The organism is Pseudonocardia sp., assembly GCF_025465255.1.
In the GTDB taxonomy this organism is placed as follows: Bacteria; Actinomycetota; Actinomycetes; order Mycobacteriales; family Pseudonocardiaceae; genus Pseudonocardia.
The window spans coordinates 55846-113516 of record NZ_JAODNI010000235.1; the positions used below are offsets into that span (position 1 = coordinate 55846).

Sequence of the window (57671 nt, forward strand, 5' to 3'; positions counted from 1 at the left end):
AGGACGAGACGACGGACGACACCGACGGCTGGTTGACCCGGCGCTCGATGCTGGTGACCGGAGCCGCGACGGTCGGACTCGCCACACTCACTCTCGCCGGGTGTGGATCCGCGCCCGGCGAGACGCCGAGCGCTGCCCCAGGCGCCAACAATCCGGCCGGGCCGCCGCCGGCAGCCGCCCCGAGGGCGGCGGAAGCACCGGCCGTCGCGGTCGCGGCCAACGGAACCCCGGTGGTCGCCCTCGCCAACATTCCGATCGGGCAGTCGGTGGCAGCGACCGGCGCCGGTGGGCAGCAGCTGATCGTCACCCGAACCTCAGCCGGCTCCGCGGTCGCCCACAGCGCGATCTGCACGCACCAGGGCTGCGCGGTGGCCCCCGCCGGCACGCAGCTGCACTGCCCGTGTCACGGCTCGGCCTTCAACGCAGCGGATGGCGCGGTCCTCCACGGACCCGCCGCCTCGCCGCTGCCGGCGGTCGCCGTCACGGTGGCGAACGGCCAGGTCGTGCAGACCTGAGGTGACCGCCTGCTGATCGACCCGACCGTTCCGGGCCACCACCTGTCCGGCCGGAAACGTGCGGGGAGCGCCGGGTCAGGCTGAGCGCCCCGGGCAGCCGGCCGGCCCCCACCTGTCGACTGGGTCAGCCTCGTGCGCCCGCGTAGCGGCTCGGCTCGCTCGAATTGCAGCCCGGCCATCGCCTGCCGGTGCTGCTCGGCGCGGTGCTCGATCTCGGCCCGGACGGTCGTGGCCCGCGCGTGAGGCGAGCCGCCCATAGGTTTCCTGCAGGAGCGCAGCACGGCTACGTAGGCGCTGACCCGCATCGGGGGGGCCGATCGTCCGTTTCGTCCCGCGAGCTCGACACCTACCTCGCCGAGCGCGGATCGGCCTGTCACACCCGTCCTACCGCAACCGCACCCCGCACCCCGCACCGGGGCGAGCACCTGCTCGAACCGGTCCGCCAACTCATCGAGTCGGTCGAGGACACTCTCGAAGGCCAGCTCGACCTGGAACTGCACGGCGACGCAGCATCGACGGCGTCGGGCCCGCATCGGGCAGCGCCTGCTCGCGATGACCGCCGCGATCCGGCACATCCGCGCCCCTGGCCGACCCATCACCCGATCCCTGATCGCCTCCGACCACTGATCGAGTTCGGACGTACTCGTCTAGAGCCGACGGTAGCCCGGATGGACCCCGGGGGTCAGGCCGTGCTCGGCGGCGAGCTTGTCGAGCAGCGCCCGCAGGTTCCGGCGCTCCTCCGGCTCGAGGGCTCCACAGATCGCCTCGTCGTGGGCCCGGGCGACCTCCCCGATCCTCCGCAGCAGCTTCTCCCCCTCCTCGGTGAGGTGCAGCGCGTGCAGCCGGCGGTCGTCCGGGTTGCGGCGGCGTTCGACGATCCCCCGCTCGTCCAGCCCGTCGACGAGCCTGACGAGCCGGCTCGGCGGCGTCCCGAGGAGCGTCGCCAGTGCTTGCTGGGACTGGCCGGGCTGCGCCGCGATCGCCCGGAGCAGCCCGGTCTGCGGTGGCGTCAGGTCGATCTCGGCGATCCGCTCGGCGAAGCGGCCCGCGGCGTAGGCCCCCAGCTGGGCCAGCAGGAAGGCGGATCCCGGCCCGGAGTCCGGGCCGCGGTCGGTCGTGGTCGGCACGAGCAGAACCATACCCGTTGACAAACCATATACATAGGAGAACGATTCTCTGTTGCAACGACTTCGTCGAGGAGGAACCATGACCGTGACGGCACCCACACCGGTCCGAGACCGCCAGGGCGGCCCACCCCTGATCGTTCCCGCGCTGGTGTTCACCGGCCTGACCGTCGCGGGCGCCGTCATCGGCGGCGGCGGACCGCGGCCGGAGTCGAGCGCGGGCGAGGTCCTCGCCTACGCCACGGACCACGCGGGCCTGATGGGCCTCGGCGCCGCGCTGCTCGTCGGCTCCGCGTTCCCGCTGGTCGTGTACGCGGCGACGGTGCTACGACGTCTCCGGCGCCTCGGCGTCGCCGCGCCCGGGCCGCTCATGGGCCTCGCCGGCGCGGTCCTCGCGGCGGGTTCGCTGATGACCAGCGCCCTGATGAGCTGGGCCGCGGCGCAGACCGCGAGCCTCGGCGACCCCGCCCTGGCCCGGCTGCTGACCACCCTGTGGTTCGCGGCCGGTGGCGTGGGCTTCGTCGCGCCGTTCGGCCTGCTGCTCGTCGGGATCGCCGTCCCGGCGCTGGTCCTGAAGCTGCTGCCGAGCCCGCTCGCATGGGCCGGTCTCGTCGTCGGGGTTCTCGCCATGCTGAGCACGTTCGCCCTGCTCACGAGCTTGCTGTACCCGCTGCTGCCCGTCGGCCGGTTCGGTGGGGTCCTGTTCCTGGTCGCCGTCGCGGTACTGCTGCCGCGGTCCGCCCGCCGCAGGGAGGTCTGACGTGCACCACTTCCGCTTCGGCGCCATCGAGGCGCCTCGTGGCACGACCGAGGACTGGCTCGCCACCGCGCGTCGGACCGCCGGCCTGGGGTTCTCGACGCTGCTCACGCCGGACGGCACGCAGCAGCACGCCCCGTTCCCGGCCCTCGCCGCCGCATCCTCCATCCCGGAGCTGCGGCTCGGCACCTTCGTGCTCGCCGCCCCGCTCCGGCCACCGCGTTCCGCGGCCTGGGAGGGCCACACCCTGTCCGTCCTGTCCGGCGGTCGGTTCGAGTTCGGCATCGGCACCGGACGGCCCGACGCACGCGGCGAGGCGGAGTCCTTCGGCCTGCCCTGGGGCACCGGCGCGGAGCGGCTGTCGATGGTCCGGGAGACCGTTGCGCATCTGCGGACGCTCGACGGCGAGCAGCGCACGCCGATCCTGATGGCAGCCGCCGGTCCGCGGGCTCTCGCCCTCGCCGCGGAGGAGGCGGACATCGTCACGTTGGCCGCGCTGCCGCTGACGCCGCGCGCGGAGGTCGCCCGCATGTCCGCCGAGCTGCGGGAGCGGGCCGGCAACCGGGACGTCGAGATCGCGATGAACCTGTTCGTCGTGGGGACGGACGTACCGCCCTGGACCAGGCAGTTCCTCGGCGTCGACCCGGCCACGCTGGACGAACGCGAGTCCCTGGCCGTGCTCCGCGGCACCCCGCAACAGATGGCGGACGAGCTGGAGCGCCGCCGCGAGGAGCTCGGCGTGACCTACTTCGTGAGCAGCGCGAGCTACGGGGAGGCGCTCGCCCCGGTCGTCGAGCTGCTCACCCGGTGAACGGCCAGGACGCCACCGTCGCGTACACCGGGGGGCCCGTCGAGCCCGGCGGCGACATACTGCTCATCAGGTGCAGGTCGGCGGCGGTCCATGGCGTCCCGGTGAACCCGGCGAGCCGGGAGACGAGCGGGCGTAGGTCGGTCCCGGCCGGCGCCCGAGCGAGCGTGAGGTGGGGGCGATAGCGCCTTGTGTCGAGGGTCAGGCCCGCACGCCGTCCGGCCGCCTGCGCCCGGGCCGCGGTCCGGACCAGCCGTTCGGTATCGCCGCCGACCCGGGTCCAGAGCACCCGGTCCCCGAAGCGGCCCCCGCCGCCCAGGCCCAGCGTCGGGGCGGGGCGGGCCGCCGCCACCCGGGAGAGAAGTCCTCGCAGGTCACCGGTGGTGCGGGGACAAATCTCGCCGTAGAAGGCCAGGGTGACGTGCCACTGCGCGCGCACGGTCCAGCGCAGCTCGGGGGCGTCGATCCCCGCGAGCGCCGCCTCCAGCTCGTCGAGCACCGCCGCCGGCGGCACGAGAGCGGCGAACATCCTCACGAATGGTGATGCTGACAGAAATCCGGAAGGTCCAGGTGTCGTCGCGGCTAATCTGCCGTGGGTGACCCTGACGCTCGCGGCCGTCGCCCGCTACCCGGTCAAGTCCTGCCGCGGGCACTCGGTCGGGTCCGCCGTCGTCGAGCCGTGGGGGCTCGCCGGGGACCGGCGGTGGTTGGTCGCGGACCCGGACGGGCTCGCCGTGACCGCCCGCACCACGCCCCGAATGCTGTTGATCGAGCCCGTCCCCCTCGCGGACGGCCTGCTCCTGCGCGCTCCCGGCCTGCTCGACCTGCGCGTCCGGACGCCGCACGGCAACCCGTTGGCGGATGTCCAGGTGTGGGCGGACCGGGTCAAGGCCACGCTGGCCGACGAGGACGCGCACGGTTGGCTCACCACCGCGGTCGGCGCACCGGTCCGGCTGGCCTACCTGGACGACCCGCGGCGCCGCCCGGTCGCCCCGGAGTACGCCGACGCCGAGGACCGGGTCTCCTTCGCCGACGGCTTCCCGATGCTCCTGACCTCGAACGCGTCGCTCGTCGCCCTGAACGACCTGACCGCGGCCGGGCCGAACGCGGCCGGGGGCCCGCTGGTCATGACCCGATTCCGGCCGAACCTGGTGGTCGGCGGTGCGGCTCCCTGGGCGGAGGACGGCTGGACGGCGCTGCGCATCGGCGAGGCCCGGTTCCGGGTGGTCAAGGCCTGCAGCCGGTGCGTGATGACGACCGTGGACCCGGAGACCGCGACGAAGGGCCGCGAACCCCTCGCGACGATGGTGAGGCACCGGAGGTTCGGGTCCAAGACCTGGTTCGGCGTGAACCTGATCCCGGACAGCGCGGGCGTCACGGTGCGCGTGGGCGATCCCGTGGAGGTCCTCGGGACGCGCGACGGGAGCGAGCCGCTCCGCTAGTCGCGGGGGCGACCGGCGACAATGCACCCATGGGAATGGCCGCCGCGCAGCCGGACGACGGGGAGCTGGACTACTGGTCCTTCGTGGATGTCGCGATCGCCCGGACCCTCGCCGCGCAGCCCGAGGTCGATCCCGCCGCGATGCGGCTCGTGCTGAGCCTGCACCGGGCGTCGACCTCGCTGGCCTACGACCTGGAGTCCGCCGTGCACCGGCCCCGGGGCTGGTCCTGGCCGGGTTTCCGGGTGCTCTTCGTGATCCGGCTGACGGCGCCGGTGGAGGCCAGGCGCGTCGCGCAACTCTCGGGGATGAGCCGTGCGGCGGTGTCCGCGCTGCTCAAGACCCTGGAGCGGGACGGCCTGGTCTCCCGCACCCCCGCCGCCTACGACCGGCGCGCCGCCGAGCTGACCCTGACCCCCGCGGGCGAGGAGGCGTTCAGCAGCGCCTTCGTCGCGCACAACGAGCGGGAGCGGACCTGGGCCTCCGCACTCGACGACGACGAGGTCTCGACCCTCACCGCACTGCTGGAGAAGCTCATGGCGGGCGACGCCGCGCAGCGCGCCAACCGCCGGTCCTGATCGCTCAGAGCAGCGCCTGGTAGGCGCCGCCGTCGACCGGGATCGCGGCGCCGGTCAGATACCCCGCCTGCCGGGAGCAGAGGAATGCGACGATCGCGCCGAAGTCCTCGGGCGCGCCGAGCCGGCCGGCCGGGATGTCCTCCGCGGCGCGGGCCAGCGCCTCCTCGTTCTCGGCCATGCTCCGCAGCCGGTTCGTCAAATGCGAGGCCGGCTGCAGCGAGTTGACGGTGACGCCGTCGCGCGCGATCTCCCGGGCGAGCGTCCGCAGGAACCCGGTGGCCCCGGCGCGGGCGGTGTTGGAGAGCACCAGGTTGTGCAACGGCTGCCGCACCCCGATCGAGGTGATCGCCACGATCCGGCCCCAGCCCTGCGCCTGCATCCCCGGCGCGGCGGCCAGGCACATCCCGACGACCGCGAGCAGGCTCCGGTCCAGCGCGGCCTGGTAGTCCCCGAGGACGGTCTCCGCGACCGTGCCGGGCTTCGGTCCGGGCCCGTTCACGACCAGGATGTCCAGCCCGCCCATCCGCTCGCGCGCCTGGTCGACGAAACCCGCCGCGGCCTCCGGGTCCCGCAGGTCCGTGACGAGGTACTGCGCCCCCAGCTTCTCGGCCGCGGCCCGGGCGCGGTCCTCGTCGGACCCGCAGATCGTGACCTGCGCACCCTCCGCGACCAGCACCTCCGCGCTCGCGTAGCCGAGCCCGCCGCTCGCGGCCGCCACTGCCGCCCGCTTCCCCGCGATCCCCAGGTCCACGTGACTCCTTCCGATCCTGCGGGCCACCGGTCCGCGGAGGCAACCTACCGAGTGCCGGTCGAGCGCCGCGGGTCCGGTGCAGGCCGTCTCGGCATGCGGATGTCCGGAGCTGCGCCGCGCACAGGTCGAGGCGGGGCGTGCGACCCGGAGCCGTGACAGCATTGGGCCGTGCCCGACGGATCCAGCTCGGCCCTGCCGCTCTACGAGGTCACGGTGACGCGGGAGGACGCGGGGTGGGCGGTCACCGTCGACGGCGTCCCCGGATCCGTGCAGGTGGGAACGTTCGCCGAGCTCGATCCCGCGGTGCGCGGCCTCATCACGGAGGGCACCGGGACGAAGGACTTCGACGTGTTCTGGAACTACGTCTAGCTCACGAGGTGCGGCAGGGGTTTCCGCCGTGGTGCCTGTCGGGGGTCGATCCACACGGGTGGGATGAGCTCGGGGGGCCCGTCGCGAATCCGGACGGTCCAGCCGGAGTCGGCGTACAGCAGCCGGTGGTGGACTTTGCAGAGCATGACCAGGTTGTCGAGCTTCGTGGCGCGCCTTGGGCCCAGGGCTGGACGTGGTGGATCTCGCGCCACGATCCCGGCCGGTCGCAGCCGGGGTGGGCACAGCCGGGGTGGGCACAGCCGAGGTCGCGGGCGGCGACGGCGCGGCGCAGTCCGTCGGGGATGGCGCGGGTGAGCCGGCCGATGTCGAGGACCTGGCCGCGGCCGTCCAGCACGATCGGCACCAACGCGGCGTCGCAGGCCGACGCCCGCAGCTCGGCAGCGGTGGCCGCCCCGAAGTCCAGCACGGCGGAGCGGCAGCGGCCTCGAGGTCCTCGATGCGGACGAGCACGTTGAGATGGGGGCGAAAGCCGCCGGACTCGGGCACCACCGCGGACGTCGCGTGGGTCAGGGCGAACGCGCACACCTCGGCCAGGGCTTGGGCCTGCCGTTCGGCCGGGGTGCGGTCGTCGTCCGCGGTCAGCGGCTTGACCATCTATCAGCGCCGTAGCCCAGTGGTGGCGCCCGCTCGGCGTGTACTCGGCATCGTGCGCGGCGATCTGTTCCTCGGCACCAGCCCACACCGCGGGCGTAAGCCGGTTCGCCTCTGGTGAGTTCAGCGCTTTCGCGACCGATTCGACATGCCGGCGGCTACCGCTCGGCGGCCGGAGCGATGAGCGTCGATCAAGGGCAAGAGGGGCGTCAATCGATCACCACGCGCCCCGCGTCGCCGGCGGAGGTGCGGTTCCTGACGGTTCGTCGGACGCCCGCGGGAACGGCGACGCACCCCTCCGGGCCAGCTCCCGGGCCGGTCGTCCGGGCCCCAGCGCGGCTCGCCGAGGCGCTGCGAGGCCGTCGCGCTCGACGCGGTGCCCCATGCCGGCCCACGGTGCCGTCGGCCCAGGACGCCCCGGCCTCCCCCTTCACCGAGGACGGCAGCGGGCAGGTGAGAGGAACGGCGCCGACGAGCCGCCTACGCCAGCCGGAACACCGGCACCGCCTCGGACTCCTCGTCCGCCCGCTCGACCACCACCGTCAGCCGGGCGCCCGCCACGACCTGCTCCGGCTCCACGTCGATGACCTTCGACCACCACCACGGGCCCTCGTCGAGCTCCGCGACCACCAGGATGTCCCGATGACCGCCGCGCCGGTGCGCGACCGACCGGCTCACGACCGACGCCCCACCGGAGGCGGCCACGGCCGTGAGATCGACGGAGGCGCATGTGTCGCACTGCTGCGAGTACGGCGGCGAGAAGTGCCCTGCCGGGCAGCGGAACAGCAGGAGCTCGCCCCGAGCCGTGCCGTCGAAGAACGCCGCCGTGGCCTCGTCGCGGCGCACCGGGCCGACCGTCACGAGCTGCTCCTCCCGGCCGGCCCGTGCGGGGAGAGCACGAGCGTCGAGTGGTGGTCGAGCACGCCGCCGTTGCCGCTGACCAGCACGACGTCGTGCTCGGGGACCTGCCGGCGACCCGCCTCGCCGCGGGCCTGCAGGACCGCTTCGGACAGCGGGGTCATGCCCCACATGTAGGAGGACGAGAGCTGCCCGCCGCCGGTGTTGACCTTGAGCTTGCCGTCGGGCCCGAGGGTGCCGTCCGCGACGAAGCGGCCGCCCTCGCCCTTCGGGCAGAAGCCGTAGTCCTCCAGCGTGATCACCACCGTGAACGTGTAGCAGTCGTAGAGCTCCACGACGTCCACGTCGGACACGGTCAGGCCTGCCATCGCGAGCGCCGCCGGGCCGGACCGGGCCGCGCCGGACACGAGGCCGAAGTCCTCGTGGCGCCGCTGCGCGTGGCCGGGGTGCGCCTGCCCCCAGCCCAGGACGTGCACCGGCGGGCGGGCCAGCGACGCCGCCCGCTCCGCGGACGTGACGACCACGGCGATCCCGCCGTTGGACACCAGGCAGCAGTCGAGCAGGTGGAACGGCTCCACGATCCAGCGGGACGCGTGGTAGTCCTCGAGCGTCATGGGCGTGCGCATCTGCGCCCGCGGGTTCAGCTCGGCCCACGCCCGCTGGCCCACCGCGATGTGCCCGAGCTGGTCGTTCGTGGTGCCGTAGGTGTCCATGTGCCGCTGGGCGGCGAGCGCGTACATCGAGTTCGTGTCGCGGATCCCGGCCGCACCGAGCAGCCCGCGCCAGCCGACGGCCCCGCGCGCTCCGTAGGCCGCCCCGGTGCTGGTGTCCTGGCGGAGCGGGGCGTCCGCGAAGACGCACGCGACGGTCTCGGCCATTCCCGCGCCGATCGCCAGGGACGCGTACTGGACCATCTGCCCGGCCGTCGAACCGTAGGACTGCATCTCGGACAGCAGCCGCAGGTCGCGCAGGCCGAGGTCCCGTTGCAGCGCCAGGCCCACGCCACCGCTGACGCCGGCCGAGGTCAGCAGCCCGTCGACGTCGCCGAGCTCCAGACCCGCGTCCGCCACCGCGAGCCGGACGGCGTCGCCTGCGAACTGCGCGGCAGTCCGGCCGTAGACCTTGCCCAGGTCGGTCATCCCGAGCCCGGCGATCGCGGCGCTCCGATCAGCCACGGCGGACCTCCGAGAACGGCAGGTCCCGGTCGACCTCGGGTTCCTTCGGCAGGCCCAGGATCCGCTCGCCGATGATCGTGCGCTGGATCTGGTCCGTGCCGCCGCCGATCGAGGTGAAGTAGGCGTTGAAGGCCAGGAAGTTCGCCTCGTCCCCGACCGGCTCGTCCGGCCCTTCGAGCATGGCCCGGGCCCCTGCGAGCGAGGTACGGACCCGGGCGCTCTCGTGCAGCAGCCGGGACATCGCGAGCTTGCCCAGCGACATCACCGACGACGACGAGCCCTGCTCCACCTCGGCCTTCGCCCGCTGGTTGTTCCAGCCGTTGCCCAGCCGCAACGCCGCGACCCGGGCGAGGTCCTGGCGGACCACCGGGTCGTCGATCCGGCCCGTCTCCCGTGCGAGGGCGACCAGCTCGTCGCCCATCTCGGCCATCCCGGTCGTACCCCGGCCGGCGCGAGCCCGGTCGCCCATCACCGACCGCTCGTAGGCCAGCGCCGTCTGCAGCACGCCCCAGCCGCGGTCGACGTCGCCGAGCCGGTGCGCGTCCGGCACCGCGGCATCGGTCAGGAAGACCTCGTTGAAGTGGGCCTCGTCCGTGATCTGGTGCAGCGGCCGGACCTCGACGCCCGCCTGCTTCATCGGGAACAGGAAGAACGTGATGCCGCGGTGCTTGGGCACGTCCCAGTTCGTCCGGGCGACGAGCATCCCGTAGTCCGCGGTCGCCGCGGACGACGTCCAGACCTTCTGCCCGTTGACGATCCAGCGGTCCCCGTCACGGTCCGCCCTGGTCCGGACGGCGGCGAGGTCCGAGCCCGCATCCGGCTCGCTGTAGAGCAGGCACATGGACACCTCGTCCCGGAGCATCGGGCCGATGAGCCGGCGCTTCAGCTCGTCGCCGCCGAAGGTGAGGACGGTGGCCGCGTAGAGGTTGTGCCGGTCCTGCCCGGTACCGGGCGCGCCGACGTTGCGGAACTCCTCCTCGACGACGTGGCCCAGCTCGTCGGACAGCCCCCGGCCGAACCACTCGCGGGGCCAGCGCGGCGCCGCCCACCCCGCCTCGACGACGGCGGCGAGCCACTCCTTCGTCGGCCGCGCCGGGTCCCACTCGGCGGCGAGCCAGGCGGAGACCTCGTTGCGGAGATCAGTGGCGCTCATCGGTGCTTCTCCCCCCTTCGCCATCTCCCCGGACCCCGACACGGCGGTCTCGAAACCCCGACTCGCCGGGTCCCACGTCCCGACTCGCGGGCATCGCTACACCCCGGTCCGGCGTAGATATCGCTCCCTGTGGAACGCCGGATCGCCGAGCAGCAGCGCGCTCGTGCGGGCCCGGCGCAGGTACAGGTGGGCGGGGTGCTCCCAGGTGAAGCCGATGCCGCCGTGGATCTGGATGGTGTCCGCGGCGACCTTCACGAAGGAGTCCGAGCACGAGAAGCGGACCAGGCTCGCGAGGGCGGGGAGGTCCGGGGCGTCCTCGTCGGCCGCGGACGCCGCGTACCGGGCGGCCGACGTCGCGGACTCGGACTCGAGCAGCAGGTCCGCGCACAGGTGCTTGACCGCCTGGAAGCTGCCGATCGCGCGGCCGAACTGCACCCGCGTCTTCGCGTACCCGACGCTCATCTCCAGCGCCCGCGCCGCGCCGCCCGCCTGCTCCGACGCCAGGGCGATCGCAGCCAGGTCGAGCATCCGCTCCACCGCCGGCAGCCCGCCGTCGAGCGGCGCGCCGGGGGTGTCCGTGAACGTCAGCCGGGCCTGCCTGCGGGTGCGGTCCGCCGTGGTCAGCAGGGTGCGCCCGAGTCCGGAGGCTTCCCGCTCGACGGCGAACAGCGCCACCCCCGCGGTGGTCCGCGCGGGGACGAGCACCAGGTCCGCGACGTGTCCGTCGAGCACGTAGGGCTCGGTGCCGGTCAGCCGCCAGCCGTCGTCGGTGCGGCGGGCGACGACCCCGGCGCCCGGGAGCCCCGCGGCGGACACGGCGACCGTCGCGACGGTGCCGCCCTCCGCGATCCCGGGCAGGTACCGCGCCTGTGCCGCCCGGTCCCCGGAGGTGAGCAGGAGGTTCGCGGCGAGTCCGACCGTCGAGAGGAACGGCGCGCAGAGCAGCGCCCGGCCCATCTCCTCGAGCACGATCCCGAGCTCGACGTGCCCGGCCCCGGCGCCGCCGAACTCCTCCGGGATCCCGAGGCCCTGCAGGCCGAGCTGCCCGGCCATCCGTTTCCAGACGTCGGGATCGAAGCCCTGCTCGGTGTCGGACAGTCTGCGAACCTCGGCCTCCGGCGAGCGGTCCGCGAGGAACCGGCGCACGGAGGCGCGCAGGTCCTGCTGCTCGGGCGTGACGGCGAAGGCCGGCATCGGCGCTCCTCGACGAGGCTCGATCGACAGATACGAACGGTGATCATCCGATATGTCTCGACCGTAGGTGGCCGGCCGGCCGCCCGCAAGGCCGGGGCCGGCACGCGCCCGTCGAGCGAGTCCCGGCCGCGCACGAGCGGGTCAGGCCGGCGCGGTCGACGGCGTGATGCCCGGGGTTCCGGTCAGCACGAGGTCGACCAGCTCCGCGGCGTAGCGGTCGCCACCGGCGGACACGACCGGGCGCAGGTGCTCCGGCGTGGCCAGCGCGTGGTTCAGCATCGCGCCGCACACGGCGTCGAGCACCAGGGTGGCCGACGTCCCGGGCGCGAGCTGGCCACGGGAGACGCCGCGGCGGACGATCACCCGGGCGGCCGTCACCCGCGCCTCGTTGCGCCGCGCGAACAGGTCGGCGAACACCCCGGGGTGCGTCCGGGCGTCGACGAGCATCCGCATCCCGACCGTCCCGCGGACGCCGAGGTACTCGGCCAGCAGCTGCCGGGCCAGCTCCACGAGCTGGTCGCGCGCGGTTCCCGAGTCCGGCACGACCACCTCCATCCCGGACCGTTCGACGGCGTCGACGAGCAGGGCGCGGCCGGAGAGCCAGCGCCGGTAGAGGGCCGGACGGCCCACGCCCGCCCGGCGGGCGACGGCCTCGAAGTTGAACCCGGCCCAGCCGAGGTCCGCGTAGACCTCCAGCGCCGCCTCGAGCACCTTGCGGTCCACCTCCGGATCGCGCGGCCTGCCGGGACCCGCCCTCCCCGCGCGCGCGTCGACCTGCCCGGAGCCGCCCGTGGGGCCTGTCGACATGCGCGGAGTATCCCATCGGCCCCGCGGAGGACGAGGCCGAAGGAACCCGGTCGACGTCTGCTGGGCGGCCGGAGCCGACGGAAAACCATAGGCGAGCGAAGATGCAGCTCCCCGAATCCGACAGAACGGACGCCACAACCGCCGTCTGCGTGACCTTTCCCGCACAGATCGCGCCCCTTAACAGGGTCGTCATTACCGAGCAACGCAACCTTCCCTTCCACCGCTCACGCTGACCCGTCGACACAGGTCGAAAAGCGTGCGGAAACCCGCGGATGCACGGGGAGGAACGCCAGTGACACAAGACACTTCGGCAGAGTCGACCAGGCTGGACACCAGCACCGATGTCGGGACGGCGGCGAAGGAGACGCTGGAGGACTACACCCTCCGATTCGCTCCACGCAGTTACCGCAAATGGTCCACGGGCGTCGTCGGAATCACCGCCCTCGGCGGAATCGCCTATCTCGCGGATTTCGCCATCGGCGCCAACATCGGGATCTCCTACGGCACGTCGAACGCATTGTGGGGGATTCTGGTCTTCGCGGTCGTCATCTTCGCGACCGGTTTCCCGCTCGCCTTCTACGCCGCCCGCTACGACCTCGACCTGGACCTGATCACCCGCGGCAGCGGCTTCGGCTACTACGGCTCGGTGGTCACGAACGTCATCTTCGCGACGTTCACGTTCATCTTCTTCGCCCTCGAGGGCTCGATCATGGCCCAGGGCCTCGAGCTGGGGCTGGGGATCCCGCTGTGGGTCGGCTACGCCCTCTCCACGCTGATCATCTTCCCGCTCGTGATCTACGGGATGTCCCTGCTGTCGAAGCTGCAGCTCTGGACGACGCCGCTGTGGCTGGTCCTGATGGTGCTGCCGTTCGTGTACCTGCTGGTCAGCCACCCGGACTCGGTCAGCTCCTTCTTCGCCTACCAGGGTGAGAACGGCGCGGGCGGCACGAACCTCGGCTCGATCTTCCTCGCCGCCGGCGTCTGCCTCTCGCTGATCGCCCAGATCGCCGAGCAGATCGACTACCTGCGCTTCATGCCTCCGAGGACACCGGAGAACTCGCGGCGTTGGTGGGCCTCGATGATCCTCGCCGGCCCGGGCTGGGTCGTGTTCGGCGCGATCAAGCAGATCATCGGCCTGTTCCTCGCGGTCTACATCGTCTCCAACGTGGCCGACGGCGCCGCGGTCGCGAACCAGCCGGTGCACCAGTTCCTGGAGATCTACAAGGACATCATGCCACCGTGGGCCGCGATGACCCTGGCCGTCGTCCTCGTCGTCATCAGCCAAGTGAAGATCAACGTCACGAACGCCTACTCCGGCTCGCTGGCCTGGACGAACTCGTTCACCCGGGTCACGAAGACCTACCCCGGCCGGATCGTCTTCCTCGGCGTGAACCTGGTGATCGCGCTGGTCCTGATGGAAGCGAACATGTTCGACTTCCTGAACTCGATCCTCGGCTTCTACGCGAACTGCGGCATGGCGTGGGTGGTCGTCGTCGCGTCGGACATCGTGTTCAACAAGTACCTGCTCAAGCTCTCGCCGCACGCGCCGGAGTTCCGCCGCGGCATGCTCTACGCGATCAACCCGGTCGGCTTCGGATCGATGATCATCTCGGCCGGGGTGTCCGTCATCGTGTTCTTCGGCGGCTTCGGCTCCGGGATCCAGCCGTTCTCGCCGCTCGTCGCGATCGTGCTCGCCCTGGTGCTGCCGCCGATCATCGCGGTCGCGACGAAGGGCAGGTACTACCTCAAGCGGGACGACGACGGCATCCCCCTGCCGATGTACGACGAATACGGCAACCCGTCGGGCGAAGTCCTGCACTGCCACGTGTGCGGCCAGGACTTCGAACGCCCGGACGTCACGAAGTGCGAGGCCCACGACGCGATCGTCTGCTCGCTGTGCCTGAGCACGGACAAGACCGGGGAGCACGTGCTCCCCGCGGGCACCGTCGCCCCCGTGACCCCGTAACGCGCCCGCCCCGGGAAGGCCACCCGCCGGCAGGAGGGTGGCCTTCCCGGGCGTTCCGGGCGGCCGAGGGCGGCGGCTAGGCTGGGCGCGCTGTCCGCTCGGGACCGGCTCCCCGCATCCGTCAGGACGGACATGACCAGCACACGCACCCGCCACCGGCCCCTATACGGCTCCGCGGGCCCGGCCACCGGCATCCGACGGCGGAAGGCCCGTCTCGTCGCCGCCGGCGTCGGCCTCGCGATCGTGGTGGGCGTGGGCGCCGTGGTGGTCGGCGCCGCGGGCAGCCCCGCCGGGGACGTCCGGGTCGGTCCCGCGGCCGACCCCTCCGCGGCCGCGACCACCTCGGCTCCGGCCGTGCCGAGCAGCACCGGTCCGCCGCCCGTCCGGGACGCGCGGCTGGCCGTCGCGGGCGAGCTCGACCCCGACCAGCGGCGGATCGCGGACCAGCTGGTGAGCGTCTTCGAGAACGACAACCCGGCGATCCAGTACGACTACGTCGAGGACCTCGGCGACGGCCGCGGCATCACCGCGGGCCGGGCGGGCTTCTGCTCCGGCTGCGGAGACATGCTGGAGGTCGTGCGGCGCTACGCCGAGGTCGCGCCGGACAGCGACCTGGCCGGTTACGTGTCCGAGCTGAAGGCCGCGGCGGACGGCGACGACGCCGATCTCGACGGCCTCGATGCCGCGTGGCGGCGAGCGGCGGCGGACGCCCGCTTCCGGGCGATCCAGGACGCGGTCGTCGAGCAGTTCTACTTCGGACCTGCCGCGGCCCTCGCGGCGGGCAACGGCCTGCGCACCGCGCTCGGCGTGGCCGTCCTCTACGACACCGCGGTGCAGCACGGCACGGGCTCCGACCACGACAGCGTGCGGGGCATCGTCGACCGGACGAACGAGGCCATGAACGGGTCACCCGCGGCCGGGGTCGACGAGGTCGCGTGGCTCGGCACGTTCCTCGGGCAGCGCCGCAAGGTGCTGGAGAACCCGAGTTCGGCGGCCACGGCGAAGGCGTGGGGCGAGTCGACCGGCCGGGTCGACGCCCTCGAGGCACTCCTGCGGCAGGGCGAGCTCGCCCTCGTGGCCCCGCTGGTGGTCAGCCCCTGGGGGACGGCCCGGACGCTGGGGTGACGTCGACGGGCCGGCACCGGCGCGCCGTCCGGGCTCAGCGCACGAGGACCGGCAGCGCCTCGACGCCGTAGACGATCGAGGTGTCCCGGAACTCCAGCTGGTCCGCCGGCACGGCGAGGCGCAGCTGCGGGAAGCGGCGGAACAGCGCAGGGTAGGCGGCGCGCAGCTCCATCCGGGCCAGCTCCGCGCCGATGCAGCGGTGGATCCCGTGGCCGAAGGCGTAGTGCGGGCCCGGGGTCCGGTGCGGGTCGAAGACCTCGAGGTCGATCGTGGCGTCGCCGCCGCTGTCCCGGTCCGCGCCGCTGAGCGAACAGATGATCGCGTCGCCCTCGGCGATCGCGGTGCCCCCCAGCACGAGATCGCGGCGGGCGAAACGCGGGAACGCGACCTGCACGACGGTGAGGTACCGCAGCAGCTCCTCGACGATCGGGCCGACCGCCGCGTCGTCCTCGCGGACCAGCCGGGCGGCCTCAGGGTCCTCCAGCAGGGCCAGGGTGCCGAGCGCAAGCATGCTAGCCGTCGTCTCGAAACCACCGGTCAGCACGCCGTCCGCGAGGCCGGCCAGCTCCTCGTCGTCGATCTGGTCCCGGTGCTCACGGATGATCATGCCCAGCAGGCCGTCGGTGGGGTCGTCCCGCTGCTTCTTGACCTGTTCGCGGAGGTAGACCAGGGAGTCCGAGATCGCGCCGAGGGAGGCGCTGGCCCCGGAGATCAGGTCGAACCGCGCGGTGGCGAGCTCCTGGAACTCCGCGCGGTCCTCGTAGGGGACGCCGAGCAGGTCGCAGATCACCAGCGACGGGATCGGCAGCGCGAACTCCTCGACGAGGTCCACGGGGCCGTCGGCCGCGGCGATCCGGGCCAGCCGCTCGTCGACGACCTCGCTGATCCGCGGGGTGAGCCGGGCGAGGCGGCGCATCGTGAACTCCGGCGTCAGCAGCTTGCGCAGCCGGGTGTGGTCCGGCGGGTCGGCGAAACCGAGGCCGCCCGGGCTGTTCGCGGCGTCGAGCCCGGCCTGGCGGGCGACGTGCGCGAAGTCCGTCGAGTAGTCCTCCGTGGAGCCCAGCACGGCACGGACCTCGTCCCTGCCGGACACGAGCCAGACCTTGATGCCCAGCGGGAACTGCAGCTCGGACACCGGCGTGGCGTCGCGCGCCCGTGCCAGGTCCGGCACCGGATCGAGGCCGTCGCGACGCAGCGGCATCAGGGTGGACGCGGGCAGCGCGGAGATGGAGGACAGGTCCAGGCCACCCTCGGTGAGCTTGGCGAGCTGCCTGCGGACGAACCAGGAGGCGATGCGGGCTCGGAGTCTGCGCACGTCGCCGACCCTAGCCGGGGCTCCGACCGGCCCGGACACGCCTTGCCGCACGTCACGTGCCGTTCACCGGGGCCCGCCTCAGCGCTCTCTCAGGTCCGGGCCTCCGGCGCGCTCCTGGTGGTGCGCCGCCGGGCGCCCGTGACGTCGAGCGCCGCGAGCAGCCGTCGCTGTCTCCAAGGACGGTTCGCCGGCGACCCGCGCCGCCGGGTCTCCCTTGCCGCCGCTCCCGCTCACCTCGAACTTCTCGGTGCCGAGGTGCACATCGGACTCGGACCCCGGGCGATGGCGGAAAGCGCGGATCCGGGTCGCCCGGGGACGACCGTCACGCGCCTACGCTGTGCCCGGCGGACGCGGCACGAGGAGGACCCATGCGCGTGCTGGTCACGACCGCGCCCGGCGCGGGGCACCTGTTCCCCCTGGTGCCACTGGCCTGGGCGCTCCGCTCCGCCGGGCACGAGCTGCTCCTGGCGACGGCGGGCGCTGGGGTCGAGCTCGGGCCCGCGGCCGGCCTGCCGACCGTCGACGCCGCGCCAGGCATGGACATGGGCGATGTCGTCCGGGGCCTCGGCGCGCGGCCCGGCTTCACCGGGGAGGCCGTTCCCGACGCCCGCGCGCACGCCGTCGCACTGTTCACCGCGGTCGGCAGGAGGCTGCTCGACGGCATCCGGCGCGCGGCGGACCTCTGGCAGCCGGACGTGGTGCTCCACGAGGGCATGGACGGCGCGGGTCCGGTGGTCGCGGCCGAACGCGGCCTCCCGCGCGTCGAGCACTCGATCAGCCCGGCGGACCAGGCAGGGGTGATGGGGGCGCTGATCCAGCAGGGGCTCACGGACGCGGCCCACGTCCCCGCCGTCGCCACCGTCGGGATCGCCCCGCCGAGCATGGCCTCGGCCCCCGATCCGGGTTGGACGATCCGCACGGTGCCCTACAACGGCGGCGCCGTCGTCCCACCCTCCGTGCTCGCCGCGCCGGAGCGGCCCCGCGTGCTGGTCACGATGGGCACGGTCGCGCCGCGGACGGGTGGGACCGGCGCGATCCGGGGGGCGCTGGTCGAGGCCCTCGCCGCGGAGCCCGTCGAGGTGCTCGTCGCGCTCGGGCTGGACCCGGCCGAGCTCGGTCCGCTGCCCGCCTCCGTCCAGGCCCACCGCTGGGTCCCGCTGACCGCGGCGCTCCCGCGGTGCTCGGCGATCGTGCACCACTGCGGGCCGGGACGACGCTGTCCGCGCTCGCCGCGGGGGTCCCGCAGGTCGTCGTGCCGCAGGGCGCGGACCAGTTCCTCAACGCGGATGCGCTGGTGCGGCGCGGGTGCGCGGTTCGCGGCTCGACCGAGCCGGACGAGCTGCGGGCCGCCGTCCGCCGCGCGCTGTCCGGAGAGCTCGCGGCCACCGCCGAGGACCTCCGACGGGAGATCGGCGCCTTGCCGACACCGGCGGCCGTCGCCGCGGAGCTCGGTGCGCTCCTCCGCGCACGGTGAGCAGGCGCACCCGCCGCGGAGGTACCACTACGGCATCCGCGCGCAGGCGAGCCGACGCGCGAGGAGGAAACGCCACGCGGAGTGCTCGTACTGAGCTATCCGAAGGAGTACGTTCCCGAGGCAGGCGGAGTGGCCCCGGACCCTGGTGACCCCGCGGACCGCAGTATGCGCTGGGCTTGCCACCGGGGGTGTCCGTGATCGACGAGGGTGTATCCATCTCCTCGCTGCTCCTTCCCAGACCCCGTACCTCGCACGAGCACGCCCGGCCCGAGCCTGCGGCACTCACCCGGGTCCTGCTCGTCTCCGACGACGGGCCGCTGCGCGCCCTGTGGGCGCACGGCCTGCACGGCCTGAGCCGGGCGGTCGAGGAGACCTCCACGCTGGCGGACGCCTACGACCGCAGCCGGGAGGGCTCGCCGCCGGACCTCGTGGTCGTCGACGCGGGGACCGCGGCGGCCGCAGGTCCCGAGCACACCGTGACGGGCCTCGCGCAGACCGCCCGGGTCGTCGTCTGCGGGATGCCCGACGGTCAGCAGGACGTGCAGCTGCTGCTGCGTTCCGGTGCCCGCGGCTACCTGTTCGCCGGCCCGCCGCGAGCGGCCTCGGCGGTGGTCCCGCCGGAAGAGCCGGCGGAACCGCCGCCGCGCAAGCTGCGCGTACCGGACGTGCACGGGGTCGGCTGCCTGCTCAGCCACCGTGAGATCGAGATCATCCGGTGCGCCGCCGACGGCGAGACGAACATCGAGATCGCCCGCCGGCTGCGGCTCTCGCCGCTGACGGTGAAGAGTCATCTCGGCCGGATCGGCCGCCGGCTGGGCACCGGCGACCGCGCCCAGCTCGTCCTGCTCGCACTCCGCGCCGGCGTCATCTCCTGACCGGCCCCGACGTCTGCGGGGTCCCCTGACGCAGGAGGGGTCGGCAGGGGACCCCGCAGGCAGCCCGGGAAGAGCCTTCCCCGCTCGGCGCCGACCGTCCCCACAGCACTTCTTGGCGGTCGTTCGGCGTGGTACGCATCGACCTATGCCACGACTGTCGAAGCTCAGCCGTTCCGTTGCCGACCGGGTCGTCCTCGTGACGGGCGCCGCGAGCGGGATGGGCCGGGCGACCGCCTACGTCCTGGCCGACGAGGGCGCGCTCGTCGGCATCGTGGACCGGGATCCCGAGGGGCTGGAGAAGGTCGCCGCCGAGCTGCGGGGGGCGGGCACGCGGGTACACGCCGTCGTCGCCGACGTCTCGGAGCGGGAGGCACCCGCCGCGGCCGCCGCCGAGATCCGGGAGGCACTCGGGCCGATCGACGCGCTGGTCAACAACGCCGGCGTCAGCATCCACATCCCCTTCACCGACGACGGGTTCGAGGACGCCTGGGCGACGACGCTCGCGGTCAACCTCACCGCGCACACCCGTTTCGTCCGGGCGGCGCTGCCGGACCTGCAGCGCAACGGCGACGGCCGGATCGTGAACATCGCCTCGACCGAGGGCCTGGGCGCCACCGCGGGCATCGCGCCGTACACGAGCTCCAAGCACGGCGTCATCGGCCTGACCCGGTCGCTCGCGGTGGAGCTCGGAAAGAGCGGCGTGACCGTCAACTGCATCTGCCCCGGCCCGATCGACACGGGCATGACCGCCCGGATCCCCGACGGGGACAAGGCGGTCTTCGCCCGTCGCCGGACGGCGCTGCGCCGCTACGGGGACCCGGAGGAGGTCGCCCACGCGACCGTCTCCCTGCTGTTGCCCGCGGCCTCCTACATCACGGGCGCGACGCTGGTGGTCGACGGCGGCCTGACGATCCGCAACGGGTGACCCGGCGCGGGACCGGCTACGCGGGGAGGGACACGCAGGCGACCCGGTCCCCCGCGGTGCCCGCCTTGCCCGGCTCGCTGCTGGTGGGCATCGCGTGCACGACGACGGCGTTCGGCCGGGACGCGCCGGTGAACTCCCAGTCCACGGTGGAGGTGGACGTGGCGTTGCCCTGGGCGTCCGTGGTGACGTCCAGCCAGACCTCGTTGCGCGGGTTGGCGAAGGCCGGGTCGACGCTCGGGGTCACCGGGTCCTTCTCGTGCTGGACGTGCGGTCCGGAGTCCGCCGGCGCGGGGCCGCAGGCCTTCGCGTGGGCGTGCGCGCCGTACTGCCGGTTCGGGACCAGGCCGGTGAGCTCGAGGGTGACGGTCGAGCGGCCGGCCTCCGAGCTCGTCACGATGTGGGCGCCCGCGCCGACCGGGACCAGCGCCGGATTGTAGGTGATCGCTGCGCCCTGCTCCGCGAACGTGACCCGTTGGTCCGACGGGGAGGAGCCTGCCGCCGCGGCGACGGAGGAGGCGGGGGCGGGCGTGCCCGCCCCGGACGAACAGCCGGCGAGCGAGAGGGACGCGAGGACCACGGCGGCACCGATGACGCGGGAAGCGGACATTGCGGGAGCATGGCCTCTCACGCGGCGTCAGGCAACCGACGCTCCGTGAAGGTTCAGTCCAGGACGTGCAAGCGGTAGTCCCCGGAGTCGTCGTCCCAATCCATCTCGATCAGGTCCCGCGCGCGGGCGGCCTTGGCGAAGGACAGGAAGCTGTTGAAGCCGAAGCGCTTCTCGCTGAAGCCCGGCTGCCGCTTGCGGATCTTGTCCTTCAGCCCGCTGAGCTGCGGCGATCCCAGGTCGCTGACGACGTCGGCGAGAAGCCGGAACGCGTCGTCGTCCGCGGAGCCGTTCTCGGGGAACATGACCTCGGGGTCGCCCTGCGCCGACCCCTGCGCCAGCTCGACGACGCCGCGGGTCTGCAGGTTGCGCAGCAGCTCGCCGAAACCGCGGAAGCCGTGGTCCGCCTCGTCGAAGGTGGGGTCCTTGCGGAGGATCGCGCGCTTGAGCCGGGAGGCGAGGACCGGGCCGTCGGTGTGGCGCTGCAGGCCCGCGAGGGTGCGGGTGACGAGCGGACCGACCTCCCGGTCCGTGCCCGTCTCCACCTGCTCCTCGTCCTGGGGGTCGTCGACGACCGCCTCCGGGGCGGGCGGTTCCGGCGGCGGGGGCGTGATCAGCGGGGGCTCGATCGCAGGGACGACGGGCGTGAGCGCGGCGGCGATCACCGGACGGACCGACCGGCCCCGGCCCTTCCGCACGACGGGCGCCTGGGTCGGCTCGACCCCGGGGAGCCGGTCGTAGAACAGGAACTCGTCGCAGGCGGGCGGGAGCAGTGCGGACGTCGAGGACTGCACCCCGATCCCGATCACCCGCTTGTCCATCTCGCGCAGCTTGTGGACGAGCGGGGTGAAGTCCGAGTCCCCGGTGCCGATCGCGAACGTGGTGATGAAGGGGCGCTCGTAGGCGAGCTCGATCGCGTCGACGGCCATCTTGATGTCCGCGGCGTTCTTCCGGGAGCCGCCCACGCGCTGGGGAATCTCGATGAGCTCCACCTGCGCGCGGGCGAGCAGCCGCCGGTCGTCGTCGAAGTAGGACCAGTCCGCGTAGGCGCGCCGCGCCACGACCCGGCCGCGTTCGGCGAGGGCGTCCGCGACGGGGCCGAAGTCGAAGGGCGAGACCCCGAGCCCGTCGCGCGCGCCGATCGCGAGGTTCTCGTAGTCGAGGAACAGCGCGATGCGTTCGTCGTCGGTGATCACTGATGGGCCTCCCCGGGCTGGTCGGTGGCAGCCTAGGGCGGGCCGTCGGTCAGGCCGACAGTGCCGTGCCGTACAGCTCGGCCAGTGCCTCCCAGTGCCGCTTCTCGGCGTCGGGGTCGTGAGTCGGGTTGTCCGGCACCGCGAAGCCGTGGGCGGCCGGGTAGAACAGCAGGGTGTGCGTGACGCCGGCGCTGGTCAGCGCCTCCTCCAGGCGGTCGAACTGCTCCTGGTCGAACGAGGCGTCGTTCTCCGCGCCGGCGACGTAGACGGTCGCCCGCATGCTCGGGGCCAGCAGGTGCGGGCTCGTCGGGTCGTCCGCGGCCGCCAGCCCGCCGCCGTGGAACGACGCCGCGGCCGCGACCCGCTCGGGATAGCTCCCGGCCACCGTCAGCGACGTCCAGCCGCCCCGGCAGTAGCCGGTCGTCCCGACGGCGTCGCCGGTCACCTCGTCCCGGGCGAGCAGGAAGGTCAGGTAGTCCCCGGCGTCGCGGATCACCAGCTCCTGGGTCAGGCCGTGGACCATCCCCATCAGCCGTGCCCGCTCGTCCGGGTCGCTGAACACGGTGGCCATGTCGAAGGGCTTCCAGTCGCCCTCGCGGTAGTAGATGTCCGGGAGCAGGGCGACGTAGCCCATGGCGGCCAACCGGTCCGCCATCTCGCGGAAGGTCTCGCGGGCGCCGCCGGCGTCCGGGTAGACGAGCACGCCGGGCCAGGGGCCCTCGCCCTCGGGGACGTGCAGGGTGCCGGACGCGGAGCCGTCCGTGGTGACGATCGTGACGTCGGTACGTGTCATCGGCCTACATTCCCACGACTCGCCCGTTCGGGCTCGCGACGACGCCGGGACCGGGCGTCGGTTCCGCGCTCAACCGGCCGGGAAGCGGTACCGGGTCTGGCTGTACGGACCCTTGCCGAAGCCGAACGCCGTCGTCGGCTCGACGCGGAACACCAGCGCGAGGCCGTTGCCGCCGTCGAAACCACCGTCAAGGACGTCGAAGTGCCAGTCTGCGCCGTACTTGTCCTCCCAGGCGCCGGCCAGTGCCTTCAGCGTGCCGGAATCGGTGACCCGCTCGGCCCGCCCCTCGACGACGAGGTCCGTCCCGCCGTGCCGCGCGTTCGTCCCGGTGGTGAGCACGACCTCCGGGTTCGACGCGACGTTGCGCGCCTTGCGCTCGTCCGCGCCGGTGCAGAAGTGCAGGGCGCCGTCCCGCCAGACCGCGAGCAGCGGGGTGACGTGCGGGCGGCCGTCCGGGCGGACGGTGGAGACCCAGAAGAGCTCGGCCGCGCCGAGGGCCGCCCTCACCTCGGCCCACGGGATCGGTCGGGCGTCGGGCTCGCCGTAGCGGGCGTCGAGTTCGGCCACGGGTTCGGTCATCGCACGGTCCCCTCCTCGGAAGTGGGTCGGGAGTGGTGACCGCGCCGGGGCTCCGGACTCATCGCTGTGCGGAACAGGTGGTGGCCGCCGCGATCAGAGGAACTCGTTGAGGGCGAGCACGTTGCCCTCGGAGTCCTTCAGGAACGCGGACCGCACCGGGCCCCAGTCCGTGATCACCCCTCGATCGACGCCCTCCTTCCCGGCGAAGGCGCCCGCGGCGAGGGGCTCGAAGACCACGCCCCGCTCCTGCAGGCCGCGGACCACCTCCTCGATGTCCCGCACCCTGAAGCTGATCACGGGGTACGACGGCGGGACCCGCTCCGGCAGCTCGGTCAGCGCGATCGTCGTGTCCGCGCCCGCCCGGAACAGCATCGGGTCCGCGGGGCCGGAGAGGAGTTCGAGCCCGAGGACGTCGCGGTAGAAGGCCCGGACGCGGTCGCCGTCCTGGGCGGGGAGGATCGGGTTCAGCGGGAAGTCGGTGAGCATGCGGACACCCTAGGAACCGCAGCGGACACTTCCCGTCCACAATCCCGGGCCTACCGGAAGATCGTCTCGTCGGACCGATTTCGGCCGTACCCGACGGAAATCGGTCCCGAGGGGTGATCTTGAGCCTCAGCGGTGCCGGCGGAGCCACCAGCCCAGGCCGAGGGCGGCGATCCCGCCGCCGGCCGCCACGAGGGCGGTCCGGGACCGGCGCTCCGTGGCGGCGGCCGGCTCGTCGGGCTCGTCCGGCTCGTCGACCAGGGTGACGGTGCCCGCGTCGCCGTCGACCCGGATCCGGGCGCCGTCGCTGATCCGGCGGGTCGCGGCGCCGGTGCCGAGCACGGCGGGGATCCCGTACTCCCGGGCGACGATAGAGCTGTGGCTCAGCGGGCCGCCGATGTCCGTGACGACGGCGGCGGCCATTGCGAAGAGCGAGGTCCAGGCGGGCGTCGCGATGCTCGCGACCAGCGCGTCCCCGGGCCGCATCCGGCCGAAGTCCTGCGGCCCGGCGAGCACCCGCGCGGTGGCCACGACCCGGCCCGCGCTCGCGCCGGTGCCCCGCAGGACGTTCCCGGTCTGCTCCGCGGACGACGCCGGCAGCACCGCGTCGAACCGCTCCCAGTACGAGCCCCGGGGCAGCACCTGCGGAGGGGTGACGCGGCGCCGTCCGCGCCAGAGCTCCTTGCGCTGCTCGACGGCTCCCGGTCGCCCCTGCAGCACCTCGTCGCGGCGCAGCCAGAAGACGTCGTCCGGGTCGTCGATCACCTTCTCCTCGACGAGCCGGCGGCCCAGCTCGCGCAGCATCCGGCGCAGCTGCGGCCACGCCAGGCCCATGTCCGCGAGGGCGTCCTCGCGGACCGGGGCGATCTTCTGGGCCCACCGGAGCAGCTGCCTGAAGGTCCTGCGGCGCAGCGGGTCCAGCCTGGCCAGGACCTGCTCCGTGGCCGCCTCGCGGCGGTCTGCGGAGGCGCGCTGCCGCTCGTGCGGGTCCGCCCCGCCGCCACCCAGGTAGAACCGCACCGTGCCCAGCAGCGGGGCCGGGTCGTCGGCCGGGACGGCGTTGGCGAAGTCCATGTTGTAGAGCGTGTGGCCGTGGGCGTCGAGATGGGCGCGGAGGCGGACGTCCCACTCCGGCCAGCGCTCGGTGCTCTGCCCGGCCAGCAGCGCGCCCGTCAGGTCGGGCGTCGTCCGCGCCCAGGCCGCGAGGTCGTACAGGGACTTCTCGGCGCGGATCGGCGCGCTGTCGAAGCCCAGCAGGAACGCCACGGCGGGCGGGTCGCCGGGCCGCCGCACCAGGTGCTCGTAGAACCAGGTGAAGACCACCTCGCTCGACGCGGCGATCGGGATGATCGTCTGAACCGCGGTGTAGTACTCCGTGCCCGCGTCCAGCAGCTCGCCGACGCCCGCCATCAGCTCGTCCGTCGTCAGCTCGTCGAGGGGCCGGTCCGTCCAGCGCCGGAGGACCTCGGCGTAGCGCGGGCGGGACCGCTCCCGCCACCGCACCTGCGCGCGGGCCTCGCCGTTCGAGCCGGCCAGGACCGGCAGGGCGGCGGGGCTGCGCAGCATGATCCGGGCCATCCCGGCGCGGGAGTAGCGGTAGTAGGCGTAACCGTTGACGGTCGGGAGGCCCACGTCGCCGTCGCGCACGACACCGGCGTCCAGCAGCTCGGTCATCAGCGCCTGCAGCGAGCGGGTGACCGAGCCGTCGATCAGCTCCTCGAACAGCGGTGTGAGCGGGTCCGGCAGCTGCTCGACGATGCTCGCCCGCACGTAGATCGCCTTCGGGTCCGGCACCGGCCAGTCCGTCGGCGGCGCGGCCTCGGGTTCGGGCAGCGCGGTGACCGGGCGGGACTGCACGATCCGGAACGCGGTCCCGGAGCGGGCCCACTCGATGTCCTGCGGGCCGCCGAAGTGGTCCTCGATCCGGGTACCGAGGGCCGTCAGCGTGGCCACCTGGTCGTCGGAGAGGACGGGTTCGGAGCGCAGGCCGGCCGGGACCGGCCGTTCCTCGGTGCCGCGCCCGGTGGGGACGGTCATGACCGCCTTGTCCGCGGTGGTGCGGGAGCGCACCCGCCCGGTCTTCTTGTCCGCGACCGTGTCGTCCGTGGTCACCGAGCCGCTGACCACGGACTCGCCGAGGCCCCACGCCGCGGAGATCACCGCCTCGTCACGACGTCCGGTGGCGGGGTTCGCCGTGAACAGGACCCCGGCCGCGTCCGCGTCGACCATCTCCTGGACGACGACGGCGAGCGCGACGTCCGCCGGACCGATCCCCTGCCGGGCGCGGTAGGCCATGGCGCGCTCCGTCCAGAGCGAGGCCCAGCATCTCCGGACGGCCCCCAGCAGCTCGCCGCGGCCGTTGCCGACGTCGAGGTAGGTGTCCTGCTGGCCCGCGAAGCTCGCGCCCTCGAGGTCCTCCGCGGTGGCCGAGGACCGGACCGCGACGGGGCCCTCGCCGAGGGCCTTGCGGGAGGCCCGCAGCTCGCGGGCCATCGCGTCCGGGAATCTCACCGAGCCGAACAGGGCCCGGATCGCGGCCGACGCCGTGTCGAGGTCCGAGCCCGTGGCGAGCTCGAGGATCGTCGGGCCGATACCGCTCGCCTCGACGACGGCCCGGTAGGCGTCCGTCGTGAGCACGAAACCGGGCGGCACGGGAAACCCCGCGCGGGTGAGCTCGCCGAGGTTCGCACCCTTGCCACCCGCGACGTCGACGTCGTCGCGGCCGAGCTCGTCGAAACGACGGATGAACCGCATGCACGGCATTCTGCTACCGGCCGGGCGGAGGGCCCCGAGGAGGACGGCCGTGCACCCGTCCGGGTCCATCGCGATCCGGCCGCGACCGTGACGGCGGCCAGATCCTCGACGAGCGATTCCGCACGTGGCGTCCTCTCGACCCGGAGTTCCTCGACGCCGCGATCCTGGCCGACGGCGCCCACGGACGAGAGGTACCCCTCATGCTGAGCAACGCGGACACCAAGGACCTGATCCGGCGCTCCAGCTGGGACATCTCCCGGCTAGCCTCGTCCGCCGTCCGGGTCCTGTACACCCGTCGGCCACGCTGCTAACTTCCCGATCAGGGCGACGGGGCTCGTGCCGTCGCCCGTCGTCGTGCATCCGTCACCCCTCACCTGCATGTTCCGTGCTGCAGATCGCGCGTGAGAGGGCCCGCAGGGTGGACGGACGGTTCGTCGGATACGTGTCCCGGCACGATCGGATGCACGGCTTCCTCTGCCGTGTCCTCGCCGAGCCGATGGGCGTGCACCAGGCGCATCCGGCCTTCCGCGCGTTCCGGCTCAGCGGGAGCAACGAGGTCTACGGCTACGAGGAGAAGTTCAGCGACACCAAGCTGATCTGCAAGTTCTTCGGCCCCCGGTTCGGCCGGGACCGGGACCGCGCGGCGTGGACGGCGGCCCGGGAGTACGGGAGCTACCAGACGCTGCGGCGGTACGCCCTCGTCGGCTCCCCCCACCACGTGATCCGGCCGCTGGCGTTCGACCGGGACATCAACTGTGTCCTCGCGCTGGAGTACTACGGCGGCGAGCTGCTCAGCGACGCCATCTCGCGCGCGATCCGGGACGGGGACACGGGGCACCTCTTCTGGCGGCTCACCGCGCTGGCCTACTACCTCGCCACGCAACACAACCGGACCGTCGACGGGACCGCCGTCGACTTCACCGCGGACTGCTCCTACCTCGACGTCCAACTCCGAATCCTGCGGGACGTCGGCCGGATCGGGCAGTGGGACACCGACGAGCTCCGATGGCTGTGCGGGCTGTGGGCGGACCGTCCGCGGATGTGGGAGGACCAGCAGGTCTGGCTGCACGGCGACGCGACCCCCGCCAACTTCCTCTTCGGCGGCGGCCTGGACGTCGGCGCCATCGACCTGGAGCGGATGAAGCGCGGCGACCGCATGTTCGACGTCGGGCGCGTCGCGGGCGAGCTCCAGCACGCGTACATGCAGGGGACGCACGACCCGTACCGCGCCGAGCCCTTCATCGGCCACTTCCTGTGGGAGTACAGCTGCCACTTCCCGGATCGGGACGCCGCGTTCGCGTCGATCTCCCGCCGGCTGCCGTACTACATGGCCCTCAACCTGCTGCGCGTCGCGCGCAACGACTACATCCCGCGGGACTACGGCGGCAGACTGGTCGCGCAGGCCAAGGAACTGCTCCGCGCGTCGTGAACGAGCGCCTCCTGACCGGACGACGAACGGGGACCATGGACGACATCCGCGCGATCGCCTTCGACGTGAACGGGACGCTCGTCGAGATCCGCACCGACGAGCACGACGACGCGATGTTCCGGGCCGCCGGCCACTTTCTCATCTACCAGGGCATCGACCTGCGCCGGCACGAGGTGAAGGACCTCTACTTCCGGTTCCTCGACGAACAGCGGCACGCCGGCGAGGAGGAGCACCCCGAGTTCGACGCGGTCGCGATCTGGCGCCGGATCGTCACCGAGCACGCCACCGACTTCACCCGCGCCCTGCCCGCGGAGAAGCTCGCGCAGATGCCGTTGTTCCTCGCCGAGTCCTGTCGCGGCATCTCACGGCGTCGGCTCCGGCTCTACCCGTGGGTGCGCGAGGTGCTCGACGTCCTGCGCGCACGGTTCCCCCTGGCCCTCGTCACGGACGCGCAGAGCGCCTACGCCCGGGGTGAGCTCCACAAGGTGGGCCTGCTGGAGTACTTCGACCCCATCGTCGTGTCCGGGGACCACGGCTTCCGCAAGCCGGACCGCCGGCTCTTCCGCATCGCGCTGGACGGCCTCGGGGGCGCCGCCGAGCACACCCTGTACGTCGGGAACGACATCCACCGGGACGTCTTCGGCGCCCGGGAGGCGGGGATGCGGACCGCGCTGTTCACCTCGGACCAGGGGACGAAGGAGTACCAGGACTGCGTCCCGGACCTAGTGTTCGACGACCACCGCGAGCTGTTGTCGGCGCTGGGGTTGCCGAGGCCGCCCGATCCGGTGCGGCCGGATGCGGCATCGGCCGACACCGACGGCTCGTCGACCGCAGCACCACCGGTGCGGAGCCGAGGCCCGGTCGTGACCTGAGGTCGTCAGACTTCGCCCCTGCCCACCCAGGAGGACGTCATCACCGCCATCGCCGCAGCCGTCCTGTTCGCCGTCGCCCTCATCCTGCACCTCGCGAGCCTGTCCCTCGGTCCCCTCGACGCGACCGCGTTCCTGCTCGCCGGTCTGCTCCTCACCGCCCTGCACCTGGCCGGCATCGGCACCGCGCGGAGAACCAGGCGCCGCTGACCCGGGGGCAGGGTCGCGGCCGCGCTCTCGGCCGCGCGCGCCCACCAGTTCCACGCGCGCGGTCGACCGCGCACGTCGCGCCGGATCCCGCGCGTCGAACGCGGCCGGCCGTCAGCGCCGCTCGCGCCGCCTGCGGACGGCCTCGCGGATCCGGGCACGGGCCGACCGCAGGCGCCGGCCCACCGCGTCCCGCAGGGCCGCGGCGGCGATCGCCACCGGGCTGGGGCCGGACCCGACCTCGGGTGCCGTGCCGGTCCGGGCGGTCTCGTCGACGGCGTCGGCGAACTGCTCGAACATCCGCCGGCTGACGTCCCCGGCCAGCGCCCTGCCGAACTGGGCGATCCGGCCGGAGAGGTAGAGCTCCGCGTCGGCCTGCAGGCGCGTCCCGCCCTCCGACCCTTCGTCGGGGACGGCCGCCAGCGTGATCACGGCCTGGGTGGCGCTGCCGCTCGCGTCCGCGCCCTGGGCGATGACCTTCATCCGGTGGTCGTCGCGATCATGCTCGACGACCTGGGCCAGGCCCTCGAAGGACAGCTTGACCGGCCCGAGCGCGATGGTGGCCCGGCCCCGGTACCGATCGTCCCCGAGCACCTCGACGAGCTGCGCGCCGGGCAGGCACCGGGCGAGCTGGTCGAAGTCCTCGAGGACCGGCCACACGTCGTCGATGGGGGAGGACAGCGCGCTGGTCACCGAGACGCTGGCGGACGGCGCCCCGACGGGGATGCGCACCTCGGTCGGCAGGGCCGGCCCGGTCTCCACGCCCTCGTCGTCGGCGCTGCCCGCCGGACCCCTGCCGCCGCCCCGGCCGACCAGGGTGCGGGCGCCGCAGTTGCCCGGCGCGGGCGGGCCGTCCGGGTACGCCTGCGCGACGTCCGAGACCGCCGCGAGGATGCCGCGGTAGCCGGTGCACCGGCAGAGCACCCCGGACATCTGCTCCGGGAGCTCCTCCTCGGTCTCGCCCGGCGGGTTCGCGAGCAGGTCGTAGCTGCTCATCAGCATGCCGGGGGTGCAGAAGCCGCACTGCAGACCGTGGTGCGCGGAGAAGGCCTGCTGCAGCGGGTGCTGCTCCTCGGCGGTGCCGAGGCCTTCGACGGTCACGATCTCCGCTCCGTCGCACTGCACCGCGAACAGGAGACACGCGCGGGCGGCGTCGCCGTCGACGAGCACGGTGCACATCCCGCAGACCCCGTGCTCGCACCCGAGGTGGGTGCCGGTCAGGCCGAGGTGCTCACGCAGGACGTCCGCCAGGTGTACCCGGGCCGGTACCGAGACGGTGACCTCGGCGCCGTTGACCGTCATCGAGACCTCGGCCAGCTCGCCGGCGGGGATCTTCTCGGCACGCGGACGCGGACGCGGGCGGTGCGACGCGCGCGCGTCCGTGTCCGCCGTGCTTCCGGTCCGGTCGTCGAGCTGGGTCATGCGGAAACTCCTCGGAGAAGATGCGCCGTGAGCGGGTCAGGTGGGCTAGGGGCGGCCGGAGGCGCGGGAACCGCGGGCGCGGCGCAGGGCCTTGGCCAGCTCCCGGGCGGCGAGCACGCTGAACAGCCGGCGGCGGTAGCCGGTCGAGCCGTGGGTGTCGCCGCCGGTGTCGACGAGCTCGGCGGCCAGCTCCGCGGCGCCCCCGCGGAGCTCGCGCTCGACGTCGTCCGCGTCCGCCGCGGCCCGGACCAGGTCGGTGACCTCGCGGAACGCCGGGCGGTCCGAGATCCCGAAGCCGGTCAGCCGGGCGTCGGTGACGGTGCCGTCCTCGGCCACGGTGACGGCCGTGGCCACCCCGGCCAGTGCGAAGTCGCCGTGCCGGCGCGCGATCTCGGCGAACCCGAAACCCTCACCCGGCGCGGCCACCGGGAACTCGGCGGCCACGACGACGTCCTCCGGGGTCACCGCGGTCGTCATCGCCCCGACGAAGAACTCCCTCGCGCCGAGGGTGCGCCGGCCCCCGGGGCCGGCGACCTCGATCTTCGCCCCGACGCAGCAGGCGACGGCGGGGAGCTCCGCCGCGGGGTCCGCGTGGGCGAGGCTGCCGCACACGGTCCCCCGGCTGCGCAGCTCCCGGTGCCCGACGAAGGGCAGCGCGAGACCGAGGAGCGGCACTGCGCGGGCCTCCGCCGACCGTTCCACCGTGCGCTGGCGGACCGCGGCGCCGATCCGCAGCCCGCCGGCAGACGCGCCGTACCCGTGGAGCTCCTCGACGGCGGTGACGTCGACGAGGGTCGCCGGCCGGCCCAGCCGCATGGCCAGGACCGGGACCAGCGACTGCCCGCCGGCGAGCACCTTCCCGTCCCCGCCGGACAGCTCGTCGAGGACGTCGTCGAGGTCGGCGGGGCGCACGTAGGCGAAGGGTGCTGCTTTCACGAGGGACCTTCCCTGAATGGTCTGGGCGCGGGGCGGCTCAGCGCCCGGTGAACTCCGGCTTGCGCTTCTCGCCGAACGCCTTGACGCCCTCGGCGAAGTCGTTCGTCGAGCGCAGCATCGCGTAGGCCTTCCGCTCCAGGTCGATGCCGGTGTAGAGCGGCGCGTCGATGCCCTTGTCGAGCACCTCCTTCGCGGTCCGCTGGGCGGCCGGGGAGAAGTTCGCCATCTTCGCGGCCAGCTGCTCGACCGCCGCGTACAGCGCGTCCCGGTCGTCGTGCAGCTCGGCGACGATGCCCCAGTCCAGCGCCTGCTGGGCCTGGATCCGGGTGGCGGTCATGATGTGGAACTTCGCCCGGGACAGCCCGATCAGGCGGGACAGGCGCTGGGTGCCGCCTGAACCGGGGATCATGCCGAGGTTCATCTCCGGGAGCGCGAACTGGCTGCGCGGGGTGGCCAGCCGGATGTCGCAGGACAGCACCATCTCCAGCCCCACGCCGAAGCAGTAGCCGTCGATCGCCGCGATGACGGGCTTGGTGCTGCGCGCCGGCGCGGTGACGTTGTGGCCCAGGTCGGTGAAGTCGATCGGGTCGACCTCCATGAACCCGGCGATGTCGCCGCCCGAGGTGAAGTGCTCGCCGTCGCTGCGGACGACGACGACGCGGATGTCCTTGTCGGCGTCGATCTCCGCGAAGCGGTCCGCGACGAGCTGCCGCATCTGCCAGGTGACGACGGTGTACTTGCCGTGCGACAGCGTCAGGTACGCGACGCGCCCGTCCGCGCTCCGCTCGAGGAGGACGTCTCCGCCGGTCAGCGCCATGTCAGTGGATCTCCTTCGTGGTGGTGTTCTCGAAAAGCTGGTGCAGCACCTCGCCGTGCAGGGGCAGGCGGGTGATCTCGATGCCGTGCGGGCCCAACGCGTCCGCGACGGCGTTGGCGAACGCGACCGGGAAGCTCATCGAGGAGCCCTCGCCGCAGCCCTTGGCTCCCAGGGGCGTGAGCGGTGACGGGCTGACGATGTGGTCGGTGCGCAGGTCGTAGCCGGCCTCCGCGCTGGTCGGGCACAGGTAGTCGAGGAAGGTGGCCGAGGTCGGCTGGCCCGAGTCGGCGTAGGTGAACTCCTCGTACATGGCCCCGCCGAGCGCGTGCGTGAGCGCGCCGTGCACCTGCCCGTCCAGCAGCTGCTGGTTGAGCACGGTGCCGGCGTCGTGCACGGACGAGACCCGGTCGATGCTGATCTCGAGGGTGTCCGGGTCGATCCGCACGGCGACGAGCTCGGCGACGAACCCGTAGCACAGCGAGGAGTTGATCCGGTCGTCCTTCGTGGCGGCGCGGACCTCCCGCGGGGTGAACGCGGCCTCCTCGTAGAGCCTCGCGGACACGCCCTCCGGCAGCGCCCCGGGATCCCAGTGCACCACCCCGGCGGCGTGCCGGAACAGCACCGCGCGCTCGGGGTCGTCGCGGTGGCGGACCTTCCCGTCGACGAGCTCGAGCTCCTCGGGAGGCAGGTCCAGCAGCACCGAGCCCGCCGCGCGGACCGTGGCCGCGATCCGGTCCGCGGCCTCGACGACCGCGCTGGTCACCAGCGGCGCGAACCGGGAGGAGTAGCTGCCCGAGGTGACCGTCCACGGCGTCGTGCTCGTGTCCATGTCGACGATGGCCCGCACCTGCTCCTCGGGCAGACCCAGCCGCCGGGCGGCGATCGACCGGGCGACCGTGGCGTGCCCCTGCCCCTGGGGGACGCTGCCGAGCATGACGGTGACCAGACCCTGCATGTCGACCGAGATCCGGACGTGTTCGGTCGAGCCGGACTTGTCCCGGCCGGGCTTGCGGTCCTCCGAGGGGGTCGCGAGGCCGACGTAGCCGATGTTCGTGCCCGAGGGGTCGACGACGAGGCCGACCCCGATGCCGTAGTAGGCGCCCTCGGCGCGCGCCGCGGCCTGTCGGGCCCGCAGCTCGTCGAGCCCGGCGTTCTTCACCGCGAGGTCCAGGGCGGCCGGGTAGTCCCCGGAGTCGTAGACGCCGCCGGTGGGCGTCTCGTACGGGAAGTGGTCGACGAGGTTCTGCCGGCGGACCTCCACCACGTCCCGCCCTGTGGCCGAGGCCACGGCGTCCATCAGCCGTTCCAGGCCGAAGTAGAGCTGCTGGCCGCCGAAACCGCGGTTCAGTCCGGTCGGCATGGTGTTGGTGACCACCGCTCGCGCCCGGATCTCGACCGCGCCGATCCGGTACGCACCGGTGATGTTGCCGAAGCAGCGGTAGAGCGTCGACGGCTCGGGCGGACGCAGGTAGGCGCCGACGTTGTCGACCAGGTCGACCTTCAGCGCGGTGACCGTGCCGTCGTCCGCGACGGCCGCGGAGAACCGCATCGCCCGGTCGGCGCCCGAGGCGCTGGCGAGGAGGTGCTCGATCCTGTCCTCGGTCCAGCGCACCGGGGTGCCGGCGTGCTTCGACGCCAGCGCCATCAGCACCACGTACGGGTAGATGCCCGCCTTGATGCCGAAGCTGCCACCGATGTCGGCGGGCACGTGGAGCCGGACGCGGGAGGTCGGGATGCCGAGGGCCCCGGCCATGACCGGCACCATGGTGAACGGGCCGTGGAAGTTCGCCCACGTCTCGACCGCGGGCCCGTCGGCCGTGTCCTGCCAGTTCGCGATGACCGAGTAGCACTCCATCGGGACCGAGGAGTAGCGCGGGAAGTCGTAGTCCGCCTCGACGACGTGCGCCGCGTCGGCGAAGGCCTGCTCCACCGGCCCGAACGAGAAGGTGCGGTCCGTGGCGACGTTGTCCCCCGCCTCCTCGTGCAGCACCGGCGCGTCCGGCAGGAGCGCCGGGCGGGGGGCCACGACCGCGTCGAGCGACTCGTACTCCACGGTGACCAGCTCGGCGGCGTCCTCGGCGGTGTAGCGGTCCGAGGCGACCACGACGGCGATCGGCTCGCCGACGAAGCGGACCTTGTCGAGGGCCGTCGGGTAGTAGGCCATCGGCGTCGTCGTCGAGAGGGGGAAGGGCCGCACGGCGGCCCTGACCTCCTCCGGCCCGATCACGGCCGCGACACCGGGTTGCGCGCGGGCGCGGCTGAGATCGACCGACACGAGGCGGGCGTGGGGCTGGGTGGAGCGCACGACGGTGGCCACCAGGGTCCCCGGCAGGGGATCCATGTCGTCGAGGAACCGACCGCCGCCGGTGACGAGCGCGGCGTCCTCGACGCGGGCCGGGTTCCAGCGGGGCGTGCCGCCCTCCGTCACCGGGGCATGGTCAGCCACGAGCTTCTCCCTTCGCGTCGTAGTCACCCGCGGAGAGGACGCGGCGCAAGGTCTTGCCCACGCCCGACCGGGGGATGACGTCGACGGCGATCACTCTCTTGGGCCGCTTCAGCGACGGCAGCGCACTGCGCGCGTGGGCCAGCGTCTTCTCGGCGGCATCGATCGGATCGGTGCCGGCCGCGGGAACGATGAACGCCGTGACCGCCTGGCCCCAGCGTTCGTCGGGCAGGCCGACGACCACGACGTCGTCGATCGCGGCGCACCGGGCGAGCGCCGCCTCGATCTCGTCCGGGTACAGGTTCTCCCCGCCCGAGTTGATCATGTCGTCGACGCGGCCGGCCACCCAAAGGTCACCGTCCTCGTCGGCGACGGCCAGGTCTCCGGTGTAGTACCAGCCGTCCCGGATGGACTTCTCGTTCGCGTCCGGGCGCTGCCAGTAGCCGGCGAACGCCTCCGGGCTCTCCAGGGACACGATCACCTGTCCCTGCTCGCCGTCAGGCACCAGCGCGTCCGGCGGGGCCCCGATCTCGGGGGTCACGAGCCGCACGCGGGAGAAGATCCCGGCCCGCCCGGCGGAGGCGGGCTTGGCGACGACGTCCGGGTTGACGGTGAACGTGTAGATCTCGGTGCTGCCGAAGTGGTTGACGAACGACCCCGGACGCACCTCGGCGGCGAGCTGCTCGGCGAGCGACGGCGTCATCGCGGCGCCGGCGTAGGCGAGCCGGTCGAGGGCGCGGGCGTCACCGAGCCGCCCGCTGCGCAGCAGGGACCAGTAGATGGTCGGCACCAGGTACAGCGAGCTGATCTTCTCCTCGAGGATCAGCGCGAGAGAAGCCTCGGCGTCGAACGCCGGCTGCGCGACCCAGGTGCCGCCCACCACGATGCTGGTCAGCAGGGTGCGCAGGCCCATCGTGTGGAACATCGGCATGACCCCGAGCACGACCTCGCCGATGCGCTGCTGGGTCTGCACGGCGTGCGCCACCGCCGCCGAGTGCTCGGCCCGGTGCGTGCGCGGGACGCCTTTGGGCCGTCCCGTGGTGCCGGAGGTGTAGAGCATGACGCTGATCGCGGACTCGTCCGGCACCGTCGGCAGGTCGCCGTCGGGTTCGCCGGCCGCCAGCTCGTCGAGCTCCGCCGCGGTGTGCAGCCGGGGTCCGCCGCCCGAGGTCGCGGCCGCGCCGCGCTCGGCGTTGGCGTCGTCGACCACGAGCGCCACCGCGCCGCAGTCCTCGATGCAGTGCCGCAGCTCGTCCGGCGAGAACCGGGTGGAGAGCGGAACCGAGACCGCGCCCAGTTTCTGCGCGGCCAGGTGCAGGCTCGCGAGCGGCTCGCCGCCCGTCAACGCGAGTGCGACGCGGTCGCCGGGCTTGACCCCCACCGCCTGCAGGGCCCTGGCCAGCGCGTTCGTGCGCGCGTCCCACTCCCGATAGACGAGATGACGCCCTGCGCCGCGGACCGCGAAGCGGTCGGGGTAGCGCTCTGCCGCTCCTCGCAACGCCGTCGCCAGATCCATGAAGCCTCCCATGACCGTCTGAAACGTACGGTACAGTTCAGATTGTTGGTCGGCAAGACGGGGATTTCGGCACAGTGCCGGGTACCCCTTTCGTAGACTGCACAGGCACGCAGTGCAGGCTCGACCGACGCGTGCGCTGCCGACCCCGAGGAGTTTCGTGGCCGAGGTCCGCCTGTCCCCCACCTCCTACGTCGTGCTCGGCATGATCGCCCTGCGCGGTCCGTCGACCCCGTACGACCTCAAGCGCGGCGTCGCGCACTCGGTCGGCTACTTCTGGAACTTCCCGCACGCGCAGCTCTACTCGGAGCCCGAGCGGCTGGCGGCGCTGGGCCTGCTCGCCCTGTCCACCGAGGACTCCGGGCGTCGGCGCAAGACCTACTCGCTCACCACGGCGGGCCGGGAGGCCCTGCGGACCTGGCTCGCCTCGCCCACCGAGGAACACTTCGAGCTGCGGGACATCGCGGAGCTCAAGCTGTTCTTCAACGAGGCCGGCGAGCCCGGGGACGTCTTCGCGCTGGCCCGGGACCAGATCCGCCAGCACGAGGACCGCATCGCGGAGTACGAGGACATGGTGGAGCGGTTCGGCGACGACCCGTCGCTGCGGCCCCGCATGCTCACCCTCGAACTGGGCCTGGAGATGGAGCACGCGGCCCTGCGCTTCTGGACCGCGCTCGAGGCGGGCGATCTCACCGCGCTGCAGGAGTCCCGTCGCGGCCGGGGCGCGGTCCGCTCGCAGTCCTGACCTCCTCGACGCGGCCACACCGCGCATGGCCCGCACCCTCTGTGGGTACCACGTCCCGTCCGAGGACGACGGCCGCCGCTCATGGTCACCCTCGGGCTGCAGGGCGGTATCGGGAGGTCGGCGTGAGCCAGGACGGGGACGGGGTGCGGCGGATCGCCGTGCTGCGGTGCAACGCGCTCGGGGACTACCTGATGATCACCCCGGCGCTGGCGGCGCTGCGCCGCGCCTTCCCCGAGGCCGAGGTCACGCTGCTCGGCGGAGCCTGGCAGGCGGACTTCCTGTCCGGCCGCCCCGGGACCGTCGACCGGGTCGTGGTGGTACCGCAGGTGGCCGGGCTGGCGGGGCAGCCGGGCGGGGCGCCGCCGGCGTCCGCCTTGCCGGAGTTCCTCGCCGGGGCCCGCGCCTACCGCTACGACCTGGCTGTGCAGCTGCACGGCGGCGGGACCGCGTCGAATCCCCTGGTGCGGGCCCTCGGCGCTCGGTGGTCCATCGGTCTGCGCGCCGACGACGCCGCTCCGCTCGACGCGACAGTGCCGTACCGCTACTACCAGGCAGAGGTGTTCCGGTACCTCGAGGTGGTCGCGCTGGTGGGGGCCGACGGGCCGCCGGAGTACCCCCTGCTCGCGGTGTCCGACCAGGAGCAGGCGGCCGCGGCCGAGCTCCTGCCCGGCGACGGGCCGTGGGTCGCGCTGCACGCCGGTGCCGGTGATCCGCGTCGGCGCTGGGCGGCGGAGCGGTTCGCCGCCGTCGCCGCCGGCCTGGCCGCCGCCGGAGTGCGCCCGGTGCTCGTCGGCTCGGCCGCCGACCTGCCCGTGAGCGCGGAGGTGCGCAGCCACGCCGCCGTCGCGCTGCACGACCTGACCGGCCGCACGGGCCTGGGCACGCTGGCTGCCGTGCTCGGTCGGTGCGCGGTGGTGGTGGCCAACGACTCCGGGCCGCTGCACCTCGCGCGCGCGGCCGGTGCCGCGACCGTCGGGCTGTACTGGTGCGGCAACGCGATCAACGCCGCGGCGACCGTCCGGACGCGGCACCGGCCGCTCCTGAGCTGGACCGTGCTCTGCCCGGTGTGCGGCGTCGACGCCAGCACGGCCGGCTTCCCGCATCGCCCCGGAGAGGGCTGCGCGCACCGGCCCTCGTTCCTCGGTCAGATCCCGGTGGCCGAGGTGCTCGAGGAGGCCCTGGACCTGGTTGCGGGAGCGACCTGCGGCCCGGAGGACGTGCCTTCGGCCCGATGGGCGCCTCCCTGAACCCGGCCGACGACCGCCGCGGCTCGCCCCCGCGGGCGGGCCGGGCGGGCACGGGCCCCCGGGACCACCGGGTGGTGCCGTGGGACGCCAGGAGGGAACCGGGCCGGACATCGTCCCGGCCTCGGGCGGGCGGCCCGGTCCGCTCCCGGACGACGAGCGTCAGCTCCGCTGCTTCTCCGCCGCGTCGAGGACCGACGTGACGATGGAGTCGTATCCGGTGCAGCGGCAGAGGTTGCCGGAGAGGCGCTCCCGGACCTCGGTGGCCGTCGGGTCCGGGTTGCTCTCCAGCAGCTCCGTCGCACACATCAACATCCCGGGCGTGCAGAAGCCGCACTGCAGGCCGTGGTTGTTCCAGAATGCCTCCTGCAGCGGGGTCAGCCGGTCGCCGTCCGCCATCCCCTCCACGGTGGTGATGGTGCAGCCGTCCGCCTGGACCGCCAGCATCAGGCACGCGCGGGCCGTGCGGCCGTCCACCATGATCGTGCAGGCGCCGCACACACCGTGCTCACAGCCCAGGTGGGTTCCGGTGAGACCGCACTGGTGGCGGATGAAGTCCGCCAGCGTGAGCCGGGGCTCGCAGTCCGCCGTGTAGACGTGGCCGTTGATCGTCGTCGACACACTCTGCTTGTCGTTCACGCGCTCGCCTCACTTCGCTGGATCGCCGTCTTCACGGCCCTCTTGAGCAGCAGCCCGGCCATGTCCCGCCGGTAGGACCCGGGGGCGTGGATGTCGTCGGGCGGCCGGACGGCGGCGGCCACCGTCGCGGCCGCGTCGTCGATCGCCTCGTCGGTCGGGGGCGCACCGACGAGCACTGCCTCCGCCGCATGCAGCCGGACCGGAACCGGGCCGACCCCGCTGGCGGCGAGCCGGACCAGGTCGACCGAGCCGTCGGGGCCCAGGTGGACCGCCGCGACCACGCCCACCATGGCGAGGTCGCCGTGCCGGCGGGCCAGCTGCTCGACGGCGACCCCGGTTCCGGCGGGCAGCCGCGGGAGCCGCACGGCGGTCAGGACCTCGTTGTACTCCATCGCGGTGGTGAACGGTCCGACGAAGAAGTTCTCGGCCGCGATGCTGCGGGGACCCGCCGGGCCCTCCACCAGCAACTCGCCGCCCAGCCCGGTGACCAGGGTCGGCAGCTCGGCGGCGGGGTCGGCATGCGCCAGGCTCCCGCCGACGGTCCCGCGGTTGCGGTTGGTGACGTGGCCGACGTGCCGCAGCGCCTCCGCCAGCAGCGGGGCCGCCTCGGCCACCAGGGGGCTCGTCTCGACGTCGCGCTGCCGGGCCATGGCGCCGACCAGCAGGCTCGTGCCCTCGTCCCGGACGTAGTCCAGCGACCCGACCCGGTTGAGGTCGACCAGGACCGAGGGCCGGGCCAGCCGGAAGGACATCAGGGGTACCAGGCTCTGTCCGCCGGCGAGCACCTTGGCGTCGGTGCCGTGCTGGCTGAGCAGGGCGACCGCCTCCTGCACGTCACCGGCCCGGGCGTAACCGACTGCTGCGGGCTTCACTGCGATCCCTCCTTGTGCGACGTCGCCTCACGGATCTGCTCGAGCAGCCGGGGCGGGGTGACGGGAAAACGGGTCACCGTGACGCCGAACTCGGTGAGCGCGTCGTCGATCGCGCTCGCGACGAGCGAGACGCCGGCGATCGTGCCCGCTTCGCCGACGCCCTTCATCCCACCGGGGATGTCGGGTGCCGGTGTCTCCTGGTGATAGAAGTGGAACGGCGGGATGTCTGTGGCCGTGGGGAGCAGGTAGTCCCGGAAGCTCCCCGTCCGGAGCCGGGCCTCCTCGTCGTAGACCAGCTCCTCGAGCAGGGCCCCGCCCATGGCCTGCGCCAGCCCGCCGGCGAGCTGACCGTCCACCAGCATCGGGTTGATCACCGTGCCGCAGTCGTGGGCCTGCAGGCAGTCCAGCATCGACACGGTCCCGGTCTCGGGGTCGACCTCGATCAGCAGCGCCGCGCATCCGAAGGAGGTCGCCATGTTGACCGGGTCGAAGACGTCGACCTCCTCGAGGGTGGGCATCTCGTCGTCGGGAAGCCGGTCGAGCAGGCGGCGGTAGGCCGCGTCCCCCACGTCGCGGGTGGTCACCGACGGTCCCGACGTTCCCCGCACGCTGATCGTGCCGCTGTCGATCTGCAGGTCGTCGGGGGAGGCCTCGAGCAGCTGCGCGGCCACTCGGAAGACCTTGCCGCGGAGCCGCTCGCTCGCCCGGAGGATCGCCGCGCCGCCGAGCGTGGCGGCCCGGCTGCCGCCGGTGCCGTACCCGGTGTAGGGACAGGAGTCGGTGTCGCCGGTCACCACGACCACGTCGTCCATGGGGACGCCGAGCGTGTCCGCCGCCAGCTGGGAGTAGATCGTGTGGGTTCCCTGCCCGATGTTGATCTGCCCGGTGTAGATGGTGACCTTTCCGCCGGAGTCCATCCGCACCACGGCCTCGTCGAAGCCGGAGTGCGCGAGCCCGGCCAGGTTGAGGATCCGGCTGGGGCCGTACCCGCTCGGCTCGATGTGGAAGGAGTACCCGATCCCGACGTGGCGCCCCTCCGCACGCGCCTCCGCCTGACGCTCGCGCCAGCCCAGCTCGTCGACCTTGCTCATCGCCAGGTCGAGGCAGTCGGCGTAGCGGCCGCTGTCGTAGGTGAAGATCGCGCCGGTGAAGTACGGGAACTCCTCGGGCGCGGGGAAGTTCTTCCGCCGGATCTCGGCGCGGTCCATCCCCAGCTCGCGGGCGGCCATCTCGATCAGCCGCTCGTGCACGAGGTTGCCCTTGGGCGCTCCCCAGCCACGGTAGGAGCCGTACGGCGCGCGGTTCGTCACGACCGCCTTGAGGTGCAGCTCGAGATTGGGGATCTTGTACGGCCCCATGCTGGTCAGTACCGACGCCCAGGGCGGCCCGGAGCCGACGGTGCCGAGTGCGCCGCCGAGTACGCCGTAGGACGTGCCGCGCAGCCCGAGGATCGTGCCGTCCTGGCTCAGGGCCATCTCGAAGTCGAGGCGCTGGTCGCGCGAGTGGCCGGTGGCGACGAAGCTCTCGGCGCGGTCCTCGAGCAGCTTGACGGGTCGGCCGGTGCGCCGCGAGAGGACGGCGGCGATGACCTCCTCACCGTAGAAGTCGAACTTGTTGCCGAAGCCGCCGCCTATGTGGGGGGTCCGGACCCGGATCTTGTGGACCGGCACGTCGAAGACCTCGGCCAGCAGGTCACGGGCGAGGTTGGGGGACTGCGTGGAGAGCCACACGTCGAGCGTGCCCTCGAAGGAGTCCCAGTTCACGATGCATCCGCGGGGCTCCAAGGGGCAGCCGAAGGCGCGGCCGTGGCTGAAGCTGCCGCCGACCACGAGGTCCGCGGAGGCGAAGGCCTCGTCGGCATCGCCGTTCCGGTAGGTCAGCGAGCCGCTGACGTTGTCGGGCCAGTCGTCGTACAGCTTGGGGGCGTCCGGTGCGAGCGCCGCGTCGAGGTCCGCCACGACCGGCAACAGTTCGTAGCTGACCTCGATCAGCTCCAGGGCGTCCTCGGCGACGTAGCGGTCGGTCGCGACGACGGCGGCGACCGCCTGACCGACCCAGCGGACGCGGTCGACGGCGAGCGCGTGGGTCCTGGCGATCCGCTGCTCGGGGATCGGGAACCAGATCACCGGTTGCTGGTCCGCGACCGCGGCGAGGTCCTGGCCGGTGATCACGTCGAACACGCCGGGGAGCGCGCGGGCCCGGCTGGTGTCGATGCCCGTGATCCGGGCGTGGGGATGGGGACTGCGCAGGACGGCCGCCTGGAGCATCTTGGGCACGGTCACGTCGTCGATGTACTGGCCTCGGCCGGCCAGCAGGCGGGGATCCTCTGTGCGCCGGATCCGCGCCCCGGTGTACTTGGTCTGGCTCTGAACGGGTTCGGTGATGGTCATGGCGCAGCTAGTCGCTCCTCAGGTCACCAGTGGTACGGCGGCACACGACGGGTCCGCGGCGCCGCCGAGCTCGGGGTGGCGTGGTGGGTGGGACGCTCGATCGCCTCGGTCCCGTCGCCCGGTCGACGATCACGCCCGGACCGGATTCCGTCGGAATCCGATCTCCTGACCGCTCTCTTGTGCGGTGCGGATCATCATGAAGTGGAACCTAGGCAACGCCCTACGGCCCGACCATGGACCATTCGCCACAGTTTCAGGCCCACAAGTGCAAGCCGACAAAATGTTTCGCGAATGATTCGGATACATGACGGCGCGTGGTATACGCCGAATCCCGCGAGCAGGAAATCGGCGAGCAGGACGAAGAATCCGGCCCGTCACCGGACCCGCCGGCTCGCCGAGGCGTTCGTCCTCGGCGAGCAGCGGGCCAGGGGGCGTCATCGACGGTTGGCCCGCAGGGCCGCGAGCACGGCGAACGGGGAGAGCGGCAGGTCGGTCACCGTCACCCCGATCGCGTCCGACACGGCGCAGGCGAGCACCGCCGCCACCGGCACGATGGGCGGCTCGGCCACGCCCTTGGCGCCGTAGGGCCCGGTCGGGAGCGGGTTCTCCAGGATCTCCAGGTCGATCGGCGGCACGTCCAGGGCGGTGGGGATCCGGTAGGTCTCCAGGTTCCGGTCGAGCACCCGCCCGTCCGGCCCGATCCGCAGGTCCTCGTACAGCGCGTAGCCGACGCCCTGCGCCACGGCGCCGTTGACCTGGCCGACGATCATCGCCGGGTTGATCGCCCGACCGACGTCCTGGGCGACGACATAGGTCAGCACCGTGACCTCGCCCGTGTCCGGGTCGACCTCCACCTCGGCGGCATGGGCGTGGGAGGAGGTGGCGTTGATCGTGCTGAAGAGGCCGCCGATCACGCAGCCGGCGTCGAACTCGGGGGGCTGCGCGACGAACCGGCCGGTGGCCGACAGCGGCCCGCTGGACCACATCGCGGCCGCGCTGACCGCGGCGAGGGTGACCGACGCGCCGGGGCTGCCCGCGACCTGCACGACGTCGCCGGCGATCTCCAGGTCCGTCTCCGCCGCCTCCAGCATGTCCGCTGCGGTTCGCAGGATCTGCTCGCGCAGCTCCCCCGCGGCCTCGCCGGCCGCGTTGCCCGCACCGTAGGTCGTGCGGCTGCCCTGGGCGCCGTTGTCGAAGCCCGCGGCATCGGTGTCCGGGGTGGACACCAGCACGTCGTCGACGTGCACGCCGAGCCGCTCGGCGACGATCTGCCGCACCCCGGTCTGGATCGCGCCGGTGCCGATCTCCGTCGCCGCGGTGGTGACCAGGACGGTCCCGTCGTCGGACAGCGAGACGGACGCCTCGCCGGGGCCGGGGTTGGTGAGCCAGGTCAGTGGCACGACGGCCTTGCCCCGCAGCTTCCCCGGGGTCGCCGGTCGCTCCCGGTCCCACGGCGCGCGGCGCTCCACCGACTCCAGGGCCTCGATGAGGATCGGGTCGTCGAGGGCCTGGCCGTTGACCATGGCCTCGCCGGGCCGCAGCACGTTGCGCAGCCGCAGTTCGCGCCGGTCGACACCCAGCGCGCGGGCGACGTGGTCGAGGTGCGACTCCTGGGCGAACACGACGTACGGGCCGCCGACCCCGCGGAACGCGGCCGTCGGCGCGGTGTTGGTGTAGACCACGCGGGTGCGGTACCGGGCGAGCGGGATGCGGTAGGTCGACCCGAGGGCGAGCGCCGGCAGCCCGGCGCAGATGACCGTCTCGCCGCTGGAGTTCGCGCCGTTGTCGGTGAGGACGTCCGCCTCCTGCGCGAGGATGCGGCCCTCGGCGTCGACGGCGGTGCGCAGCCGCAGGACCGCGTTCTCCCGCGGGCCGGCGGTGGCCAGCTCCTCGGCGCGGCTGTTGACCAGCCGGACCGGCCGCCCCGATCGTCGGGCGAGCAGGCACGCCATCGGCTCCAGCATCGCGTCGAGCTTGCCGCCGAACCCGCCGCCGACGGTCGGCACGAGCACGCGGACCGCCGACGGCCGGATGCCCAGCAGCTCGGCGGTTCGGCTGCGGACCGAGTGCGGGAACTGGGTGGAGGTGTGCACGGTGTAGCGGCCGGTGGTGTAGCGGGCCACACAGGCGTGCGGCTCCAGCGGCGTCTGGTGCTGGCGGGGGACACGGAACTCGTCGCTCACCACTCGGTGCGCCGCGGCGAACGCGGCGCTCCACTCCTCGTCCGTGCCCTTCTCCAGGCGGGCGTCCCAGGCGATGTTGCCACTGCGGAAACCGTCGACCGGCGCCGCGTAGTCCGCCCAGCCGGGGTGGATCAGCCGGGCGTCGGGCGCCACGGCCGCGTCCAGGTCGACGACCGGGTCGAGCGGCTCGAGCTCCAGCTCGATCGCGGCCAGCGCCGCCGCGGCCTGCTCGGGGGTCTCGGCGGCGACGGCGGCGATCGGCTCCCCCGCGTAGCGAACGGTGTCGATCGCGAACACGGTCTGGTCCTTGACCACCAGCATGCCCGACAGGGCGGGCGCGTCCGCCCCGGTCACGACGGCGTGCACGCCCGGCAGGCCGGCCGCGGCGGAGGTGTCGAGCCGGGTGATCCGCGCGGCGGAGAGCTCCGCGCGGAGAACCGCGGCGTGCAGCATGCCCGCCTCGGCGAGATCGACGGTGTAGACGGCGGCGCCGCGGACCTTGGCCTCGGCGTCCGGCCTGGGGATCGAGCGGCCGACGGCGCCGGTCGCGGGGACGGCACGGGCGGCGGGCTCGGACAATGCGGTCACGGCCGGTCCTCCCTCGGGGTCCGGGTGGCCGCCGCCGCGGTCAGGGCCGCGTCGACGATGGTGTGGTAACCGGTGCACCGGCAGAGGTTGCCGGTGAGCGCCTCGCGGACCTGCCCGGCGTCCGGATCGGCCGTGGTGTCGAGGAAGGTGCTCAGGGTCATCACCATGCCGGGGGTGCAGGCCCCGCACTGCACGCCGTGGCAGGAGACCATCGCCTCCTGCACGGGGTGCAGCGGCCCGTCCGGCGCGCTGAGCCCCTCGACGGTGGTGACCGGCTCGGCCTCGGCGAGGGCGACCGGCAGCAGGCAGGACGCGACGGCCCGGTCGCCGAGCCGGACGGTGCAGGAACCGCAGCGGCCCGTCCCGCAGGAGACCTTGGTGCCGCGCAGGTGCAGGTGGTCGCGCAGCACGTCGGAGAGCGGGGTCCCGCCGGGCACGTCGACCTCGGCGGCGCGGCCGTTGACGGTCAGCCGGTAGTTCACGGGGCCTCCCCGGTGTCGTGGTCGGTGGCCGGATCGGTGAGGCAGTCGGCCGCGGCGCGGGCGAACACCGCGGGCAGGACCTCGAGGCGGTACCAGCCCGGTGCCAGCAGGTCGTCCCGCGGGGTCAGGACGGCCGCCGCGGCCTGCCCGGCGGCGCGGGCGGCGGCCTCGTCGAGAGTGGTGCCGGCGAGCGCCGCCTCGGCCTCGGGACACCGCCGGGCACGGGCCTCCACCGACCCGACGGCGACGCGGACCGCGGACGCGACGCCCGCCCCGTCGAGATCGGCGGAGATCGCCACGGACACGAGCGCGTACTCGCCGCCGCCGCGCACGGTCAGCCGGGCGTATCCGGAGCGGCGGCCCGCCGGGGCGGACGCGCCGGCCGAGACCAGCAACGCGGCCGGATCGGCGCTGTCGCCGTGGGCCGACCGCAGGTAGCCCTCGACCCCGATCCGGTGCCGTCCGGCCGTGGTCGCGACCTCCACGGTCGCGTCGAGCGCGAGCAGGGCCGGGACCAGGTCTGCCTCGGCGAACCCGCGGGCGTTGAGGTTCCCGCCGAGCGTCGCCACGTTGCGGACCTGCGGGAACGCCGACGTCCGCGCGGCCGTGCGCAGGGCGCGCAGGGCGGGTGGCAGGGGCGCGGCTGCTAGCTCGGCGTGGGTCGTGAGGGCGCCCCACGTCCCGGCGGCGACCCCGCGCAGCTCGGCGATCCGGTGCAGCGCGACGAAGGTCGCCGGTGGCGCGGGCGACCGCATGAGCCAGGTCCCTCCGGCGAGGGCGGCGCCGTCGGGGCCGAGCTCGGCCAGCCGGCGCACCGCCTCGTCGACCGACCCCGGCACCTCCACCCGGGGCCGGGCGAGACGGGTGGGGGCCGTCATTGCACGACCGTCCCGGCCACCGCGTCGAAGCCGCTGATGTAGCTGCGGAACTGGTCGAAGAAGCTCGCCGGGGTCGCGCCGATCGACTTCTGGTAGGTCGCCAGGTCGCTGACCTCGATGATCTCGATGTAGCTGTAGGAGGGGGCCGCGACGCCGTCCATCACCGGGCCCTCCAGCCGGACCACCCGGTACCGCTCGACGCCGGGCAGCGCCTCCGCCGTCGGCTGGTCGACCTCGCGGACCCACTGCTCGTAGGCCTCGCGCACGTCCTCGGATGCCAAGGTGGTCAGGAAGAACACGATCTCGCTCATGGGGGCCTCTCTACAGGTGGGGCAGGACGTCGGCGGCGGTCAGCTCGAGGATCGCGTCGTTGGCCTCCGCCGGGAACGGGGCCAGGACGACGGAGGTGGCGCCGGCGTCGAGGAACGCCCGGATCTTGCCGACGCACTCCTTGGGCGTCCCGGCGATGGTGAAGGTGTCCACCCACTCCTCGGGCAGGGCGGCGGTGATCCGGTCGAGGTCGCCCAGCGCGAGGATCTCGGCGAGCCGCTCGTTGATGCCGTACACGCCGGTCATCGGGGTCGGGCCGACCGCCTGCAGGTAGAAGGCGAGCGCCTCCCGGGCGGCGGCGCGGGCCACGTCGCCGTCGAGGTCCGCCCGGTAGATGGCGAAGGTGGGGATGCGGTGGGCGGCGGCGTCGCGGCCGGCCTTCGCGGCCCCGGCGGCGATGTGCTGCCGGGCGAACTCCAGGTACTTCGGGGCGGCGATGACGGACATGACCGTTCCGTCGGCGATCTCCCCGGCCAGCTCGAGCGACTTCGGCCCGATCACCCCGGCGTAGAGCTCCACGCCCGCCGGGTTGGGGTGGACCAGCGAGACCTGGTCGAACACGAACGGGCCGTCGTCGATGGTCAGGGTCTCCCCGGCGAGCAGCGCGCGGGTCGTCTCGATCACGGCGCGCAACGACCGCATGGGGGACTTCGGGTACAGCCCCATCTGCTTCGTCCAGAAGGGCACGCCGTGCCCGATGCCGGTGATCAGCCGTCCGGGGTAGGCCAGGCTGAGGGTGGAGACCTCCATCGCGGTGACGGCGGGGTGCCGCACCACGGCGGACAGGATGCCGATCCCCACCGGGATCTCGCGCGTGCCCTGCAGGGCCATGGCGGCGCTCGTCGGGCCGCCGAGGAAGAAGTAGTCCTCGCTGAGCCACAGCTCGCCGAAACCGGCGTCCTCGATGCCGACACAGACGTCGACGAGCTTGTCGGGCGGGGTGGTGCCGTGCACCAGCACGCCTACAGGGGAACGGTTCGTCATCGTGAGTCCTCTCGCCGGGTTTCTGGGCCGGCCCCGGCGACGGCTCCCGCCAGGGCAATCGGTTCTGATGCGTCCCGGGTGACGGCCGGGGGCCGGTGTCGCTCGCCACGTCGGCGAGGCAGCCGCAGCTCGCGGCCGCCGGTGAGCCCGCTCGGGCGACGCAACAGCATCACGACCAGGACGACGCCGAGGACGACGTCGGCGAGACCGGGACGGGCCGGCACGGGCAGCCCGAGCAGCGACCCGCCTTCCGCGCGGCGCAGCACCTCCGCCAGTGCCGACACCGCGACACTGCCGGCCACGGCCCCGGTGAGCGAGCCCGCGCCGCCGAGGACGAGCATGGTGATGATCAGGAAGGTGTAGTCGAGGTAGAACACGTCGGGGTTGATCGAGCCGAGCTGCAGGGCGAACAGCGCCCCGCCGATCCCGGTGAGGAACGCGCTCAGCACGAATCCCACCCCGCGCTGCACGGGCACCGAGATCCCCGACGCGGCCGCGGCGACCTCGTCGGACTTGGACGCCCGCAAGCGGATCCCGAACGACGAGCGCTGGTACGCCCAGGCGAGCAGCAGCGCCACCAGTACCCAGCCCAGCGCCACGGGCATCGTCGTGCTCGTCGGTATCGACGAGAGACCCTTCTGCCCGCGGGTCACCGACTGCCACTGGGCGGCTACGGCGGAGAAGGCGATCAGCAGCGACACCGTCGCGAGCCCGGCGGAGAGCCCGCCGATCCGGGACAGCGGCACCGCCACCACCACGGCCACGACCGCCGCGACCAGCCCACCCACCACGACCGCGACGAACGGCCCGGCGTGCAGCTCCCGGACCAGGGCCGGGGCGTCGGGCAGCAGCTGGCCCTTGAGCCGCACCGGAAGCGCGAGCAGCCCGGCGACGTAGCCGCCGACCAGGGCGAAGCTCATGTGCCCGAACGACCACACGCCGGAGTTGCCGACGAACACGTACAGCCCGATGACGAGCACGATGTTGACCAGCCCGCCCACCGCCAGCCGCTCCAGCGACGCCGGCCCGGTGGTGGCGAGCAGCGCCACCACGACGATCCCCGCGAACAGCGCCGACGGGACGCCGAGGGCGCCGCCGGCCCGTCGAAGAAGCCCGTTCACACCCGCACCCCCTGTCCGGACCGGATCAGTCCCTGCGGCCGGACGACCAGCAGGCAGAACACCGCCGCGAACAGCAGTGCGTCGCGGAACGGGGCGAGCCCCACCGGGAGCGCCTCCTGCAGGAGCTGGCTCGCCGCGCCGAGCACGAACCCGCCGGCGACGGCCCCGCGCAGGCTGGACAGCCCGCCCACGACCGCCGCGATGAGTCCGAACAGCACGGCGTTGAACCCGAACGTCGGGGTGACCGACCCGTTGGCGCCCAGCAGCAGCACGGCCGCGGCGGCGGCCAGCACCCCGCTGATCGCGAACGCCAGGCTGATGACCCGGTTGGCCGCCACGCCCAGCAACCGGGCCGTGGCGAAGTCCTCGGCCGCCGCCCGCATCCGCAGGCCCGCCGGGGTGCGGGTGAGGAAGAGGCCGAGCCCGCCGATGAGCACCACGACGACGACCACCGTCACCGCGTTGATCTTGGGCAGGTAGATCTGCCCGAAGGTCCAGCTCTCCCGGAACACGGGATCGACGTCGGTCGAGCGGGGCAGGGCGCCGAACAGGCTCTCCGCGAGGCTGGACAGCAGCATGCTCACCGCGAACGAGGTGACGAGCATCGTCTCGGGCGCGGCGGAGCGGACGCCGCGGAAGGCGACCAGCTCCAGCACCATCGCGAGCGCGACGCACACGGCGACCGTGAGCGCCAGCCGCACCACCAGTGGCAGCGAGGCGGTGAACACCAGGGTGTATCCGCCCGCCATGATCAGGCTGGAGTGCGCGAAGTTGACCAGGCGCAGGATGCCGAACACCATCGCCACGCCGAGGGCGTAGAGGGCGTACAGCCCGCCGAGGTTCAGCGCGTTGACCAGCGCCTGCACCAGCGTCGTCACGGGGTCACCCCCGCCTCGCCGAGGTACTCCGCCGCCATCGCCGCGCCCCCGCCCAGTTCGTCGGCGGTCCCGCTGCGCACGATCCGGCCGGTCCGCAGGACCGACGTCCGGTCGGCCAGCTCGACGGCGCGGGTCGCGTTCTGCTCGACCAGCACGATCGTCAGTCCCTCCCGGCGCAGCTGCGCCACGGTCTCGAACACCAGGTCGACCAGCCGCGGTGCCAGGCCCAGCGACGGCTCGTCGAGCAGCAGCAGCCGCGGCCGGGACATCAGCGCCCGCGCGATGGCGAGCTGCTGCTGCTCGCCGCCGGACAACAGCCCGGCCTGCTGGCCGTAGCGGTCCCGCAGGATCGGGAACCGGTCGAGCTGGCGGTCGAGGTCCGCGGCGACCCCGGCGGCGTCGCGCCGGATCGTCGCGCCGAGCGCGAGGTTCTCCGCCACGGTCAGCGCGGTGAAGATGTTGCGGCCCTCCGGCACCAGCGCCACGCCGTGTCGGACGACCCGCTCGGGCGCCAGCCCGGACACCACCTCGCCGGCCACCGTGACCGTGCCCGCTGCCGGGCGGACCAGCCCGCTGACGGCGGCGAGCGTGGAGGACTTCCCGGCACCGTTCGGGCCGACGAGGGCCACCAGCTCGCCCGCGTCGACGTCGAGGTCGATGCCGTGCAGGGCGGTCACCGACCCATAGCGGACGGTGAGCCCCCGGACGGAGAGCAGCGGGACGGGGAGCAGCGGGACGGGGAGCAGCGGCTCAGCCATGCGCCACCGCCTGCTCGGCCGCCTCGCTGCCCAGGTAGGCCTCGATCACCGCCGGGTCGGCCCGGACCTCGGCCGGGTCTCCCGTGGCGAGGGTGCGGCCGTGGTCGATGACGTGCAGCCGGTCGCACAGCCGCATGATCAGCCGCATGTCGTGCTCGATCACCACCAGCCCGCACCCGTACTGTTCCGGGACCGCCCGCAGCCGGTCGAGGAGCTCGTCGCTCTCCTCCTCGTTGAGACCTGCCGCGGGCTCGTCGAGCACGACGTAGCGCGGCTCGCCGACCAGCGCCCTGGCGATGCCCAGCCGGCGCTCCAGGCCGTAGGGCAGCGCGCTGGCCTCGACCCCGGCCAGCCCCGTCAGGTCGAACCGCTCCAGCAGCTCGCCGGTCGAACGGCGCGCGGCCGCGCGGCCCAGGCCGACCCCGAGCGCCGCGGCCTCGAGGTTCTGCGCCACCGTCATCCCGGCGAACAGCCGGACGTTCTGGAAGGTGCGCCGGACGCCGAACCTGCTCAGCCGCTGCGGCGACCAGCCCGTCACGTCCCGGCCGTCGACGGCGACGGTGCCGGCGTGCCGCTGGAAGCCGGTGAGGACGTTCGTCAGCGTCGTCTTGCCGGCCCCGTTCGGGCCGATCAGGCCCAGGATCTCCCCGGGCCGCACGGCCAGCTCGATGTCCTCGCACGCGGTCAGCCCGGCGAACCGGACCGTGACCCCGGACGCCCGGAGCTCCCGGTCACCCGTCCCCACCGGCGCGTCCATCAGCAGGGAGCCTGACCCATGAGGGACTGCACGGTGCGCTCGCCGATCACCTTCGGCGTGCCGTCGGTGTAGGTCTTGAGCAGCATCGGGCGGGCCGACGGGATGTGGCAGTCGGCGGTGAAGGTGGTCGGCCCGAGCAACAGGTCCTCGTTCGTGAACTTGTCCAGCTCGGCCTTGACCGCCGCGGTGTCGGTGGAGCCGGCACGCTCGACGGCGCGGGCGATCGCCTGGACGAACGAGTACCCCTCGAGCGGGTAGTTCGCGCTGGCGGCGGGCTGGCCCGTCCGCTGCTGGAGGCGGGTGAAGAAGTCGTTGCGGGCGGGGACCGGGTCGTCGCCGGTCAGGCCGCCGGCGGCCGGGATGGTGAAGTCCGAGAGCCCCGGGACCGCGTCGGTCCAGTAGGTGCCGTCGTACGCGGCCGAGCCGAGCAGCGGCTGGGTCAGGCCCGCGGCGCGGAGCTGGCGCAGCAGGGTGGCGCCGCCGGGCGGGTAGCTGGCCACGAGAATGACGTCGGGGTTGGCGCGCTGCGCGGCCGCGATCTGCGAGGCGGCCGACTCGTCGCCGTTCTGGTAGGTCTCCTCGCCCACCAGCGTCCCGCCGAGGTCCGTCCACCGCTTCTCGAAGAAGTCCCCGACGACCTGGGAGTACTCCAGGCCCTGGTCGGTGATCACGAACGGCCGGGTGTAGCCCTTCTCCTTCGCGTACTCCGCGAGCAGCGCTCCCTCGGTGCGCGAGCCGGGGTAGAAGTTGTAGGTCATCGGGCCGACGCCGTCGACGCCGTAGAGCGGGCCACCGGCGCAGCCCATCGCGATCTTCCCTGCGTCGTTGGCGACCCGGGCGGCGGGCCCGCCGATGTCGAAGTCGCAGGAGGTCACCACGAACTCCGCCCCCTGGTCGAGGACGTCCTGTGCCGCGGTCTGGATCTTCGACACGTCGGTCTCGTTGTTGGTGGTGATCATCTTGAGCTGGCGGCCGAGAACGCCGCCCCGGGCGTTGATGTCGTCGACGGCCAGCTGCATACCCTGCTGTACCGGGATGTCGAAGACGGACATGAAGCCGGTGGTCCCGGCCGTCTGACCGATCACGATGGGCTCGGCGGAGCCGGACCCACCGCCGGCTGCTCCTCCGGAGGAGCAGCCCGCGGCGAGCGCGGCGAGGACTGTCAGGGGCGCGATCGCGCGCCACGCGCGGGTGTGTCGCATCGGGTGGGGCTCCGTTTCGGGGGAGGGGGCACTGCGTCGTGCGGGGGGCTCACAGCGGCGTGCTCCCGGGCGGGGCTCCCGGGTCGTGCGGGTTCGCGCGGCGTGGCGCGCCGGGTGGGCGCGCCCCGTGGTCACATCCGGCCGAGAGGCCCGGCGGCCTTCACCCGGATCCGGACCACCGGTTCGGTGAGGTACGCCATCGGGACCTCCTCGACCTCGACGATCTCGACGGCGGCCGGGTCGGCGCCGGCGCTGATCGCCTCGTCCTTCGCGGCCGCGCAGGCGAGGTCCAGGACCTCCTGCCGGTCACGGCCCGCCAGCTTGAACACCTTGTCGACCTGGCCGGACACCGACGCGATGGCGGCGCCGATGGCGTTGGCCACGTCGTAGTTCTCCGGCCGCACGATCTGCGCGACGCCCGGCACCTCCGGCGGGAGGATGACGCTCCCGCCGCCGACGACCACCAGCGGGACCGGTCCGCGCGCGGTCTTGATCTGGTCGGTGGCGACGAAGACCAGCTCGTCGGCCCGGCGCAGCGCCGCGGCCAGCAGTTCCTCGTGCCCGGCGACGGCGGTGGCGTCGCCCATGCTCGCGCGGCCGGCGGCGACGGCGGCGTCGGACAGCGTGGGGGTGGTGCCCCCGAAGACCAGGGCCTCCTCGCGGAGCCGGTAGCCGACGCTCTCCGGGCCGACCCGGACGTCCTCGGCCGACCCGGTGACCCGCGTGCCGCCCCCGACGGCGATGGCCACCAGGTCGGGCATCCGGAAGTTGGTGCGCACGCCGCCGATGTCGGTCGGGGTGCTCGACTCCCGGGGGAACCCGTTGAGCAGCATGCCGACGTCGCTGGAGGTGCCGCCGACGTCGACCACCACGGCGTCGCTGACGTCGGCGAGGTAGCAGGCGCCGCGCATGCTGTTCGCCGGGCCGCTGCCGATGGTGAGCACCGGGAACCGCAGCACGTAGTCCAGGCCCATGAGGGTGCCGTCGTTCTGCGTCAGGAAGGCGACGGCGTCGATCCCGTTCTGCGTCAGGGCCGCGGTGAGCCCGTGCACCACCTTGTGCGCGACGCCGACGAGCGCGGCGTTGAGGATGCAGGCGTTCTCCCGCTCCAGCAGGCCGAGCGCGCCGATCCCCTGGGAGAGGCTGACCGGGATGTCCGGGCCGAGCACCTCCCGCACGACCTGCTCGGCCTCCTGCTCGTGGTCCCCCGAGACCGGCGAGAACACCCCGGAGATGGCGACCGCCTCCGCGCTGTCACCGACCTTCTCGAGGAAGCGGGCCACTTCGTCGCGGCCGAAGGGGACCAGCGGCACGCCGGTGACCTCGCTGCCGCCCGGCACGACCACCTCGCCCGCCGACACCACCTGCCGCAGGTCGTCCGGCCAGTCGGAGAAGGGCGGGATCGACACGGTGGCCGGTGCCCCGATCCGGACGACGGCGACCTTGAGCAGGTCGCGGCGCTCCAGGATCGCGTTGGTGGCATGGGTGGTGCCGAGCATGACGTGGGTGATCCGCTCGACGGGCTGGTCGATCTGTCCCAGCACCGCCTCCAGCGCGCTGGTGATGCCGCTGGTGAGATCGGGCGTCGTCGGGGTCTTGTGCTTGGCCAGCAAGCGGTTCGCGGAGTCGAGGACGACGGCGTCGGTGTTGGTGCCGCCGACGTCGATCCCGATCCTGAGGTCAACCGACCCGGGCATGGCGGTCCTCCACGGGGACGTAGTCGAGGTCGTAGCCGAAGGCGCGCGGGCCGACCACGGACAGGCCGCGCTCGCTGCGCCACTGGTCGGGCGCGCGGAACACACCGACGACCACGCGCTGGCCGTAGCGGATGTGCTCGGTGACGATGCCGCGCGCGGAGTGCCGGTCGAGCAGGGTGATGATGTCCGGGACGGTGGCCAGCGCCTCGCCGTCCTCCATCGCGACCAGGTTCTCGTTCTGGAACTCGATGCGCACCAGCCGCCCGGCGTCGTGCTCGATGCCCTCGACCACCGCCGACCCGCGGACGAAGCCACCGGCCGTACGCCGGTCGACGTCGACGACCTTCCCGGTGAGCAGGGGGTACAGGTCGACCTGGGCGTCCAGGGCACGGAAGGGGTCGTCGGTCGCGGTGCGGATGGTGCGGCCGATCTGCACCGCGCGGGACACGGTGCCGCGCAGCAGCGGGGTGGCCGCGGTGCGGGCGTCCATCGGGTAGAGGCCGGCGCAGGCGCAGCCCCCGAGCGTGGAGACGGCGTTGCGGGCCAGGCGCTCCAGCCACACGTTGTCACGCGGCTCGAAGGTGATCACCTGGGAACGCTCGTCGACCACCACGCACGGCCAGGAGGGGATGTCGTAGAGGTGCGGGGTGCACATCTGGAGCTCGGGGAAGGCGCGGCCCATCAGGTCGCCGTCCACCAGCGGCAGGCCGGCGTGGGCGGCCCAGGCGACCGGCAGGACCCCGTTGATCCCGCCCATCTCCAACGGCATCAGCGCGGCGACCGGGCGGTTCAGCCGCGCCTCGAACGCGGCGCGGATGACGTCGCCCTCGTTGCCGTTGGGGATCTTCTCGACCATGACCGTCGGCGCGCCGATCATGCCCGCCGGCACGATCAGGTCGTCGGCGGCCAGCGAGTCGAGGTCGATCAGCGGCACCGGGCCGGTGCGCCGCACGGCGTTCAGCGCCATGAGCAGGCCGATCCGCGGGTCGCCACCACCGCCACCCGCCAGCACCGTGCAGCCGACGGACAGGTCCACCAGGTCCTGCTCGTCGAGCTTGGGAGGGTCGTTCGTCATATCCGGAACGTAGGTCCGGGCGCGCCGCCACTCCATGGCCGAAGCGCCCAAGTTGAAGATCTAATTGTGCAATCCGACGAAGTGTGTCGGAAAGAGGTCGAGAATGTTTCTTGTGCACTCACACCATGTAAGCAGGTCATACTGCGCGGGTGAGCACGCTCGAATCGGTCGTGGACCTGCTGGCCCACCGGCACCCCGGCGCCGTCGAGGTGCTGGTCGGCTCGACCGACCAGCGGGTCGGGGACGTACGCCTCGTCGAGCAGGTCGATCAGGTCGACGACGCCCCGCCGGGCGCCCTCGTCGTCCTCGAGCGGGGGCTGGCCGCGTTGACCGGCGACTACCGGTTCGACATCGTGGTGCGCCGGGCCGCCGCCCGCGAGGTCGCCGCGCTGGTCGTGGTGCTCCCGCAGGACGCCAGGTTGTCGCTCACCGCGCTGGCGCTGGCCCGGCGCGCCGGGGTCGCCGTCATCCGGCTCGCACCGGAGGTCGACCTCACCGCCGCGGTGGGCACCATGGTCCGGCAGGCCACGGACCGGCTCAGCGTGACCGTGGACCGGGCGCGGGCGGTCTGCGAGACGATCGACGGGCGGGCCCTGGACAGCGTCGACGTGCTGCTCGACCGGGTCGGCATGCTGCTGGGCCGGACGGTCCGCATCGGGCCCCGCCCCGACGACCAGGTGCTCGCCGTCCCCGCCGGGCCCGACCACGACGGATGGCTGTGGACCGAGCGACCCGGCGACCCGGACGCCGACGCGCTGCTGGAGATGGTGCTGTGGCGGATCGCCGCGGAGACCACCCGGCTCACCGCCGAACGGGTGCGCGCCGAGCAGGTGTCCCGCCGGTCCGCCGGGGAGGTGCTGGTCCAGCTGGTCGAGGCCGACCGCGGGGCCCGCGCCACCATCGCCCCGTCGGCCCGGCGGCTGGGCATCCCCGTCGACGGCTGGCACGTCGTCACCCGGATCGAGCCGGACAACCTGCTCGAGGTCACCGGCGACGACGTCGCGGCCTACGAGATCCGCGACGAGCTGGCCTCGCTCGCCCTGCAGGCCGCCGCGAGCATGCCCGGCTCCTGGCACGTCGGGCAGGACCCGGCCGTCGTCCTGCTGCTGTGGACCGGCGACAACCCGCCCCGCCAGGACACCCACGCCCGGCTCCACCGCCAGCTCGACTTCGTGCTGAATGCCCTGGTCGGACGGGTGCCCGGACTGCGGATGTTCTGCGGGACCGGCACCGCGCGGCCCGGCATCGCCGGGCTCGCGAGCAGCGCGACCGAGGCCCGCCTCGCCGTCTCGTCGGCGCGGTTCCGCCGGCGCAGCAACGTCGCGGTGCACTTCGACTCCGTCGGCATGCGCGCCACCCTGCTCGAGTGGTACGGCTCGCCGACGGTGCAGCAGTCGATCGACCGGCTCTTCGCCCCGATCGCCGACCTCACCCCGGCCAAGCGCCAGGCGATGATCGACACCGTCTGCACCTACCTCGACCTGCAGGGCTCGGCGGCCCGCACCGCGGAGGTGCTGCACCTGCACCGCAACGCGGTGCGCTACCGGGTCCAACGCGCCTTCGAGGTGCTCGGGATCGACGAGGACGACGCCGACCAGCGGCTTTTCCTGCATCTCGCCTGCCGGGCCCAGAGGCTGGGCGACATCAGCGCCTGAGCGCCGGCCCTGCTCCGGCCGCTGGCGCTGACCCCCCGGATGGGTGAGGATCCGGTATGCCCCGAGGAGGTGCACTCGTGCCGGATGCCCGGAACGTCCCGCCGGAACCACCGGACGCGACCGACGGGGGTGGCCTCGGCGCCGCGGAGGTGGCCGAGAAGATCGGGGACCATCCGGTCCTGCACGCGCTCGGCCGGATCGGGCTGGTCTCCTACGGCGTCGTGCACCTGCTGATCGCCCTGCTCGCCGCCCGGATCGCGCTGGGCGACCCCGGGCGGGCGGACAAGGCCGGCGCCCTGCAGGCCCTCGCCGCCACCGGATTCGGGCGGGTCCTGCTCTGGGTGGTCGCCCTCGGGCTCGTCGCGCTCGTGCTGTGGCAGCTCGCCGAGGTGCTGTTCGGCCATCGCGGGCTGCCTCTCGCGCAGCGGGTCCGGCGCACCGCGGTCGACCTGGCCGAGGCGGTCGTGTTCGGGCTGCTCGCGAAGACCGCCGCCGACGTGGCCGCCGACGGCGGTGCCCAACCGTCGTCCAAGCCCGTCCCGTCGACGATCCTCGAGCTCCCGGGCGGCCCGTTCCTGCTCGTCCTGGCCGGGCTCGGGATCACCGCCGTCGCGGGGTACGCGGTGTACCGGGGGCTGAGCGAAGCGTTCCTGCGGGATCTGGACCTGCGCGGCGCCGGGTTGCGCCGGTCGCTGCTGGTGATGCGCCTGGGCCGGGTCGGCTGGCCCGCGCTCGGCGTCGCGTACGGCACGTCCGGGGTGCTGCTGGTGGTCGCGGCCGTGCGCTACGACCCGACCCAGCCGGTCGGGCTCGACGCGGGCCTGAAGGCGCTCGGCGCGCAGCCGTTCGGCCAGCTGCTCCTGCTGGTGCTGGCGGCCGGGCTGGCCGTGTTCGGGGTCTACTCGCTCTTCGACGCCCGCCACCGCGCCGACTGACGGGACGTCCGCCGGCCTAACGGCCGGTCGTGGCGGAGTGCTCCCGGGTGCGTGCCAGCTCGCGCAGCGGACCGTCCAGCACGCGGCTGAAGGTCGGGAAGGGGCGGACGACGTCGGCGAGGACGCGGATCGGGATCTCCGCACGGATCGCCAGGGCGAGCTCGGACACCCACTCCTCGGCCCGGCCGCCCACGCCGGTCGCCCCGACGAGCACCTCTCGTGCGGGGTCGGCCACCAGCCGCACCCAGCCCTGATGGACGCCTTCGGTGACCGATCGCGCGGTCTCGCCGATGTCGGCCCGGGCGGTCAGCGGGTCGATCCCGGCGTCGCGGGCGCTCGCCTCGGTGTGCCCGACCGCGACGACGCTCGGGTCGGTGTACACGGAGCGGGGAA

The 57671-nt window shown here is 73.4% G+C and carries 53 protein-coding genes and 1 pseudogene (2 of these 54 only partly in view); 18 read left to right on the forward strand and 36 right to left on the reverse strand.

The annotated features are described in order from the left end of the window. Positions 1–515, forward strand: the 3' portion of a protein-coding gene (locus JWP64_RS29405) for a Rieske (2Fe-2S) protein (protein ID WP_297503423.1). It extends 40 nt beyond the left edge of the window; the window shows 515 of its 555 coding nt (coding positions 41–555); its start codon lies beyond the left edge, outside the window; the stop codon is at positions 513–515. A 647-nt stretch (positions 516–1162) separates the two neighbouring features. Here the strand turns inward: JWP64_RS29405 and JWP64_RS29410 are convergent. Next, complete coding sequence (locus tag JWP64_RS29410; protein WP_297503425.1) at positions 1163–1642, reverse strand: MarR family winged helix-turn-helix transcriptional regulator; 480 nt, start codon at positions 1640–1642, stop codon at positions 1163–1165. Between the two features lie 79 nt (positions 1643–1721). Here JWP64_RS29410 and JWP64_RS29415 point away from each other — a divergent pair, with 79 nt between their 5' ends. Together JWP64_RS29415 and JWP64_RS29420 are read left to right on the forward strand one after the other, a co-directional pair. Then, positions 1722–2399: a DUF4386 domain-containing protein gene (locus JWP64_RS29415; protein ID WP_297503427.1), complete on the forward strand. Its 678-nt coding sequence runs from the start codon at positions 1722–1724 to the stop codon at positions 2397–2399. A gap of 1 nt (position 2400) precedes the next feature. Continuing rightward, the gene (locus JWP64_RS29420; RefSeq protein WP_297503429.1) at positions 2401–3207 is read left to right on the forward strand and encodes an LLM class flavin-dependent oxidoreductase; all 807 of its coding nucleotides are present in this window, start codon (positions 2401–2403) and stop codon (positions 3205–3207) included. On the opposite strand, the gene thpR is transcribed toward JWP64_RS29420, so the two are convergent. After that, entirely contained in the window at positions 3197–3733 is a 537-nt protein-coding gene (thpR, locus tag JWP64_RS29425) for an RNA 2',3'-cyclic phosphodiesterase (RefSeq protein ID WP_297503431.1), read from the reverse strand. The two genes, JWP64_RS29420 and thpR, sit on opposite strands and share 11 nt — an antisense overlap. A 67-nt stretch (positions 3734–3800) precedes the next feature. Between thpR and JWP64_RS29430 the strand changes: the two genes are divergently transcribed. Beyond that, positions 3801–4646, forward strand: a complete 846-nt coding sequence (locus JWP64_RS29430) for an MOSC N-terminal beta barrel domain-containing protein (RefSeq protein WP_297503433.1) — start codon at positions 3801–3803, stop codon at positions 4644–4646. A 29-nt stretch (positions 4647–4675) separates the two neighbouring features. Continuing rightward, positions 4676–5221 (forward strand): MarR family winged helix-turn-helix transcriptional regulator, encoded by a 546-nt coding sequence (locus tag JWP64_RS29435; protein WP_297503435.1) that lies wholly within the window; start codon positions 4676–4678, stop codon positions 5219–5221. Between the two features lie 4 nt (positions 5222–5225). Here the strand turns inward: JWP64_RS29435 and JWP64_RS29440 are convergent, their stop codons facing one another. Further along, entirely contained in the window at positions 5226–5972 is a 747-nt protein-coding gene (locus JWP64_RS29440) for an SDR family oxidoreductase (protein ID WP_297503437.1), read from the reverse strand. Positions 5973–6140: 168 nt separating this feature from the next. Here JWP64_RS29440 and JWP64_RS29445 point away from each other — a divergent pair, with 168 nt between their 5' ends. Then, positions 6141–6341 carry a hypothetical protein gene (locus JWP64_RS29445; protein WP_297503439.1) on the forward strand — a complete coding sequence of 67 codons (201 nt, stop codon included), beginning with the start codon at positions 6141–6143 and terminating at the stop codon, positions 6339–6341. Between the two features lie 1092 nt (positions 6342–7433). On the opposite strand, the gene JWP64_RS29450 is transcribed toward JWP64_RS29445, so the two are convergent. The 5 genes from JWP64_RS29450 to JWP64_RS29470 all read right to left on the reverse strand — a co-directional run bounded on the left by JWP64_RS29450 (position 7434) and on the right by JWP64_RS29470 (position 12140). Then, positions 7434–7814, reverse strand: coding sequence for a hypothetical protein (locus JWP64_RS29450; protein ID WP_297503440.1), 381 nt, complete (start codon positions 7812–7814; stop codon positions 7434–7436). Continuing rightward, the gene (locus JWP64_RS29455) at positions 7811–8986 is read right to left on the reverse strand and encodes a thiolase family protein (protein WP_366890795.1); all 1176 of its coding nucleotides are present in this window, start codon (positions 8984–8986) and stop codon (positions 7811–7813) included. Before JWP64_RS29455 ends, JWP64_RS29450 begins: the two co-directional genes overlap by 4 nt. Beyond that, the gene (locus tag JWP64_RS29460) at positions 8979–10139 is read right to left on the reverse strand and encodes an acyl-CoA dehydrogenase family protein (protein ID WP_297503442.1); all 1161 of its coding nucleotides are present in this window, start codon (positions 10137–10139) and stop codon (positions 8979–8981) included. Before JWP64_RS29460 ends, JWP64_RS29455 begins: the two co-directional genes overlap by 8 nt. Before the next feature lie 96 nt (positions 10140–10235). After that, positions 10236–11333: an acyl-CoA dehydrogenase family protein gene (locus JWP64_RS29465; RefSeq protein ID WP_297503444.1), complete on the reverse strand. Its 1098-nt coding sequence runs from the start codon at positions 11331–11333 to the stop codon at positions 10236–10238. A 141-nt stretch (positions 11334–11474) separates the two neighbouring features. Continuing rightward, positions 11475–12140 carry a TetR/AcrR family transcriptional regulator gene (locus JWP64_RS29470; RefSeq protein ID WP_297503446.1) on the reverse strand — a complete coding sequence of 222 codons (666 nt, stop codon included), beginning with the start codon at positions 12138–12140 and terminating at the stop codon, positions 11475–11477. A gap of 292 nt (positions 12141–12432) precedes the next feature. Here JWP64_RS29470 and JWP64_RS29475 point away from each other — a divergent pair, with 292 nt between their 5' ends. Both JWP64_RS29475 and JWP64_RS29480 read left to right on the forward strand, forming a co-directional pair. Then, positions 12433–14106 (forward strand): hypothetical protein, encoded by a 1674-nt coding sequence (locus JWP64_RS29475; RefSeq protein ID WP_297503448.1) that lies wholly within the window; start codon positions 12433–12435, stop codon positions 14104–14106. 132 nt (positions 14107–14238) lie between these two features. Then, positions 14239–15231, forward strand: a complete 993-nt coding sequence (locus JWP64_RS29480) for a chitosanase (RefSeq protein WP_297503449.1) — start codon at positions 14239–14241, stop codon at positions 15229–15231. 34 nt (positions 15232–15265) lie between these two features. On the opposite strand, the gene JWP64_RS29485 is transcribed toward JWP64_RS29480, so the two are convergent. Next, the gene (locus JWP64_RS29485; protein ID WP_297503451.1) at positions 15266–16546 is read right to left on the reverse strand and encodes a cytochrome P450; all 1281 of its coding nucleotides are present in this window, start codon (positions 16544–16546) and stop codon (positions 15266–15268) included. Between the two features lie 368 nt (positions 16547–16914). Here JWP64_RS29485 and JWP64_RS31760 point away from each other — a divergent pair. From JWP64_RS31760 to JWP64_RS29500, 4 genes and pseudogenes are all read left to right on the forward strand, one after another. Then, positions 16915–17535, forward strand: a pseudogene (locus JWP64_RS31760) (hypothetical protein); the annotation flags it as partial. 263 nt (positions 17536–17798) lie between these two features. Beyond that, a complete protein-coding gene (locus tag JWP64_RS31765; RefSeq protein ID WP_366890810.1) occupies positions 17799–18020 on the forward strand; it encodes a hypothetical protein in 222 nt (73 codons plus the stop codon). A gap of 188 nt (positions 18021–18208) precedes the next feature. After that, a complete protein-coding gene (locus JWP64_RS29495) occupies positions 18209–18895 on the forward strand; it encodes a response regulator transcription factor (protein WP_297503455.1) in 687 nt (228 codons plus the stop codon). Positions 18896–19040: 145 nt separating this feature from the next. After that, on the forward strand, positions 19041–19820 hold the full coding sequence (locus JWP64_RS29500) for an SDR family NAD(P)-dependent oxidoreductase (protein WP_297503457.1): 780 nt from the start codon (positions 19041–19043) through the stop codon (positions 19818–19820). A 16-nt stretch (positions 19821–19836) separates the two neighbouring features. Here JWP64_RS29500 and JWP64_RS29505 read toward each other — a convergent pair whose 3' ends face one another. The 6 genes from JWP64_RS29505 to JWP64_RS29530 all read right to left on the reverse strand — a co-directional run bounded on the left by JWP64_RS29505 (position 19837) and on the right by JWP64_RS29530 (position 26229). Next, positions 19837–20427, reverse strand: coding sequence for a superoxide dismutase family protein (locus JWP64_RS29505; RefSeq protein WP_297503459.1), 591 nt, complete (start codon positions 20425–20427; stop codon positions 19837–19839). A 53-nt stretch (positions 20428–20480) separates the two neighbouring features. After that, entirely contained in the window at positions 20481–21620 is a 1140-nt protein-coding gene (locus JWP64_RS29510) for an NYN domain-containing protein (protein WP_297503461.1), read from the reverse strand. A gap of 49 nt (positions 21621–21669) precedes the next feature. Continuing rightward, positions 21670–22413 carry a dienelactone hydrolase family protein gene (locus JWP64_RS29515; protein WP_297503463.1) on the reverse strand — a complete coding sequence of 248 codons (744 nt, stop codon included), beginning with the start codon at positions 22411–22413 and terminating at the stop codon, positions 21670–21672. Between the two features lie 69 nt (positions 22414–22482). Next, the gene (locus JWP64_RS29520; protein WP_297503466.1) at positions 22483–22992 is read right to left on the reverse strand and encodes a pyridoxamine 5'-phosphate oxidase family protein; all 510 of its coding nucleotides are present in this window, start codon (positions 22990–22992) and stop codon (positions 22483–22485) included. A 93-nt stretch (positions 22993–23085) separates the two neighbouring features. Beyond that, complete coding sequence (locus JWP64_RS29525) at positions 23086–23478, reverse strand: VOC family protein (RefSeq protein WP_297503468.1); 393 nt, start codon at positions 23476–23478, stop codon at positions 23086–23088. Positions 23479–23604: 126 nt separating this feature from the next. After that, the gene (locus JWP64_RS29530; protein WP_297503470.1) at positions 23605–26229 is read right to left on the reverse strand and encodes a PEP/pyruvate-binding domain-containing protein; all 2625 of its coding nucleotides are present in this window, start codon (positions 26227–26229) and stop codon (positions 23605–23607) included. 442 nt (positions 26230–26671) lie between these two features. On the opposite strand from JWP64_RS29530, the gene JWP64_RS29535 reads away from it, so the two are divergent. Further along, complete coding sequence (locus JWP64_RS29535; RefSeq protein WP_297503472.1) at positions 26672–27658, forward strand: phosphotransferase; 987 nt, start codon at positions 26672–26674, stop codon at positions 27656–27658. After that, complete coding sequence (locus JWP64_RS29540) at positions 27655–28530, forward strand: HAD family hydrolase (RefSeq protein ID WP_297503474.1); 876 nt, start codon at positions 27655–27657, stop codon at positions 28528–28530. Before JWP64_RS29535 ends, JWP64_RS29540 begins: the two co-directional genes overlap by 4 nt. A 318-nt stretch (positions 28531–28848) precedes the next feature. On the opposite strand, the gene JWP64_RS29545 is transcribed toward JWP64_RS29540, so the two are convergent. The 5 genes from JWP64_RS29545 to JWP64_RS29565 are packed head-to-tail and all read right to left on the reverse strand — an operon-like array spanning position 28849 to position 35868. After that, positions 28849–30156, reverse strand: a complete 1308-nt coding sequence (locus tag JWP64_RS29545; protein ID WP_297503476.1) for a 2Fe-2S iron-sulfur cluster-binding protein — start codon at positions 30154–30156, stop codon at positions 28849–28851. A gap of 45 nt (positions 30157–30201) precedes the next feature. Continuing rightward, positions 30202–31092: an FAD binding domain-containing protein gene (locus JWP64_RS29550; protein WP_297503478.1), complete on the reverse strand. Its 891-nt coding sequence runs from the start codon at positions 31090–31092 to the stop codon at positions 30202–30204. Between the two features lie 37 nt (positions 31093–31129). Beyond that, positions 31130–31909: an enoyl-CoA hydratase/isomerase family protein gene (locus JWP64_RS29555; protein WP_297503480.1), complete on the reverse strand. Its 780-nt coding sequence runs from the start codon at positions 31907–31909 to the stop codon at positions 31130–31132. A 1-nt stretch (position 31910) separates the two neighbouring features. Continuing rightward, positions 31911–34355, reverse strand: coding sequence for a xanthine dehydrogenase family protein molybdopterin-binding subunit (locus tag JWP64_RS29560; RefSeq protein ID WP_297503482.1), 2445 nt, complete (start codon positions 34353–34355; stop codon positions 31911–31913). Continuing rightward, a complete protein-coding gene (locus tag JWP64_RS29565; protein WP_297503484.1) occupies positions 34348–35868 on the reverse strand; it encodes an AMP-binding protein in 1521 nt (506 codons plus the stop codon). Before JWP64_RS29565 ends, JWP64_RS29560 begins: the two co-directional genes overlap by 8 nt. A 157-nt stretch (positions 35869–36025) precedes the next feature. On the opposite strand from JWP64_RS29565, the gene JWP64_RS29570 reads away from it, so the two are divergent. After that, positions 36026–36610: a PadR family transcriptional regulator gene (locus JWP64_RS29570; protein WP_297503486.1), complete on the forward strand. Its 585-nt coding sequence runs from the start codon at positions 36026–36028 to the stop codon at positions 36608–36610. 122 nt (positions 36611–36732) lie between these two features. Next, positions 36733–37857, forward strand: a complete 1125-nt coding sequence (locus tag JWP64_RS29575) for a glycosyltransferase family 9 protein (RefSeq protein ID WP_297503487.1) — start codon at positions 36733–36735, stop codon at positions 37855–37857. A 159-nt stretch (positions 37858–38016) separates the two neighbouring features. Here JWP64_RS29575 and JWP64_RS29580 read toward each other — a convergent pair whose 3' ends face one another. The 15 genes from JWP64_RS29580 to JWP64_RS29650 form a co-directional block, all read right to left on the reverse strand. Continuing rightward, the gene (locus JWP64_RS29580; protein WP_297503489.1) at positions 38017–38493 is read right to left on the reverse strand and encodes a (2Fe-2S)-binding protein; all 477 of its coding nucleotides are present in this window, start codon (positions 38491–38493) and stop codon (positions 38017–38019) included. After that, positions 38490–39365 (reverse strand): xanthine dehydrogenase family protein subunit M, encoded by an 876-nt coding sequence (locus JWP64_RS29585; protein ID WP_297503491.1) that lies wholly within the window; start codon positions 39363–39365, stop codon positions 38490–38492. Before JWP64_RS29585 ends, JWP64_RS29580 begins: the two co-directional genes overlap by 4 nt. Then, complete coding sequence (locus JWP64_RS29590; protein WP_297503493.1) at positions 39362–41755, reverse strand: xanthine dehydrogenase family protein molybdopterin-binding subunit; 2394 nt, start codon at positions 41753–41755, stop codon at positions 39362–39364. The genes JWP64_RS29585 and JWP64_RS29590 overlap by 4 nt, the downstream gene beginning before the upstream one ends. Positions 41756–42189: 434 nt before the next feature. Beyond that, complete coding sequence (locus tag JWP64_RS29595; RefSeq protein ID WP_297503495.1) at positions 42190–44526, reverse strand: xanthine dehydrogenase family protein molybdopterin-binding subunit; 2337 nt, start codon at positions 44524–44526, stop codon at positions 42190–42192. Continuing rightward, positions 44523–45008 (reverse strand): (2Fe-2S)-binding protein, encoded by a 486-nt coding sequence (locus JWP64_RS29600; protein ID WP_297503497.1) that lies wholly within the window; start codon positions 45006–45008, stop codon positions 44523–44525. The genes JWP64_RS29595 and JWP64_RS29600 overlap by 4 nt, the downstream gene beginning before the upstream one ends. Further along, positions 45005–45886 carry an FAD binding domain-containing protein gene (locus JWP64_RS29605; protein WP_297503499.1) on the reverse strand — a complete coding sequence of 294 codons (882 nt, stop codon included), beginning with the start codon at positions 45884–45886 and terminating at the stop codon, positions 45005–45007. The genes JWP64_RS29600 and JWP64_RS29605 overlap by 4 nt, the downstream gene beginning before the upstream one ends. Continuing rightward, positions 45883–46197, reverse strand: coding sequence for a hypothetical protein (locus JWP64_RS29610; RefSeq protein ID WP_297503502.1), 315 nt, complete (start codon positions 46195–46197; stop codon positions 45883–45885). Before JWP64_RS29610 ends, JWP64_RS29605 begins: the two co-directional genes overlap by 4 nt. 10 nt (positions 46198–46207) lie before the next feature. Then, entirely contained in the window at positions 46208–47200 is a 993-nt protein-coding gene (locus tag JWP64_RS29615) for an LLM class flavin-dependent oxidoreductase (RefSeq protein ID WP_297503504.1), read from the reverse strand. After that, positions 47197–48321, reverse strand: coding sequence for a branched-chain amino acid ABC transporter permease (locus JWP64_RS29620; protein WP_297503506.1), 1125 nt, complete (start codon positions 48319–48321; stop codon positions 47197–47199). The genes JWP64_RS29615 and JWP64_RS29620 overlap by 4 nt, the downstream gene beginning before the upstream one ends. After that, on the reverse strand, positions 48318–49199 hold the full coding sequence (locus tag JWP64_RS29625) for a branched-chain amino acid ABC transporter permease (protein WP_297503507.1): 882 nt from the start codon (positions 49197–49199) through the stop codon (positions 48318–48320). The genes JWP64_RS29620 and JWP64_RS29625 overlap by 4 nt, the downstream gene beginning before the upstream one ends. Beyond that, entirely contained in the window at positions 49196–49957 is a 762-nt protein-coding gene (locus JWP64_RS29630) for an ABC transporter ATP-binding protein (protein ID WP_297503509.1), read from the reverse strand. Before JWP64_RS29630 ends, JWP64_RS29625 begins: the two co-directional genes overlap by 4 nt. Continuing rightward, a complete protein-coding gene (locus tag JWP64_RS29635) occupies positions 49950–50714 on the reverse strand; it encodes an ABC transporter ATP-binding protein (protein ID WP_297503511.1) in 765 nt (254 codons plus the stop codon). The genes JWP64_RS29630 and JWP64_RS29635 overlap by 8 nt, the downstream gene beginning before the upstream one ends. Further along, positions 50714–51916, reverse strand: a complete 1203-nt coding sequence (locus tag JWP64_RS29640) for an ABC transporter substrate-binding protein (RefSeq protein ID WP_297503513.1) — start codon at positions 51914–51916, stop codon at positions 50714–50716. The genes JWP64_RS29635 and JWP64_RS29640 overlap by 1 nt, the downstream gene beginning before the upstream one ends. 131 nt (positions 51917–52047) lie before the next feature. After that, on the reverse strand, positions 52048–53613 hold the full coding sequence (locus tag JWP64_RS29645; RefSeq protein WP_297503515.1) for a hydantoinase/oxoprolinase family protein: 1566 nt from the start codon (positions 53611–53613) through the stop codon (positions 52048–52050). After that, positions 53597–54688, reverse strand: coding sequence for a DUF917 domain-containing protein (locus JWP64_RS29650; RefSeq protein WP_297503517.1), 1092 nt, complete (start codon positions 54686–54688; stop codon positions 53597–53599). The genes JWP64_RS29645 and JWP64_RS29650 overlap by 17 nt, the downstream gene beginning before the upstream one ends. A 149-nt stretch (positions 54689–54837) precedes the next feature. Here JWP64_RS29650 and JWP64_RS29655 point away from each other — a divergent pair, with 149 nt between their 5' ends. Beyond that, positions 54838–56343: a PucR family transcriptional regulator gene (locus JWP64_RS29655; RefSeq protein WP_297503519.1), complete on the forward strand. Its 1506-nt coding sequence runs from the start codon at positions 54838–54840 to the stop codon at positions 56341–56343. Positions 56344–56420: 77 nt separating this feature from the next. After that, a complete protein-coding gene (locus tag JWP64_RS29660) occupies positions 56421–57278 on the forward strand; it encodes a DUF1206 domain-containing protein (protein ID WP_297503520.1) in 858 nt (285 codons plus the stop codon). A 16-nt stretch (positions 57279–57294) separates the two neighbouring features. Here the strand turns inward: JWP64_RS29660 and JWP64_RS29665 are convergent, their stop codons facing one another. Further along, a protein-coding gene (locus JWP64_RS29665; protein WP_297503522.1) for an NAD(P)/FAD-dependent oxidoreductase crosses the window boundary here: on the reverse strand, positions 57295–57671 show its 3' portion. 1012 nt of this gene lie beyond the right edge of the window; 377 of the gene's 1389 nt are visible here — the last part of the coding sequence; the start codon falls outside the window, past its right edge — the gene reads right to left on this strand; the stop codon is at positions 57295–57297.

Coding starts and splice junctions, on each gene's coding strand:
- JWP64_RS29645 (WP_297503515.1), bottom strand. CDS start 53,613: ATGCCCGGGTCGGTTGACCTCAGGATCGGGATCGACGTCGGCGGCACC.
- JWP64_RS29640 (WP_297503513.1), bottom strand. CDS start 51,916: ATGCGACACACCCGCGCGTGGCGCGCGATCGCGCCCCTGACAGTCCTC.
- JWP64_RS29635 (WP_297503511.1), bottom strand. CDS start 50,714: ATGGACGCGCCGGTGGGGACGGGTGACCGGGAGCTCCGGGCGTCCGGG.
- JWP64_RS29470 (WP_297503446.1), bottom strand. CDS start 12,140: ATGTCGACAGGCCCCACGGGCGGCTCCGGGCAGGTCGACGCGCGCGCG.
- JWP64_RS29565 (WP_297503484.1), bottom strand. CDS start 35,868: ATGGATCTGGCGACGGCGTTGCGAGGAGCGGCAGAGCGCTACCCCGAC.
- JWP64_RS29520 (WP_297503466.1), bottom strand. CDS start 22,992: ATGACCGAACCCGTGGCCGAACTCGACGCCCGCTACGGCGAGCCCGAC.
- JWP64_RS29465 (WP_297503444.1), bottom strand. CDS start 11,333: ATGCCGGCCTTCGCCGTCACGCCCGAGCAGCAGGACCTGCGCGCCTCC.
- JWP64_RS29505 (WP_297503459.1), bottom strand. CDS start 20,427: ATGTCCGCTTCCCGCGTCATCGGTGCCGCCGTGGTCCTCGCGTCCCTC.
- JWP64_RS29500 (WP_297503457.1), top strand. CDS start 19,041: ATGCCACGACTGTCGAAGCTCAGCCGTTCCGTTGCCGACCGGGTCGTC.
- JWP64_RS29630 (WP_297503509.1), bottom strand. CDS start 49,957: ATGGCTGAGCCGCTGCTCCCCGTCCCGCTGCTCCCCGTCCCGCTGCTC.
- JWP64_RS29525 (WP_297503468.1), bottom strand. CDS start 23,478: ATGCTCACCGACTTCCCGCTGAACCCGATCCTCCCCGCCCAGGACGGC.
- JWP64_RS29615 (WP_297503504.1), bottom strand. CDS start 47,200: ATGACGAACCGTTCCCCTGTAGGCGTGCTGGTGCACGGCACCACCCCG.
- thpR (WP_297503431.1), bottom strand. CDS start 3,733: ATGTTCGCCGCTCTCGTGCCGCCGGCGGCGGTGCTCGACGAGCTGGAG.
- JWP64_RS29605 (WP_297503499.1), bottom strand. CDS start 45,886: ATGACGGCCCCCACCCGTCTCGCCCGGCCCCGGGTGGAGGTGCCGGGG.
- JWP64_RS29460 (WP_297503442.1), bottom strand. CDS start 10,139: ATGAGCGCCACTGATCTCCGCAACGAGGTCTCCGCCTGGCTCGCCGCC.
- JWP64_RS29515 (WP_297503463.1), bottom strand. CDS start 22,413: ATGACACGTACCGACGTCACGATCGTCACCACGGACGGCTCCGCGTCC.
- JWP64_RS29415 (WP_297503427.1), top strand. CDS start 1,722: ATGACCGTGACGGCACCCACACCGGTCCGAGACCGCCAGGGCGGCCCA.
- JWP64_RS29650 (WP_297503517.1), bottom strand. CDS start 54,688: ATGACGAACGACCCTCCCAAGCTCGACGAGCAGGACCTGGTGGACCTG.
- JWP64_RS29555 (WP_297503480.1), bottom strand. CDS start 31,909: ATGGCGCTGACCGGCGGAGACGTCCTCCTCGAGCGGAGCGCGGACGGG.
- JWP64_RS29610 (WP_297503502.1), bottom strand. CDS start 46,197: ATGAGCGAGATCGTGTTCTTCCTGACCACCTTGGCATCCGAGGACGTG.
- JWP64_RS29545 (WP_297503476.1), bottom strand. CDS start 30,156: ATGACCCAGCTCGACGACCGGACCGGAAGCACGGCGGACACGGACGCG.
- JWP64_RS29480 (WP_297503449.1), top strand. CDS start 14,239: ATGACCAGCACACGCACCCGCCACCGGCCCCTATACGGCTCCGCGGGC.
- JWP64_RS29590 (WP_297503493.1), bottom strand. CDS start 41,755: ATGACCATCACCGAACCCGTTCAGAGCCAGACCAAGTACACCGGGGCG.
- JWP64_RS29530 (WP_297503470.1), bottom strand. CDS start 26,229: ATGCGGTTCATCCGTCGTTTCGACGAGCTCGGCCGCGACGACGTCGAC.
- JWP64_RS29435 (WP_297503435.1), top strand. CDS start 4,676: ATGGGAATGGCCGCCGCGCAGCCGGACGACGGGGAGCTGGACTACTGG.